48 protein-coding genes, 1 tRNA gene and 2 pseudogenes (2 of these 51 only partly in view) are annotated in these 57,266 nt (G+C 71.3%); 27 read left to right on the forward strand and 24 right to left on the reverse strand.

The window, feature by feature from the left end; all coding sequences use genetic code 11:
* The 3 genes from ACIP94_RS17490 to ACIP94_RS17500 form a co-directional block, all read right to left on the reverse strand.
* A protein-coding gene (locus ACIP94_RS17490; protein WP_402425899.1) for a cellulose-binding protein crosses the window boundary here: on the reverse strand, positions 1–475 show its 5' portion. It extends 410 nt beyond the left edge of the window; the window shows 475 of its 885 coding nt (coding positions 1–475); its start codon is at positions 473–475; its stop codon lies beyond the left edge, outside the window.
* Between the two features lie 307 nt (positions 476–782).
* Positions 783–3,308: an SUKH-4 family immunity protein gene (locus ACIP94_RS17495; RefSeq protein WP_402425901.1), complete on the reverse strand. Its 2,526-nt coding sequence runs from the start codon at positions 3,306–3,308 to the stop codon at positions 783–785.
* Positions 3,309–3,317: 9 nt separating this feature from the next.
* On the reverse strand, positions 3,318–4,346 hold the full coding sequence (locus tag ACIP94_RS17500) for an SMI1/KNR4 family protein (RefSeq protein WP_402425903.1): 1,029 nt from the start codon (positions 4,344–4,346) through the stop codon (positions 3,318–3,320).
* Positions 4,347–4,610: 264 nt separating this feature from the next.
* Between ACIP94_RS17500 and ACIP94_RS17505 the strand changes: the two genes are divergently transcribed.
* On the forward strand, positions 4,611–5,111 hold the full coding sequence (locus tag ACIP94_RS17505) for a YwqJ-related putative deaminase (RefSeq protein WP_402425905.1): 501 nt from the start codon (positions 4,611–4,613) through the stop codon (positions 5,109–5,111).
* A gap of 97 nt (positions 5,112–5,208) precedes the next feature.
* Positions 5,209–5,703 carry an SUKH-3 domain-containing protein gene (locus tag ACIP94_RS17510; RefSeq protein WP_402425907.1) on the forward strand — a complete coding sequence of 165 codons (495 nt, stop codon included), beginning with the start codon at positions 5,209–5,211 and terminating at the stop codon, positions 5,701–5,703.
* A 47-nt stretch (positions 5,704–5,750) separates the two neighbouring features.
* On the opposite strand, the gene ACIP94_RS17515 is transcribed toward ACIP94_RS17510, so the two are convergent.
* Positions 5,751–7,070 carry a sensor histidine kinase gene (locus ACIP94_RS17515; RefSeq protein ID WP_402425909.1) on the reverse strand — a complete coding sequence of 440 codons (1,320 nt, stop codon included), beginning with the start codon at positions 7,068–7,070 and terminating at the stop codon, positions 5,751–5,753.
* A gap of 166 nt (positions 7,071–7,236) precedes the next feature.
* Here ACIP94_RS17515 and ACIP94_RS17520 point away from each other — a divergent pair, with 166 nt between their 5' ends.
* The 7 genes from ACIP94_RS17520 (at position 7,237) to ACIP94_RS17550 (ending at position 12,913) form a co-directional block, all read left to right on the forward strand.
* A complete protein-coding gene (locus tag ACIP94_RS17520; protein ID WP_402425911.1) occupies positions 7,237–8,109 on the forward strand; it encodes a hypothetical protein in 873 nt (290 codons plus the stop codon).
* Positions 8,110–8,115: 6 nt separating this feature from the next.
* Positions 8,116–8,186 (forward strand) — tRNA-Gln (locus ACIP94_RS17525).
* A gap of 120 nt (positions 8,187–8,306) precedes the next feature.
* Positions 8,307–9,752, forward strand: a complete 1,446-nt coding sequence (gene glmU, locus ACIP94_RS17530; RefSeq protein WP_402425913.1) for a bifunctional UDP-N-acetylglucosamine diphosphorylase/glucosamine-1-phosphate N-acetyltransferase GlmU — start codon at positions 8,307–8,309, stop codon at positions 9,750–9,752.
* Positions 9,753–9,896: 144 nt separating this feature from the next.
* Positions 9,897–10,871, forward strand: a complete 975-nt coding sequence (locus ACIP94_RS17535; protein WP_402425915.1) for a ribose-phosphate diphosphokinase — start codon at positions 9,897–9,899, stop codon at positions 10,869–10,871.
* A 216-nt stretch (positions 10,872–11,087) separates the two neighbouring features.
* A complete protein-coding gene (locus ACIP94_RS17540; RefSeq protein ID WP_402425917.1) occupies positions 11,088–11,684 on the forward strand; it encodes a 50S ribosomal protein L25/general stress protein Ctc in 597 nt (198 codons plus the stop codon).
* Between the two features lie 69 nt (positions 11,685–11,753).
* Positions 11,754–12,356 carry an aminoacyl-tRNA hydrolase gene (pth, locus tag ACIP94_RS17545; protein ID WP_402425919.1) on the forward strand — a complete coding sequence of 201 codons (603 nt, stop codon included), beginning with the start codon at positions 11,754–11,756 and terminating at the stop codon, positions 12,354–12,356.
* Positions 12,357–12,421: 65 nt separating this feature from the next.
* A complete protein-coding gene (locus ACIP94_RS17550) occupies positions 12,422–12,913 on the forward strand; it encodes a hypothetical protein (protein WP_402425921.1) in 492 nt (163 codons plus the stop codon).
* Positions 12,914–13,010: 97 nt separating this feature from the next.
* Here ACIP94_RS17550 and ppc read toward each other — a convergent pair whose 3' ends face one another.
* The gene (gene ppc / locus ACIP94_RS17555) at positions 13,011–15,743 is read right to left on the reverse strand and encodes a phosphoenolpyruvate carboxylase (RefSeq protein ID WP_402425923.1); all 2,733 of its coding nucleotides are present in this window, start codon (positions 15,741–15,743) and stop codon (positions 13,011–13,013) included.
* A 359-nt stretch (positions 15,744–16,102) separates the two neighbouring features.
* On the opposite strand from ppc, the gene ACIP94_RS17560 reads away from it, so the two are divergent.
* The 3 genes from ACIP94_RS17560 to ACIP94_RS17570 all read left to right on the forward strand — a co-directional run bounded on the left by ACIP94_RS17560 (position 16,103) and on the right by ACIP94_RS17570 (position 18,498).
* Entirely contained in the window at positions 16,103–17,113 is a 1,011-nt protein-coding gene (locus tag ACIP94_RS17560) for an acyl-CoA desaturase (protein WP_402425925.1), read from the forward strand.
* A complete protein-coding gene (locus tag ACIP94_RS17565; RefSeq protein WP_402425927.1) occupies positions 17,110–17,784 on the forward strand; it encodes a TetR family transcriptional regulator in 675 nt (224 codons plus the stop codon). Before ACIP94_RS17560 ends, ACIP94_RS17565 begins: the two co-directional genes overlap by 4 nt.
* A 99-nt stretch (positions 17,785–17,883) precedes the next feature.
* Entirely contained in the window at positions 17,884–18,498 is a 615-nt protein-coding gene (locus ACIP94_RS17570; RefSeq protein WP_402425929.1) for a Uma2 family endonuclease, read from the forward strand.
* Here ACIP94_RS17570 and ACIP94_RS17575 read toward each other — a convergent pair.
* On the reverse strand, positions 18,485–18,856 hold the full coding sequence (locus ACIP94_RS17575) for a VOC family protein (protein ID WP_402425931.1): 372 nt from the start codon (positions 18,854–18,856) through the stop codon (positions 18,485–18,487). The genes ACIP94_RS17570 and ACIP94_RS17575 overlap by 14 nt on opposite strands.
* 3 nt (positions 18,857–18,859) lie before the next feature.
* The gene (locus ACIP94_RS17580; RefSeq protein WP_402425933.1) at positions 18,860–19,669 is read right to left on the reverse strand and encodes a trans-aconitate 2-methyltransferase; all 810 of its coding nucleotides are present in this window, start codon (positions 19,667–19,669) and stop codon (positions 18,860–18,862) included.
* 164 nt (positions 19,670–19,833) lie between these two features.
* Between ACIP94_RS17580 and tamR the strand changes: the two genes are divergently transcribed.
* Positions 19,834–20,331: a MarR family transcriptional regulator TamR gene (gene tamR / locus ACIP94_RS17585; protein ID WP_402425935.1), complete on the forward strand. Its 498-nt coding sequence runs from the start codon at positions 19,834–19,836 to the stop codon at positions 20,329–20,331.
* On the opposite strand, the gene ACIP94_RS17590 is transcribed toward tamR, so the two are convergent.
* The gene (locus ACIP94_RS17590; RefSeq protein WP_402425937.1) at positions 20,290–21,057 is read right to left on the reverse strand and encodes a LuxR C-terminal-related transcriptional regulator; all 768 of its coding nucleotides are present in this window, start codon (positions 21,055–21,057) and stop codon (positions 20,290–20,292) included. The genes tamR and ACIP94_RS17590 overlap by 42 nt on opposite strands.
* A gap of 251 nt (positions 21,058–21,308) precedes the next feature.
* On the opposite strand from ACIP94_RS17590, the gene ACIP94_RS17595 reads away from it, so the two are divergent.
* Entirely contained in the window at positions 21,309–21,815 is a 507-nt protein-coding gene (locus ACIP94_RS17595) for a GNAT family N-acetyltransferase (protein ID WP_402426249.1), read from the forward strand.
* On the opposite strand, the gene galK is transcribed toward ACIP94_RS17595, so the two are convergent.
* From galK to galT, 3 genes are read right to left on the reverse strand one after another with little or no spacing between them, the layout of a single operon-like run.
* Entirely contained in the window at positions 21,757–22,899 is a 1,143-nt protein-coding gene (galK, locus tag ACIP94_RS17600; protein ID WP_402425939.1) for a galactokinase, read from the reverse strand. The genes ACIP94_RS17595 and galK overlap by 59 nt on opposite strands.
* A complete protein-coding gene (galE, locus tag ACIP94_RS17605) occupies positions 22,900–23,868 on the reverse strand; it encodes a UDP-glucose 4-epimerase GalE (RefSeq protein ID WP_402425941.1) in 969 nt (322 codons plus the stop codon). It lies immediately after the preceding gene.
* Positions 23,865–24,950 carry a galactose-1-phosphate uridylyltransferase gene (gene galT / locus ACIP94_RS17610; protein WP_402425943.1) on the reverse strand — a complete coding sequence of 362 codons (1,086 nt, stop codon included), beginning with the start codon at positions 24,948–24,950 and terminating at the stop codon, positions 23,865–23,867. The genes galE and galT overlap by 4 nt, the downstream gene beginning before the upstream one ends.
* A gap of 202 nt (positions 24,951–25,152) precedes the next feature.
* Here galT and ACIP94_RS17615 point away from each other — a divergent pair, with 202 nt between their 5' ends.
* Positions 25,153–26,889, forward strand: coding sequence for a sodium:solute symporter family protein (locus tag ACIP94_RS17615; RefSeq protein ID WP_402425945.1), 1,737 nt, complete (start codon positions 25,153–25,155; stop codon positions 26,887–26,889).
* Between the two features lie 21 nt (positions 26,890–26,910).
* Positions 26,911–27,210 carry a hypothetical protein gene (locus tag ACIP94_RS17620; RefSeq protein WP_402425947.1) on the forward strand — a complete coding sequence of 100 codons (300 nt, stop codon included), beginning with the start codon at positions 26,911–26,913 and terminating at the stop codon, positions 27,208–27,210.
* A gap of 73 nt (positions 27,211–27,283) precedes the next feature.
* Here ACIP94_RS17620 and ACIP94_RS17625 read toward each other — a convergent pair whose 3' ends face one another.
* From ACIP94_RS17625 to rsmI, 9 genes are all read right to left on the reverse strand, one after another.
* On the reverse strand, positions 27,284–27,994 hold the full coding sequence (locus tag ACIP94_RS17625; protein WP_402425949.1) for a LuxR C-terminal-related transcriptional regulator: 711 nt from the start codon (positions 27,992–27,994) through the stop codon (positions 27,284–27,286).
* Between the two features lie 291 nt (positions 27,995–28,285).
* The gene (locus ACIP94_RS17630) at positions 28,286–30,091 is read right to left on the reverse strand and encodes an ABC-F family ATP-binding cassette domain-containing protein (RefSeq protein ID WP_402425951.1); all 1,806 of its coding nucleotides are present in this window, start codon (positions 30,089–30,091) and stop codon (positions 28,286–28,288) included.
* 192 nt (positions 30,092–30,283) lie between these two features.
* Positions 30,284–31,612 (reverse strand): acyltransferase, encoded by a 1,329-nt coding sequence (locus ACIP94_RS17635; RefSeq protein WP_402425952.1) that lies wholly within the window; start codon positions 31,610–31,612, stop codon positions 30,284–30,286.
* Between the two features lie 208 nt (positions 31,613–31,820).
* Complete coding sequence (locus tag ACIP94_RS17640; protein ID WP_402425954.1) at positions 31,821–32,717, reverse strand: 4-(cytidine 5'-diphospho)-2-C-methyl-D-erythritol kinase; 897 nt, start codon at positions 32,715–32,717, stop codon at positions 31,821–31,823.
* Entirely contained in the window at positions 32,718–33,644 is a 927-nt protein-coding gene (gene rsmA, locus ACIP94_RS17645) for a 16S rRNA (adenine(1518)-N(6)/adenine(1519)-N(6))-dimethyltransferase RsmA (RefSeq protein ID WP_402425956.1), read from the reverse strand.
* Positions 33,645–33,721: 77 nt separating this feature from the next.
* On the reverse strand, positions 33,722–35,245 hold the full coding sequence (locus ACIP94_RS17650; protein ID WP_402425958.1) for a ubiquitin-like domain-containing protein: 1,524 nt from the start codon (positions 35,243–35,245) through the stop codon (positions 33,722–33,724).
* Between the two features lie 187 nt (positions 35,246–35,432).
* Complete coding sequence (locus ACIP94_RS17655) at positions 35,433–36,344, reverse strand: TatD family hydrolase (RefSeq protein WP_402425960.1); 912 nt, start codon at positions 36,342–36,344, stop codon at positions 35,433–35,435.
* A gap of 52 nt (positions 36,345–36,396) precedes the next feature.
* Complete coding sequence (locus ACIP94_RS17660; RefSeq protein WP_402425962.1) at positions 36,397–36,852, reverse strand: hypothetical protein; 456 nt, start codon at positions 36,850–36,852, stop codon at positions 36,397–36,399.
* A gap of 486 nt (positions 36,853–37,338) precedes the next feature.
* Positions 37,339–38,211 carry a 16S rRNA (cytidine(1402)-2'-O)-methyltransferase gene (gene rsmI / locus ACIP94_RS17665; protein WP_402425964.1) on the reverse strand — a complete coding sequence of 291 codons (873 nt, stop codon included), beginning with the start codon at positions 38,209–38,211 and terminating at the stop codon, positions 37,339–37,341.
* A 62-nt stretch (positions 38,212–38,273) separates the two neighbouring features.
* Here rsmI and ACIP94_RS17670 point away from each other — a divergent pair, with 62 nt between their 5' ends.
* The 3 genes from ACIP94_RS17670 to ACIP94_RS17680 all read left to right on the forward strand — a co-directional run bounded on the left by ACIP94_RS17670 (position 38,274) and on the right by ACIP94_RS17680 (position 43,886).
* Positions 38,274–40,013, forward strand: coding sequence for a dolichyl-phosphate-mannose--protein mannosyltransferase (locus ACIP94_RS17670; protein ID WP_402425966.1), 1,740 nt, complete (start codon positions 38,274–38,276; stop codon positions 40,011–40,013).
* A 473-nt stretch (positions 40,014–40,486) separates the two neighbouring features.
* A complete protein-coding gene (locus ACIP94_RS17675) occupies positions 40,487–42,121 on the forward strand; it encodes a penicillin-binding transpeptidase domain-containing protein (protein WP_402425968.1) in 1,635 nt (544 codons plus the stop codon).
* A gap of 94 nt (positions 42,122–42,215) precedes the next feature.
* Positions 42,216–43,886 (forward strand): penicillin-binding transpeptidase domain-containing protein, encoded by a 1,671-nt coding sequence (locus ACIP94_RS17680; RefSeq protein WP_402425970.1) that lies wholly within the window; start codon positions 42,216–42,218, stop codon positions 43,884–43,886.
* Between the two features lie 340 nt (positions 43,887–44,226).
* Here the strand turns inward: ACIP94_RS17680 and ACIP94_RS17685 are convergent, their stop codons facing one another.
* Positions 44,227–45,381: a hypothetical protein gene (locus ACIP94_RS17685; protein ID WP_402425972.1), complete on the reverse strand. Its 1,155-nt coding sequence runs from the start codon at positions 45,379–45,381 to the stop codon at positions 44,227–44,229.
* Positions 45,382–45,597: 216 nt separating this feature from the next.
* Between ACIP94_RS17685 and ACIP94_RS17690 the strand changes: the two are divergent.
* From ACIP94_RS17690 to ACIP94_RS17720, 7 genes and pseudogenes are all read left to right on the forward strand, one after another.
* A pseudogene (locus tag ACIP94_RS17690) lies at positions 45,598–45,705 on the forward strand (EamA family transporter); the annotation flags it as partial.
* A 388-nt stretch (positions 45,706–46,093) separates the two neighbouring features.
* Positions 46,094–47,035, forward strand: a complete 942-nt coding sequence (locus ACIP94_RS17695; protein ID WP_402425974.1) for an ABC transporter ATP-binding protein — start codon at positions 46,094–46,096, stop codon at positions 47,033–47,035.
* On the forward strand, positions 47,032–48,390 hold the full coding sequence (locus tag ACIP94_RS17700; RefSeq protein ID WP_402425976.1) for an ABC transporter permease: 1,359 nt from the start codon (positions 47,032–47,034) through the stop codon (positions 48,388–48,390). Before ACIP94_RS17695 ends, ACIP94_RS17700 begins: the two co-directional genes overlap by 4 nt.
* Before the next feature lie 4 nt (positions 48,391–48,394).
* The gene (locus ACIP94_RS17705) at positions 48,395–51,148 is read left to right on the forward strand and encodes an alkaline phosphatase family protein (protein ID WP_402425978.1); all 2,754 of its coding nucleotides are present in this window, start codon (positions 48,395–48,397) and stop codon (positions 51,146–51,148) included.
* A gap of 305 nt (positions 51,149–51,453) precedes the next feature.
* On the forward strand, positions 51,454–52,344 hold the full coding sequence (locus ACIP94_RS17710; RefSeq protein ID WP_402425980.1) for an NAD(P)-dependent oxidoreductase: 891 nt from the start codon (positions 51,454–51,456) through the stop codon (positions 52,342–52,344).
* A gap of 34 nt (positions 52,345–52,378) precedes the next feature.
* The gene (locus tag ACIP94_RS17715) at positions 52,379–52,795 is read left to right on the forward strand and encodes a PPOX class F420-dependent oxidoreductase (protein WP_402425982.1); all 417 of its coding nucleotides are present in this window, start codon (positions 52,379–52,381) and stop codon (positions 52,793–52,795) included.
* A 102-nt stretch (positions 52,796–52,897) separates the two neighbouring features.
* The gene (locus ACIP94_RS17720) at positions 52,898–53,173 is read left to right on the forward strand and encodes a DUF1876 domain-containing protein (RefSeq protein WP_402425984.1); all 276 of its coding nucleotides are present in this window, start codon (positions 52,898–52,900) and stop codon (positions 53,171–53,173) included.
* A 218-nt stretch (positions 53,174–53,391) separates the two neighbouring features.
* Here the strand turns inward: ACIP94_RS17720 and ACIP94_RS17725 are convergent, their stop codons facing one another.
* Both ACIP94_RS17725 and ACIP94_RS17730 read right to left on the reverse strand, forming a co-directional pair.
* A complete protein-coding gene (locus ACIP94_RS17725) occupies positions 53,392–54,549 on the reverse strand; it encodes a serine hydrolase domain-containing protein (protein ID WP_402425986.1) in 1,158 nt (385 codons plus the stop codon).
* Positions 54,550–54,627: 78 nt separating this feature from the next.
* Positions 54,628–54,795, reverse strand: a pseudogene (locus ACIP94_RS17730) (organic hydroperoxide resistance protein); the annotation flags it as partial.
* 73 nt (positions 54,796–54,868) lie between these two features.
* On the opposite strand from ACIP94_RS17730, the gene ACIP94_RS17735 reads away from it, so the two are divergent.
* Complete coding sequence (locus ACIP94_RS17735; protein WP_402425988.1) at positions 54,869–55,213, forward strand: SsgA family sporulation/cell division regulator; 345 nt, start codon at positions 54,869–54,871, stop codon at positions 55,211–55,213.
* A 267-nt stretch (positions 55,214–55,480) separates the two neighbouring features.
* Here ACIP94_RS17735 and ACIP94_RS17740 read toward each other — a convergent pair whose 3' ends face one another.
* On the reverse strand, positions 55,481–57,266 hold the 3' portion of the coding sequence (locus tag ACIP94_RS17740; RefSeq protein WP_402425990.1) for an MMPL family transporter. It continues 440 nt past the right edge of the window; the window shows 1,786 of its 2,226 coding nt (coding positions 441–2,226); the start codon falls outside the window, past its right edge — the gene reads right to left on this strand; the stop codon is at positions 55,481–55,483.

Consider the following 57,266-nt stretch of genomic DNA (forward strand, 5'->3'; position numbering starts at 1 on the left):
CGCGCCCCTCCTTGACCTCGCGCCGCGCCGCGACCCGTACGTCGTCGGCCTCGGCCCGGGCCGCCAGCAGCCGGGTGCGGATCCGCTCCTCGGCCTCGCCGCGCACCTCGTCGGCGTATGCCTGCGCGGCCTGGCGCACCCGCCGCCCCTCCTCCTCCGCCTCCGTCACGCGGCGGACCGCGTCCTGCCGGGCGGCCTCCCGCACGGCTTGGGCCTCCTCCTGCGCCAGGCCGAACACCCGCCGGGCCCCGTCGCCGAGCGCCTCATAGGTCTGCGGGGGCAACTGCGCCACCGTCTCGCGCAGCCGCGCCAGTTCGGCCTCCATGTCCCTGGCCAACACGGTCAGCCGGGCGGCCCGCTCCCAGGCGTCGTCACGCTCCCGCGAAAGGGCCGCCGTATACGTGTCGACCTGGCCGGGACAGTAGCCGCGCCGCACGGACACGAAGCCGTGCGGCGACCCCGATGCGCTGCTCATCGTGGAACCCCTCTCCACCTGACCACACGAAGCGACGATTCGCGCACATCCTTGTGGATCAGACGGAAGTGTTCATAACACGACACTCCGCGCATAAGCAATGGACAGGGGCAGGCCGGGAGAGGCACGCGGGGTATCGCGCACCAGGTGGCGCCGAGAGCCCCACACGCCGTCGCACGCCACGGCGCACACACAGCATCAACCGCGCACCCCGCCCGCGTCCGCCGGCACCGAAAAGGGCCGGGCCCGAGTCGCACGAAGGAGTGCGACCGGACCCGGCCCTTGACGGAACGTCAGCAGCGGGCCGTCACAGCAGACCGTCCCACATCTGCTCCAGCAGCACCGACCACCAACTGTCCGGCGAACCCAGCGCCGCCGGATCGAGCGCGGCCAGCTCCGCCTGGAAGTCCACGGTCCAGCGGCCCGCCTGCTCCTGGTTGAGCCCGTACCTCAGCCGCCACATCCGGCCCAGCAGCGCCAGACAGCGCACGAACTCCGGCAGCCCCGTGTTCACATACTGCGGCGGCACGGGAGCGCCACCGGGCCCGGCCTCCACCGGCACCGCGACGATGTTCGCCGTGCCGTACTGCACACAGATCGCCTTGCCGAAGTCGCTGCCGAGAACGAGATACGAGCCCGCGTCCGAGGCCGGCGGCAACCCGCGCTCCTGCGCCAGCTCGGCCAGCGTCGGCACCGGCCGGCCCGGCTGGGCCTGCGCCCAGAAGAACGGACCCATCTCGAGCGGCAGTCCCGCCACCACCAGGAGGTGCCCCACGATCGGCGGCACACCCTGCCGGGAGACCGCCGCTTGCTCGAACCGGAAGATCCCCGGCCCGAAGGACGCCGCCAGCTCCTGCGCGATGCCCTCCGGCGGGATCGGCGGCGCGGGCCGCACGGGCGGCAGCGGCGCCCGCACCGGCCCCGGACGCGCCGGACCGTCCGCGACCTGGTGCAACTCACCCTGGTGTGCGAGCAGTTCCCGCATGCCCTGCTGACGCGAGGCATGGTCGGTGCCGTACGCGGCGATGCTGGCGATCCGGGCCTGCGGCCAGTTCTCCCGGATCATCCGCGCACAGTAGGCGCCCGGGAGCTCGCACGACTCCAGCTCCGTGTGCAGCTCCAGCACCTGGCCCGGCGGAACGTTCATGGCGCGCAGCTCATGGAAGATCTGCCACTCCGGGTGCGGGGTGCCCGGCGCCGAACGCCGGATCAGCTGCTGCTCCGAACCGTCCTGCGCGCGGTAGCGCAGCACGGCCTGGTAGCCCGGGCCGACGGTCGGCGTGCCCTGCGGATAGCCGTACGACGGCTGCTGCCCCGGCGCCGGCTGCGGGGGCCCCGGCGGCACACCCGGAACCCCCGGAGGCGGCGGAGGCGCCCCAGGGCCGCCCGCGGGAGGCCCGGCCAGCATGGTCTCGGCGTGGTGCACGGCACCCGGGACGGGCGACGCGGCGGGGGCACCCGGGACGGGCGCGGCGGGGGCACCCGGGGCGCTGGGAGCGCCCCGGGTACCGGGTGCGGCAGGTGCGCCGAGGGCGCCGGGTGCCGCAGGGATGCCCGAAGGGGTGGGTGCCCCCGGGGGGTTGGGCGGGCCCGGAGGGTTCGGCGGGCCCGGAGCCTCGGGGGTGCCCGGACGCTCCGGACCGAGCTGCGAGACGACTTGTGTGGGGGCGTAACCGCCCCCGGGAGCATCCGGCGCCGGCGCCGGCGGCTGAGGCGCGGCACCGGGCCGCGCCCCCGGCATGCCAGGAGCGCCGGGCGGATGCGGCGCACCACCGGCGCGCGCGACCCGCGGGGGCGCCGCCTTGCTGGTAGCGGCGTCCGCGATGTCCTCGGCGTTCGGCGCGTGCCGGGGCCCGAGCGCGGACGGACCGACCGGCGGCTGCGGCACACCCGGAGGCTGCGGACCCCCGGCAGGAGCAGGCCCGGGAGGCGGAGGCGGACCCTGCGGAACACCCGAAGCCGCAGGCACACTTGGCACCCCTGGCACGCTTGGCACACCCGGCACGCTTGGCACACCCGGCACACCCGGCGCCCCCGGAGGCGCCGGCGTCTTCGAGGCCGCCGCAACCGAGGTGGCCGACGCGAGCGGCGCAGGCGACGCGACCGGCGCAGACGGCGCGACCGGCGTCGTACCCCTGTCGGCGTCGCTCGGCTGAGGCGCGAACACCGTTTCCGGCAGCGGCACCGAACCGTCCTCGCCCGCCCCGGCGTTGGTGTCGGTCCCCGCCCACGGGGTCGCCCCGGCGGACGCGGCCGGCACCGCGTCCCGCACCTCGTCACCGCCCCCCGCCGCGGGCCAGGACGCCGCGGACGCCGGACCCACACCCCCAGCGCCATCCGACGTGGCGGAACCACCCTCCACAGCCGGCGCGTCCGCGGCACCTTCACCGACACCGGCACCGGCAGTCGTAGGCGCGCCCGCGCCCGCCGGCCCCGCGCCGCCCTGCCGCCGATCCGGGTTCGCCTTCCGGTCCGCCGCCTCCTGGAGCCACTCCGGAGGGCTCAACAGGAACGACGTCTGGTTCAGATCCGACCGGGCCGCGGGCGCCGGCGCCGACTGCGCCGCCGTCTCCCTCGCCCCGTACTCCTCCTCGTAACGGCGGATCACCTCACCCACCGGCAGCCCCGGCCACAGCGTGGCCTCACCGCTGTCACGGGCGATCACGAGCCGCTGCGCGCCGCCGTCCGACCGCGGCCCCTCGGCCCGGTCCTCCGCCCACGCCACGAACCCGAGCCCGAACTCCCGTACCCGCACCTCGCGTTGCTGGTACGACGGAACATCCCCGTTGACCCACTCTTCCGCGCGCTCCTGCGCCTGAGCGAACGTCACCATCGCCCGCACTCACTCCCCTGCCTCGGACGCCGACGCCACCGGCACCGCACGCGCGAACCCGCCGTCCACCATCAGATTCGCCACGGTCTCCAACTCCGGCGGATTGCCCGCGAGTCGGGACAGGAACGCGTCGAAGTCGTCACCACACGGCAGCAACAGCCGCTCCACCCGCTCGGCGGGCGTCCACGACGGATCCACGTCGCGCGCGTCGTCGTAGGCACAGAACCAGACCGAACCGAGCCGGTCACCCCTCACCTTCACGGCGAGCAGACCGCCCTGCACAAAGGCGACGCCCAGGTAGTCCTTCGTCAGATGGTCCCGCAGGCACTTGTTCACATACACCAGGTCGTTGACCGCGGCCTCGTCGCGCACCGTCAGGAACGGCTGGTCGACCAGCAGCCCCCACTCCACGTCCAGCGCGGCACCCACCGGCGCGCACCCGCCCGCCGCCTTCAGGAACGATCGGTACGCACCCGGCAGCCGGTAGCCCAGATCCTCCTCGACGCCCTGGATCTGCAGCTCGGTCACCGCCACCGCGGACTTCGGCAGCCCGAAGTGCGCCGGACGCCTCTCCTGCAACGGCCGCGTCCCCCGCTTGCCCTGGTCCACGACCCCCGTCGCGATCCCGCCGTGGTGCCGCAGCAGCGCCTTCACCTCGACCGGGACCAGCTCCAGCCGGCGCGACCCGCGGACGTGGTGCCACGTCCAGCCGTGCGGCGTCGCCACCGCCACAGTCGTGTCCCACAACTCGTGCCCGGACAGCGCCAGCGCCGCGTTCGCCGACACATAGTCGGTCAGCCGCAACTCGTCGACGCCGAAACCCTCCGGAGGGTCCGCGATCTCCGCGACGGCACGGGCGTAGGGCGAGAAGTCGGGGTAGCCGTACGCGTCCACCCGCACCCCTCTCGGATGACGAGCGGCCCGGACCGGGTCCGGAAAGTGCACGACCTGCCCCGCGTAGGCCGCGTTGGGCGGTGCGGCGTGTCCCCCGGCCTGGCGGCCGGGAGGTACCCCCAGCCCGAGCCGACCTGTCGTCATGGCGATTGCCCCCTGCGGCGATCTGTCTGGCCTGTACGGCGGTGTCGTTCACGGACGTCGACAGCCTATGCGGTACGACGACACCGGTCATCGGGCCACCGGAGCCACCCCGGCCGGCGACCCACCGGTACCGTGACCAGCCGTCACCCGGCCGTGACCGTACGCCGAAGCCCTGGCGTGTCGTGGTGCCCCAGCTTCCGCACCGGCCACGGCATTTGGCAGTCTGTGTCCCGCCCGGGGGATGCAAGGGAGGGGAAAAAGATCATGAACGCGACACAAACAGACACGTCCGGCGACCCGCGCATCGGCTGGAGTTCCGCCGAGGCGGCCCCCATCCCCACCCTCCGTCACCGCCGCGACGGCATACTCCCCACCGTCGCCGCCGCCCTCTCCGTCCGCGGCGCCACCCTCACCGGCACCGCCGCACGCGGCGACCAGCCCCCCGCGCTGCACCCGCTCGTCCAGGACTTCCTCGACAGCCTCACCAGCGGCCAGCGCGACCGCTTCACCGGACGGTGCGCCGAGGCGATCCTCATCTCCCGCCACATCACCGCCGCCGACGCCGCCCGCAGCAAACGCGCCTCCCGCAAGCCGATGACCAACGGCGAGGCCCGCAAGGCCCTCAAGCAGGCCAAACTCACCGCCCGCCGCATCCGCGAGGACGGCGACCCCCTGCACGGCAGCTTCGCCGCGCCCTGCCGCGCCTGCACCGCGCTCAGCAACCACTTCGGCGTACGCATCGTCGACCCCACGGCGCGGAACTGACACCCCCCAACCCCAGCCTCGAACACCGCACACCGCACACCGCACACCGCACGACGGCGCACGCGCCGGTCCACGGCACTCGACGAACGAAGGGCAGATGCACGCCGACCGCTCCTCAAGCACACGTTTCACCGTCCCCGTGGACGCCGCACTGCGCGCCGCCGGCTGGCAACCGGGCCGCTGGAACATAAAACAGGCGGAACTCTGGGCCGACACCCTGCGCGGCCACACCTCACCGGCGGGCCACCGGCACGCGGTGTTCCCCGCGGCCGTCGAGGCATGGGCGGAATTCGGCGACCTCCACATCACCGCGCGGGGCCCCGGCCGCCAGCTCGCCCCCGCCACCCTCCACCTGGACCCCCTGCACGGCCTCCACCTGGCCCGCACCCTCGGCGACCTCGGCCGCGCCCTCGACACCGAGGTCTGCCCCCTCGGCGAGGAATCCGACAGCCGCGCCCTGCTCGCCATCGACACCGAGGGCCGCATCTACTCCCTCGACCACACGGGCGACTGGTACCTCGGCCCCGACATCGACCACGGCCTCACCACCCTGCTGACGGGCATCGAGCCGGTACGCCTCACCGCAGGCTGACGGTGCCGGCGCACGCCACGCCGACCGACCGGCCCCGCGGCACCCCGCTACGCCGCCCCGGCCGGAATCACCGCCGACACCCGGAACCCGCCCGCATCCGTCGGCCCGGACACAAACACCCCGCCCAGCGCGCTGACCCGCTCCTTCATCCCCACCAGGCCATTGCCCCCGCTGGGCAGCCGCATCTCCCGGGCCGACCCCAGCTCCGGCGGCGGCTCGTTCTCCACCTGCATCGCGATCTCCGCCGTACGGTGCGCGAGCCGCACATGCGTCTTGGCACCCGCCGCATGCTTGTGGACGTTGGTCAACGCCTCCTGAACCACCCGGTACGCCGTCTGCTCGACCATCGGCGCATACGACCGGGCCTCGCCCTCCACCGACAGGTTCACGACCATCCCGGCCGCGGCCGACTGCCCGATCAGCTCCTCCAGCTCGGCCAGACACGGCCCCTCGGCGTAATCCTCGACGGCCCGCGACGCCGCCGCAGCGGCCGCCGCCTCCACGGCCGCCAACGGCACCGCGGACGGAGCGGACCGCCCCACGGACCCCTCCCCCGTCCGCAGCACCCCGAGCATCTCCCGCAACTCGGTCAGCGCCTGCCGCCCCATGTCCCCGACCAGCGCGGCGTTCCTGACCGCCTTCTCGGGATCCTTCCGGGCCACGGCCTGCAGGGCGGCGGCATGCACGACCATCAGGCTCACCCGGTGCGCCACCACGTCGTGCATCTCCCGGGCGATCCGGGTCCGCTCCTCGTTCCGCGCCCACTCGGCCCGCTCCTCCGCCCGCTCCGCGAGCAGCATCAGCTCCCGCTCCAGCGAGTCGGCCCGCTCCCGCAGGCTCTCCATCAGCCGGCGCCGGGCGCCGACGTAGAGCCCGAGCAGCACCGGTGGAGCCGTCATACCGAGCGCCGTGGTGACGGACAGGAAGGGAATGAATCCCCCGGCGATGGACAGATCACCCCGGACCATCCCCTGATGGGCCCGCACATACGTCACGACGAACATCGCGACGAACGACATGCCCGAGAGGGCGGCGGTGGTCCGCCGGGGCAGCTCCGAGGCCGCCAGGGTGTACAGCCCGACCAGGCCCATCAGGAACCCCATCTGGGCGGGCGTGATCGCGACGGACACGAGCACCACCGCGATCGGCCACCGGCGCCGGAGCAGCAGCGTGAGGCCGGCGAACAGCCCGAACAGCATCCCCACGGGGACGAACAGGCCGGCGTCCCTCGAGAACTGGATCCCCTCGACCGCGCACTCCACGGCCGACAGCGCGGCGAGCGAGACATCGAGCACGGCACCGCGCCACCGCGCCCACCACCAGGGGCCCTCCCCGGCCCCGGCGCGGACTTCCCCCGTCGTGGTCATGGCTCCAGCCTACGGGCGCGAAGCGGGGGTTTTCCGGTGAGTTTCCACGGCCGCGTCACACCACACTCCGTAATCGAACAGAAGCGAAACCGTCCGGAATCCCTCGAACTGCTGAATCGCACACCGTTCGACCCCGGAAGCCCGGATTCCACCCGAGGTTATGCCTATGGCACAGACACAGGGCAGGTACGCGGACTTCGAGGGGTTACGGGAACGGGCGGTGGCACTGCGCCGCGCCGGCTACAGCCTTCGGCAGATCCGCGACGAGCTGAAGATCTACAACAACGACATCCTCAACCGACTGGTGAAGGGCGAGCCCCCGCCGGCCTGGACGAAGCGCCCGAACGCCAAGGACGACCTCCGCGCCAGGGCGCGGGAACTACGCCTCCAGGGCTGGACGTACGACCGGATCGAGGCGGAGCTGGGGTGCGCGAAGAGTTCGGTCTCGCTCTGGGTACGGGACCTGCCGAAGCCCGAACGCCGCGATCCGCAGGAGCAGGCGAAACTGGCCGCACGGAAACGCTGGGAACACGAGCTGACGATCCGGGACGAGAAGCGCCGGCAGACCAAAGCCGCCGCCGCGCAGGAGATCGGCGATCTCTCCGACCGTGAACTCTTCGCCATAGGCGTGGCGCTGTACTGGGCCGAGGGCACCAAGGACAAACCGCACGCCCGGCGCGAACGAGTCACCTTCGTCAACAGCGACTCCGGCGTGATCCGCCTCTTCCTGGCCTGGCTCGAGCTGCTCGGGGTGGAACGAGAGGACATCGGATATCGCCTGATGATCCACGAGTCAGCCGATGTGGAGGCAGCCGAGAAGTACTGGGCGGACCTCGTCGGAGCGGACCGCGGCAGCTTCGGCAAGACGACCCTGAAACGACACAACCCGAAGACCGTACGGAAGAACACGGGCGACGCCTACCGGGGATGTCTCGTACTCACCGTGCGGCAAAGTGCCGACCTGTACCGTCGCATCGAGGGCTGGTGGTACGGCATAGTAGGGGCTGCCACCACGCCCGATCGCAAGAATCGGACATAGCGGCAATCCCGGGTCGTCTAAGGGCAAGACGTCAGATTTTGGTTCTGATCATGGGGGTTCGAGTCCTCCCCCGGGAGCAACGGCTTGGTTCGGGTCCTGACCGGTGACAGCACCGTCAGGGCCCGCTCTCATGTCCCCCCAGGAACACCCCGGTATCCTGCGGATGTCCACCCCACCCTGAAGCCGAAGGGCATCCCGTGAGCGCCATCCGCCCGGCCGCCGTCGTCGTTCTCGCAGCGGGTGAGGGCACCCGTATGAAGTCGGCCACACCCAAGGTCCTGCACGACATCTGCGGCCGTTCCCTCGTCGGGCATGTGCTCGCCGCCGCACGCGAGTTGGAGCCCGAGAACCTCGTCGTCGTCGTGGGCCACGCCCGGGAGAAGGTCGGCGCCCATCTCGCCGAGATCGACCCGGCCGTCCGCACCGCGGTCCAGGCCGAGCAGAACGGCACCGGCCACGCGGTCCGGATGGCCCTGGAGGAGCTCGGCGGTTCCGTCGACGGGACCGTGGTCGTCGTGTGCGGAGACACCCCGTTGCTCACCGGCGAAACGCTCCGGCGCCTGGCCGGCACGCACCAGGAGGACGGCAACGCCGTCACGGTACTCACCGCCGAGGTCCCCGACGCCACCGGTTACGGCCGTATCGTCCGGGACGACACCGGTGCCGTCACCGCCATCGTCGAGCACAAGGACGCCTCCGACGCCCAGCGTGCGATCCGTGAGATCAACTCCGGTGTCTTCGCCTTCGACGGGCAGCTCCTCGCCGAGGCCCTGAAGCAGGTGAGGACGGACAACAGCCAGGGCGAGGAGTACCTGACCGACGTCCTCGGCATCCTGCGGTCGGCCGGGCACCGCGTCGGCGCGTCCGTGGCGGGCGACCACCGGGAGATCGCCGGCATCAACAACCGGGTGCAGCTGGCCGAGGCCCGCCGCATCCTCAACGACCGGCTGCTGACCGAGGCGATGCTGGCGGGCGTCACGATCGTGGACCCGGCGACCACGTGGGTCGATGTGACGGTCACCTTCGAGCAGGACGCGGTGGTGCAGCCGGGGACGCAGCTGATCGGGACCACGCACATCGGCGAGGGGGCCGAGGTCGGGCCCAACTCGCGACTGAAGGACACCCGGGTGGGCGCGGGGGCGCGGGTGGACAACACCGTGTCCGACGGCGCGGTCGTGGGGTCGCAGGCGTCCGTGGGTCCGTACGCGTATCTCCGCCCCGGCACGCGTCTGGGGGTGAAGTCGAAGGTCGGTACGTACGTGGAGACCAAGAACGCGTCCATCGGCGAGGGCACGAAGGTGCCGCATCTGTCGTATGTGGGGGACGCGACGATCGGTGAGTACACGAACATCGGTGCGGCGAGTGTCTTCGTGAACTATGACGGTCAGGACAAACACCACACCGCGGTGGGATCCCACTGCCGCACGGGTGCGGACAACATGTTTGTGGCTCCTGTCACGGTCGGGGACGGTGCGTACACCGCCGCGGGTTCCGTGATCACGAAGGATGTGCCCCCCGGTTCGCTGGCCGTGGCCCGCGGTCAGCAGCGGAATATCGAGGGCTGGGTCGCCCGTAAGCGCCCCGGGAGCGCGGCCGCGAAGGCGGCCGAGGCGGCGTCCCGGGAGCCGGATGGCGAAGACTGAGCGGAAACAGGTGCGTCTGACACGGCGTACCGTGATAAGTGCACACCCGCACCCCACCAGCCGAGACAGCCGCTCGCATGCCGCGGACGCGGTTGCGCAAGGCCTCTCGCACCGAGCTGAGAACACCTCTGAGGAGACAGTGCTGTGACCGGGATCAAGACGACCGGCCAGAAGAAGTTGATGTTCTTCTCCGGCCGCGCCCACCCCGAGCTTGCCGAGGAGGTCGCCCACCAGCTGGGTGTCGGGGTCGTCCCGACGAAGGCCTTCGACTTCGCGAACGGTGAGATCTACGTTCGCTATCAGGAGTCGGCGCGCGGTGCCGACTGCTTCCTGATCCAGAGCCACACGGCGCCGATCAACAAGTGGATCATGGAGCAGTTGATCATGATCGACGCGTTGAAGCGGGCGTCGGCCCGTTCCATTACGGTCATCGTGCCCTTCTACGGTTACGCGCGGCAGGACAAGAAGCACCGGGGACGTGAACCGATTTCGGCGCGTATGATCGCGGACCTGATGAAGACGGCCGGCGCGGACCGCATCCTCACGGTGGATCTGCACACGGACCAGATCCAGGGCTTCTTCGACGGCCCGGTGGACCACCTGTTCGCGCTGCCGCTGCTGGCGGACTACGTGGGGCAGAAGGTGGACCGCGACAAGCTGACCGTGGTGTCGCCGGACGCGGGCCGGGTGCGGGTCGCCGACCGTTGGTGCGACCGTCTGGGGGCGCCGCTGGCGATCGTGCACAAGCGGCGCGACAAGGACGTGGCGAACCAGGTGACGGTGCACGAGGTCGTCGGTGATGTGAAGGGCCGTATCTGTGTCCTGGTCGATGACATGATCGACACCGGCGGCACGATCTGCGCCGCCGCGGACGCGCTGTTCGCGCATGGCGCGGAGGATGTGATCGTGACGGCGACGCACGGTGTGCTGTCGGGCCCGGCGGCGGACCGTCTGAAGAACTCGAAGGTGAGCGAGTTCGTGTTCACGAACACGCTGCCGACGCCGGGTGAGCTGGAGCTGGACAAGATCACGGTGCTGTCGATCGCGCCGACGATCGCGAGTGCGGTGCGTGAGGTGTTCGAGGACGGCTCGGTGACGAGCCTGTTCGACGAGCAGTGATCCTGCTCGGCTGGTAGTGATGCCGCCCGGCCGGTGATACGGCCGGGCGATGATCCTTTTGGGTGCGGCCTCCCCCTCCGAGTAGACTGCTCGAGTTGCTCGGCGAGGGAGGCCGTACTCATGCGGTACGGCGGTCCGTTATCGACGCGCTCTTCGTAGCAGGCCGTTCGTGGCCGGGTGACCACGTCCGTTCACTGATTTCTACGAGGAGTGAAGATGTCCGAGGTGAAGCTCGCCGCCCAGACGCGCACCGAGTTCGGCAAGGGTGCCGCCCGTCGTGTCCGCCGTGAGAACAAGGTTCCGGGTGTGCTGTACGGCCACGGTTCGGAGCCGCTGCACCTGACGCTGCCGGGCCACGAGCTGCTGCTGGCGCTGCGTACGCCGAACGTTCTGATCTCGCTGGACATCGACGGCAAGACCAACGAGCTGGCGATTCCGAAGGCCGTGCAGCGTGACCCGCTGAAGGGCTTCCTGGAGCACGTCGACCTGCTGCTGGTCAAGCGCGGCGAGAAGGTCACCGTCGAGATCCCGGTCCACACCGAGGGCGAGCTGGCCCCGGGCGGCAACCTGCTGGAGCACGTCCTGAACGCGCTGCCGGTCGAGGCCGAGGCCACGCACATCCCCGAGGCGCTGACCGTCTCGGTGGAGGGTCTGGAGGCCGGTGCCTCGGTCCACGCCAAGGACATCGCTCTGCCGAGTGGTGTGTCGCTGGCCGTCGACGAGGACGCGGTTGTGCTGCAGGTCCTGGCCGCGCAGGCCGAGGAGGCGCCGGAGGGCGCGGAGGGCGAGGGCGAAGAGGCCGCCGAGGCCTGATCCCCACCGTCATCGTTTCGTCAGCCGCTGTTCCCGGGAGGGGCAGCGGCTGGCGCGTATCAAGGAGACATGGACGTGACGACCGATGCGGGCGGTCCCTGGCTGATCGTGGGCCTCGGCAATCCGGGGCCTGATTACGCGATGAACCGGCACAATGTCGGGTTCATGGTGGCCGATCTGCTGGCCGGGCGGATCGGGGGGAAGTTCAAGCGGGCGGGCAAGGCGCAGGCGCAGGTCGTGGAGGGGCGGATCGGTCCGCCGGGTCCGGCGAACCGCCGGGTGATCCTGGCGAAGCCGATGTCGTACATGAACCTGTCGGGTGGCCCGGTGAACGCCTTGCGGGATTTCTACAAGGTGCCGGTGGGCAATGTCGTGGCCGTGCATGACGAGCTGGACATCGACTACGGGACGCTGCGGCTGAAGCTGGGCGGCGGCGACAACGGGCACAACGGGCTGAAGTCGATCACGAAGGCGATGGGTGCGGACTATCACCGGGTGCGGTTCGGGATCGGGCGTCCTCCGGGGCGTGTGCAGGTCGCGGATTTCGTGCTGAAGGACTTCTCGTCGGCGGAGCGCAAGGAGCTGGACTACTTCGTGGACCGTGCGGCGGACGCGGTGGAGTGTCTGGTGATCGAGGGGCTGGAGCGGGCGCAAAGCACGTACAACTCCTGACTTGTCCGTCCGCCGGACGGAGCCGGAGTTGACCGGCCGTGTGGGCATGGCCAAGGATCGCGGCCATGCCTTCTGCCGTCTCCTCCTCTCAGGGTGCCGTCGCGGTGCTGCGGTTCGGGCGGCTCGCGGCGATGGGCACGGTCGCCGCGCTGATCGTCGTCGCGGGTGTCTGGGGCTCCTGGGGCACCGCGCAGTACGTGATGCTGACCAAGGGCCGCGAGCAGGGCACGATGACGGTGGCCCGGTGTTCGGGCGATGCGTGCAGCGGTCCGTATGTGCCGTCGTCCGCGGGGTCGACGGCCCGGAAGCGTGTCGTGATCGGCGATTCGGTGGCCGTACGGCGGGGTGAGGTCCTCACGGTGGCGGTGAAGCCGGACTCCGACGAGGTGGTGCGGACGGGCCCGGCGGGTGTGCTGTATGCCTGGCTTCCGCTGGCCGGTGCTCTGCTTCTGTCCTCGGTGGTGGTGGCCGGCGGGTTGCGGATGGCGCGTACCGCGTGGGTGATGGCGGGAACGGGGATCGCGTTGCTGACGGCTACGTTCTTCGCCGTGCAGTAGGTCCTTTCGGCGCCGGGACCGCCTGACATGAGGGTGGTGCCCCCGTACGCGTCGTACGGGGGCACCGCCCTGTGTGCTGTGTTGTGTGGGTGCCGGTTCAGCCGGTGTTGCGCAGGCCGGCCGCCACGCCGTTGACCGTCAGCAGCAGGGCGCGCCCGAGCAGCGGGTCGGGTTCGGAGCCGTCGGCGGCGGCGTCGCGCTGGCGCTTGAGCAGGGCGACCTGGAGGTAGGAGATCGGGTCGAGGTAGGCGTCGCGGATGGCGAAGGTCTGCTTGAGGACGGGCTGGGCGTCGAGCAGTTCGCGCTCGCCGGTGATCCGCAGGACCTCGCGGACGGTCAGCTCGTGTTCGGCCTGGATGGTGTCGAAGACGTGCTTGAGCTCGTCCGGGACGAGGGTGTCCACGTAGTGGCGTGCGATCCGCAGGTCGGTCTTCGCGAGGGTCATCTCCACGTTGGAGACGAAGTTGCGGAAGAAGTGCCACTGTTCGTGCATCTCCTGGAGCACGGTGTCGAGGCCCGCCTCGCGCAGGGCCTTGAGGCCGGAGCCGACGCCGTACCAGCCGGGGACGATCTGCCGGGACTGGGTCCAGCCGAAGACCCAGGGGATGGCGCGCAGCCCGTCGAGGCCGGCACCGGAGTCGGGGCGCCGGGAGGGGCGGGAGCCGAGGTGGAGGTCGGCGAGCTGGTCGACCGGGGTGGAGGCGAAGAAGTAGGCGGGCAGGTCGGGGTCCTCGACCAGTCTGCGGTAGGCGGCGTGGGCGGCGTCGGAGACGACGTCCATGGCGGCGTCCCAGCGGGCGAGGGCCTCGTCGGACTGGCGGGGGGCGGTGTGCAGGGCGGAGGCCTGGAGGGTGGCGGCGACCGTGAGTTCCAGGTTCTCGCGGGCGAGGGAGGGGATGAGGTACTTGTCGGAGATGACCTCGCCCTGTTCGGTGACCTTGATCTCGCCCTCGAGAGTGCCCCAGGGCTGGGCGAGGATCGCGTCGTGGGTGGGGCCGCCGCCGCGGCCGACGGTGCCGCCGCGGCCGTGGAAGAGGCGCAGGCGTACGCCGTAGCGGTGGGCGACGTCGCGCAGACGGCGCTGGGCGCGGTGGATCTCCCACTGGGAGGTGGTGATGCCGCCGAACTTGGAGGAGTCGCTGTAGCCGAGCATGACCTCCTGGACGTCGCCGCGCAGGGCCACGAGGCGGCGGTAGGAGGGGTCGGCGAGCATGTCCTCGAGGATGGTGTCGGCGGCCTTGAGCTCGTCGGTGGTCTCCAGGAGGGGGACGATGCCGATCTTCGCCCAGCCGGCGTGCAGGTCGATGAGGCCGGCCTCGCGGGCGAGGACGGCGGCGGCGAACACGTCGTCGGCGCCCTGGCACATGGAGATGATGTAGGACTCGATGACCTCGGGGCCGAAGACGTCCAGGGCCCGCTTGGCGGTCTCGAAGACGCCGAGGGTCTTGGCGCCGGCCGCGTCGAGGGGGGCCGGGGTGGGGGCGAGGGGCCGCCGGGAGCGCAGTTCCTTGGCGAGCAGCTTGTGCCGGTACTCGCGGGGCATGTCGTCGTAGCGCCAGGACTCCTCGCCGAGCCGGTCGAAGAGCTGGCCGAGGGCGTGGTGGTGGGCGTCGGCGTGCTCGCGGACGTCCATGGTGGCGAGCTGGAGGCCGAAGGCGGCCAGGGTGCGGATGGTGCGGGCGAGGTGGCCGTCGGCGAAGAGGTGGCCGCGGTGGGCGCGCAGTGAGGTCTGGATGATCCGCAGGTCGTGCAGGAGTTCGGTGGTGCCGAGGTAGTCGCGTCCGGGCTGGTGGGCGGTGCCCTTGGCGAGGCGCTTCTTGGTGTTGACGAGCTTCTGGCGGACGCAGGTCGCCTTGAGGCGGTAGGGCTCCTCGGCGTTCAGGCGCTTGTAGCGGGGGCTGATGCCGGGCAGCCGGTCCAGGTCCGTCTGGAGGGATGCGAGGAGTTCCTCGGTGGCGCCGGTGTAGCGGATGGACTGGGAGAGCAGGCCGCGCAGTTCGTCGATCATCTCCAGCGCGTCGTTGATGCCGTGCTCGTGCTGGAGGATGAGGACGTCCCAGGTGACCTGGGGGGTCACGTTGGGGTTGCCGTCGCGGTCGCCGCCGATCCAGGTGCCGAAGGTGAGGGGGCGGGTCTCGTCGGGGAGCTTGACGCCGACGCGCTCCAGTTCGGCGGTGAGGTCCTCCAGGACGTCGCCGACGGCGCCGGCGTGGAGTTCGTCCAGGTAGTAGATGGCGTTGCGGGCCTCGTCGGCGGGTTCCGGGCGGACGACCCTGAGTTCGTCGGTCTGCCAGACGAGGTCGATGTTCTCGGCGAGGCGGGTGTCGTGGCGGCGGCGGTCGCTGTCGAGGACCGGGGTCTCCAGGAGCGCGGCGATGCGCCGCAGCTTGTTGAGGACGGAACGCCGTGCCGCCTCGGTGGGGTGCGCGGTGAAGACGGGGCGCACGTTGAGGTTGCGGACGGTGTCGCGCAGGTGGTCGGGGTCGGCGTCCTTGAGCCGGTCGGCGGTGCGGGTGAGGAGTCCGCCCTCGGCGGCGCGCTTGGCGCGCAGTTCGCGGCCTCGGTGGACCTGCTCGGCGACGTTGGCCAGGTGGAAGTAGGTGGAGAAGGCGCGCACCAGCTTGGCGGCGGTCTCCAGTTCGGTGCCGCGCAGCAGTTCGGCGGCGGCCTCTCCGTCCTCGCGGGTCAGCCGGCGGACTCGCTCGACCAGGTCAAGGAGTTCGGGGCCCTCCTGCCGGACGAGGGTCTCGCCGAGCAGATCACCCAGTCGGCGGATGTCGGCGCGCAACTCGCTGCTGGTCGTCGTGGTCTGGTCGTCGGCACTGCTCACAGGTGCGGCTCCTTGCGGTGATCAGGAGGTGCGTCGCGTCAGCGACTCCCTGGAAGGGCGGTGGTGGGCGACGGGTGGGATCGTCTGGGAGGTGACCCGGACGCTGCCGCGCGGCGGGTGCCGCATACGGACGGGGCATCCGGGAAGAAAACAGAGCGGACCGCGCTGTCCGACCGATTCCAAGGATAGGTGTCGCCGCGGACGCGCAGGCTCCGGGGCTCTTGCCGCCGGGCAGCGCACTGCCATACTTACGTCGCCGTAGGTTACGGAACCGTAGGGTCTCTCGTCAGATCCCCGGGGAACCCTGGATCCGTATACCGGGCACCTGCCTCTACCCTCGACCCCACAGGGGACGCCCCATGGCCACAAGCTCCGATGTGATCGAAGACGCCTCGCAGGCGAACGACGACACTGCGCTGCTCTCCGCGACGCTGGGCGGCGAGCAGAAGCGCTCGATCGAGCAGATGACCCTGCTGCTGTTCATCACCGTCCCGTTCCTGGCGCTCCTCGCGGCGGTGCCGCTGGCCTGGGGATGGGGTGTGAGCTGGCTCGATCTGGGCCTTCTGGTCTTCTTCTACTACCTCGGCTGCCACGGCATCACGATCGGTTTCCACCGCCACTTCACCCATGGCTCGTTCAAGGCGAAGCGGCCTCTGAAGATCGCTCTGGCGATCGCGGGGTCGATGGCCGTGGAGGGGCCGCTGGTGCGCTGGGTCGCCGATCACCGCAAGCACCACAAGTTCTCGGACGCGGAGGGCGATCCGCACTCCCCCTGGCGCTACGGGGAGACGGTGCCCGCGCTGATGAAGGGCCTGTGGTGGGCCCATATCGGCTGGATGTTCGACGAGGAGCAGACGCCGCAGGACAAGTACGCGCCGGATCTGATCAAGGACCCGGCCCTGCGGGCGGTCTCCCGCCAGTTCGTGCTGTGGACGGGGGCGTCGCTGGTGCTGCCGCCGCTGATCGGCGGTCTGGTGACGATGTCATGGTGGGGCGCCTTCACCGCCTTCTTCTGGGGGTCACTCGTCCGGGTGGCGTTGCTGCACCATGTGACCTGGTCGATCAACTCGATCTGTCACGCGGTGGGCAAGCGCCCGTTCAAGTCGCGGGACCGCTCGGGGAACGTGTGGTGGCTGGCGGTCCTGTCGTGCGGTGAGTCCTGGCACAACCTGCACCACGCGGACCCGACGTCGGCGCGGCACGGTGTGGAGCGGGGCCAGCTGGACTCCTCGGCGCGGATCATCCGCTGGTTCGAGCAGCTGGGATGGGCGTATGACGTGCGCTGGCCGTCACGCTCGCGTATCGATTCCCGCCGCAGCACCGACGGGGAAGGCTCCCGGCGAGGGAGGGCGAACGCCGGCACGGCATGATTGACGATGTGGCGACCGACTCCAGTACTCCCAGCACCGACAAGCCGAGGCGTACCCGCCGCACCCGGATGACCGGGGCGGAGCGCCGCCAGCAGCTGCTGGAGATCGGTCGCACGCTGTTCGCCGCGAAGGGGTTCGAGGGCACGTCCGTGGAGGAGATCGCGGCGCGGGCCGGGGTCTCCAAGCCGGTGGTGTACGAGCACTTCGGCGGCAAGGAGGGCCTGTACGCGGTGGTGGTGGACCGCGAGATGCGGCGGCTGCTGGACATGGTGACGAGTTCGCTGACGGCCGGGCATCCGCGTGAGCTGTGCGAGCAGGCGGCCTTCGCGCTTCTGGACTACATCGAGGAGTACACGGACGGGTTCCGCATCCTGGTCCGCGACTCGCCGATCCCGCAGTCAACGGGTTCCTTCGCGTCCCTCATCTCGGACATCGCCACGCAGGTGGAGGACATCCTGGGCCGCGAGTTCAAGAGCCGGGGCTTCGACCCGAAGCTCGCCCCGCTGTACGCGCAGGCGCTGGTCGGCATGGTGGCGCTGACGGGCCAGTGGTGGCTGGATGTGCGGCGCCCGAAGAAGGCCGAGGTCGCGGCGCATCTGGTGAACCTGGCGTGGCACGGCCTGGACGGTCTGGAGCCGAAGCCGCGGCTGATCGGTCATCGCAAGAGCTGAGGCGTGGGGTGCGTGATCACCCGATGTGATGACCTTTGTCGGTCCCGGCCGCTACGGTGGGTACACGGTCCGGGAATCCCGTTCATGGGAGGAATCACCATGTCTGCCGAGCCGTTCGCCGCACACGAGTCCGAGCCCGGCATCCACCTGCCCGTGCCGCCGCCCGAAGGCTTCACGGTCGACGACCTGTTCACCCTGTCGGACCTCCCGCCGCACACCGAGTTGATCGACGGGAGCTTGGTCTTCGTGAGTCCGCAGCGGAATTTCCACATGCTGGTGATCGACTTGCTGACCCACGGGCTGCGGCTGACGGTACCCGGCCATCTCAGGGTCAAGCGTGAGATGACGGTCGTACTCGATCGTCGCAACGCTCCTGGGCCGGACATCAGCGTGATCCGTGCGGACGCGGACACCGGACTTGAGCAGAGCCGGTTCGAGGCGGAGGGCCTGGTACTCGCCGTGGAAGTCGTCTCCCCGGACTCCGAAGCGCGCGACCACGGCGTAAAGCCCCTGAAGTACGCGGCCGCCGGAATCCCCCACTTCTGGCTGGTCGAGATGGCCGAAGGCAATCAGCACCCGGTGGTCCGCACCTACGAGCTGGACCCGGTCACCAAGACCTACACGCCCACCGGCATCCACCACGACAAGCTCGAACTCTCCGAGCCGTTCGCCGTCGACATCGACATCACGCCGGACGCCCTCAGGCGTCTGTAGCCACCGGCTGAAGGAACTCCAGCCGGTTCCCCACCGGATCCTCCGAGTAGAAGCGCCGGTGGCCCGGCAGGTTGTCGTCCCAGGTCACCGCCGCTCCCCGCGCGGCGAGCCGGGCGGCGTAGGCCTCGATCCCCGTGACCCGCAGGCCCGGGTGTGCCTTCCGTGCGGGCCGGAAGTCCTCCTCGATGCCCAGGTGCAGTCGGACGGCCCCCGCCTGGAACCAGCAGCCACCGCGCGCGGCGAGCACCGGCGGCTTGGGGATCTCCGTCATGCCGAGGACGCCGGCGTAGTAGCCGCGCAGCAGGTCCTCCGAGCCGGGCGGGGCCGCCAGCTGGACATGGTCGACGGCGGTCAGCATCGCTCAGGCCCCTTTCGTGGCGACGGCGAAGATGCGGCGGAACGGGAACACCGTGCCGTGGGCGGTGGGCGGGTACGCCTCGCGCAGGGCCGTGCGGTAGTCGGCGAGAAACTCCTCCGCGTCGTCGCCCAGCTCGGTGAGGATCGGCCGCAGTCCGGTGCCCTTCACCCAGTCCAGGACCGGGTCCTCGCCCTGGAGCAGATGCAGGTACGTCGTCTCCCAGACGTCCGCCTCGCAGCCGAGGCCGGTGAGGTGCTCCAGGTAGGCGTGGGGCGTGAGCACGGCGTCGTCGTGGCGCAGGATGCCGGCGAGGCGGTCCTTCCAGCGGGCGGAGTGGGCGAGTTCCCGCATCAGCAGGTGGCTGGGGGAGCCGAAGTTTCCGGGTACCTGGAAGGCGAAGGTGCCGCCCGGCTTCAGCGCGGCCACCCAGTCGGGGAAGCGTGCGGTGTGTCCGGGCACCCATTGCAGTGTGGCGTTGCTGATGATCAGGTCGTACGTCTCCGAGGGCGTCCAGGTGCGGGCGTCGGCGTGGGCGAAGTCGAGGCGGCCGCCGCCCGCGGTGGGGCCTTCGTGGTGGGTGTGGGCCCGGTCGAGCATCTCGGGCGAGTTGTCGTAGCCGGTGATGTGCGCGGTGGGCCAGCGGTCGGCGAGCAGGACCGTGACATTGCCGGGGCCGCAGCCGAGGTCGGCGATGCGGGGCGGGTTCCCGCCCGGCAGGTGGGGGACGCGGGCGAGCAGGTCGACGAAGGGGCGGGCGCGGTGGCCGGCGTGGCGCAGGTACTGAGCGGGGTCCCAGGTGGGCGCGGCGGGCATGGCGGCCTCCTCGTGATGAACGGCTCGACGTCCTCGTACGGAGACGTCGCCCCCGTTTGACGACGCCTCCGTACTCAGGGCCATCCTTGTATCCCCACTATCTCGACGTCAAGAGACTCCATGTCAAGAGACTTCATGTCGACACAACCACTACACTGATCGCCATGGAGGACGAGGTCGATCGGCTGGTCGCGGCATGGCGCCGGGAGCGCCCGGACCTCGACGTGGAACCGCTCGAGGTCCTCAGCCGGGTGAGCAGGCTGGCCCGGCACCTCGACCGTGCGCGCCGGCTGGCGTTCTCCGAGCACAGTCTGGAGCCCTGGGAGTTCGACGTCCTCACCGCGCTCCGCCGGGCCGGCAGCCCCTATCAGCTCTCCCCCGGCCAGCTGCTGACCCAGACCCTGGTCACCTCGGGCACGATGACCAACCGCATCGACCGCCTGGCGAAGAAGGGCCTGGTCGAGCGGCTGCCCGATCCCAACGACCGCCGGGGCGTGCTGGTGCGCCTCACCGGCGAGGGCCGGGACCGGGCGGACCAGGCGCTCGCCGGGCTGCTCGCCCAGGAGCGCGCGATCCTGTCGGAACTCAGCTCGGCCCAGCGCGGTGAACTGGCCGCGCTGCTACGCCAGTTGACCGCCCCGTTCGACAACATCCCCGGCTAGGTCGACCGGCCCGACCCCGGCGCGGCGGGCGAGGGCGACGGCGGCGAGGGTGGAGTGCACCCCCAGCTTCCCCAGCACGTTCTGCATATGGGTGCGGACGGTGTGCGGGGAGAGGAACAGCCGCTCGGCGACGGCCTTGCGGCCCAGCCCGGCGACCATGCAGCGCAGCACCTCCCGCTCCCGCGGCGTCAGGGACTCCACCAGCCGCTCGCTCTCGGTGCGGTGCTTGCGGGCCGCCGTCAGCTCGCGCAGAACGCCGGTGAGCAGGGCGGGCGGAAGGTGTGTCTCGTCGCGCAGCACGCCCCGGATGACGGCGAGCAGCCGGGACAGCGAGCAGTCCTTGGCGACCCAGCCGGAGGCGCCCGCCTGGAGGGCCACGGCGGCCCGGCGCGGGTCGTCCTTCTCGGCGAGGACGACGATCCGCACACCCGGCTGCGCGGAACGGACGCCCGTCACCAGGGAGATGCCGTCGACGAGCCCGTCCTCGTTGGCTTCCTGGACGGGGACCGCCGGGCGAGAGCCCGGCAGGTTGCCGCCGAGATCCGCGTCCACCAGCATCACGTCGAATCTGCGGCCCTCCGAGGCCGCCCGGTCCAGGCAGCGCAGCGCGGCCGGACCACTGCCGGCGGCGGACACCTCGACATCGGGCTCGGCGGCCAGCGCGGCCGCCAGCGACTCGGCGAAGATGCGGTGGTCGTCGACGACCAGGACTCGGATGCGCACCACTGAAACCCCCACTGCTCGGGGGACGTCCGGCGCGAGTACGGCGCCCGGAATGTACCCCGGTTGTCCGCCTGGGACGGGGCGCCGCAGCCGCACGGCCGCCGCCGTGCTGGAACTGTTACCCCCACCCCGGGCGTCGTACCCGACTGTTTTCGCCCCCTGATCAGCACCGGCCCCCACCGGTGCTGTTCACAGGGTAGGGCCGTCGGCCTGAAGCGGAAGGAAATTTGCAGAACTGGTTGGCCAGGGCGTTTATGGTGTGCCGCATGTTTCGTATCGAGATAGAAGTCGACAAGGAGCGGCGAGATCTGCTCCGTGCGCGGCTGCTGGAGACGAACACCGCGGCCTCACCGGTGCTGCGCGCACTGCGCGGCACGCCCGCCGAGCGTGAAGTCCCGCTCCAGGTCTGGGCGTTCGACGCGGCGGGGGAGCCGGCGGGCGGACTGGCCGGCCACACCTGGACGGCGTGGCTGCATGTGGACTACCTGTGGGTGGACGGCCGCCATCGCGGCGCGGGGCTCGGCTCGCGGCTGCTGGCCGAGGCGGAGCGCGTGGCGCGCGAGGAGCGCGGCTGCATGGGCGCGCGCCTGGAGACCTGGGACTTCCAGGCCCCGGAGTTCTACCGGAAGCAGGGTTATGACGTGGTGTGCGTGATCCCCGACTATCCGCCGGGGATCACGGAGTACACGCTGACCAAGAAGCTCAGCCCAGCCGCCGGGCCCCTGCCGACGGAACCGCCGGGAACACCCGGGGCGCCGTGAAGCCGGCGGCGGCGAACGCCTCCTCGATCGCCTTGGTGACCGTGTCCGTCTCGGCGGCCTCCGTCAGAACGACCGCCGAGCCGCCGAAGCCGCCGCCCGTCATCCGGGCACCCAGCGCGCCGGACGCCTTCGCCGCGTCCACCACCAGGTCCAGCTCCGGGCAGGAGATGCGCAGGTCGTCCCGCAGGGAGACATGACCCTCGGTCAGCACGGGCCCGATCGCCCGGACGTCGCCCGCGTCCAGCAGGGCGACCACCCGGTCGACACGGTGGTCGTCCGAGACGACATGGCGCACATAGCGGCGCACCCGCTCGTCCGACAGACGCCCGAGCGCCGACCGAAGGTCCTCGTACGCGACATCCCGCAGATGCGAGACCCCGAGCTGCCGCGCGCCCTCCTCGCACCCCTCGCGCCGCTCGGCGTACGCCCCGTCGCCCAGCGCGTGCTTCACGCGGGTGTCCACGACGAGCAGCGCGAGACCCTGGGCCGCGAGGTCGAAGGGGATCTGGCGGATGGACAGGTCTCGGCAGTCGAGGTGCAGGGCGTGACCCTCGGTGCTGCACGCCGACGCCATCTGGTCCATGACACCGCACGGCACGCCGACGAAGTCGTTCTCGGCGCGCTGGGCGAGCTTCGCCAGCCCGGGGCGGGTCAGGCCGAGGCCGTACAGGTCGTTCAGCGCGAGGGCGGTGACCACCTCCAGCGCCGCCGACGAGGACAGGCCCGCGCCCGTCGGCACCGTAGAGGACAGATGGAGGTCGGCGCCGGTGACCGGGTGGCCCGCCTCGCGCAGCACCCAGACGACACCCGCGGGGTAGGCGGCCCAGCTGGTGTCCGTCCGCGGGACCAGCTCCTCGACGTCCAGTTCGACGACCGGGCCGTCGATGTCCGCCGAGTGCAGCCGCAGCAGGCCGTCGGTGCGGCGCGAGACCGCGGCGACGGCCGTGTGCGGCAGGGCGAACGGCATCACGAACCCCTCGTTGAAGTCCGTGTACTCGCCGATCAGATTGACCCGGCCCGGTGCCGACCAGACCCCTTCGGGAGCCGTCCCGTACAGCTCCGTGAAGCCCTCGCGTACGCCCACCTACTGCTCCCTCGCGATGCTCTGCGCGAACTCCCACGCGTCCGCGACGATGCCCGCGAGATCCGCGCGGGACGGGTTCCAGCCGAGCCGCTCGCGAGCCGTGGCCGCGGAGGCGACCAGGACCGCCGGGTCGCCGCCCCGGCGCGGCGCCACCACCTCGGGGATCGGGTGTCCGGTGACCTGGCGCACGGTCTCGATGACCTCGCGCACCGAGAAGCCGTTGCCGTTGCCGAGGTTGCAGATCAGGTGCTCGCCGGGCGTGGCGGCGTCCAGGGCCAGCAGATGGGCCTCGGCGAGGTCCGCGACGTGGATGTAGTCGCGGACACAGGTGCCGTCCGGCGTCGGATAGTCGTCGCCGAAGACCGAGATGGCCTCGCGGCGGCCCTGCGCGACCTGGAGGACGAGCGGGATCAGGTGGGACTCCGGGTCGTGGCGCTCGCCGCAGCTGCCGTAGGCGCCCGCGACGTTGAAGTAGCGCAGGGAGACGGCGCCCAGGCCGTGCGCGGCCGCCTCACCGCTGATCATGTGGTCGACGGCGAGCTTGGAGGCGCCGTAGGGATTGGTGGGCCGCGTCGGCGCGGTCTCGACGATCGGCACCTGCTCGGGCTCGCCGTAGGTCGCCGCCGTGGAGGAGAAGACCAGCTTGCGCACGCCCGTCTCGCGCATCGCGCCGAGCAGCGCCATCGTGCCGCCGACGTTGTTGTCCCAGTACTTCTCGGGCCTTACGACCGACTCGCCGACCTGCGAGAACGCGGCGAAGTGCAGGACGGCGTCGAAGGTGGGGTCCAGCCACTTGGCGGCGTCGCGGATGTCGCCCTCGATGAGGGTGGCACCCGCCGGCACGCCCTCGCGGAAGCCGGTGGAGAGGTTGTCGAGGACGACGACCTCGTGGCCCGCCTCCAGCAGGTGCTGCGCGACCACGCTGCCGACGTAGCCCGCGCCGCCGGTGACCAGGTACTTCCCACTCATGAACTCGCTACCTCTCGCAGTCGCTGGGCCGCAGCTTCCGGCGGCACGTCGTTGATGAACACATTCATGCCGGACTCGGAACCTGCGAGGAACTTCAGCTTGCCGGAAGTGCGGCGAATGGTGAAAAGCTCGAGGTGAACGGCGAAGTCGTCACGGCTGACGCCCTCGAACTCCGCGAGGGCGCCGAACGGCGCCTGGTGCCAGGCGGCGATGTACGGCGTCGGAGTCTCACGCACGGAGTTCTCCCCTCCCCCCTGTTCGTCGAAGATCCGGTCGAAGCGCGCCAAGAGTTCCAGATAGACCTTGGGGAATTCTGTGCGGGCGGCCTCGTCCAGCGCGAGCAGGTCCGGGACGCGGCGCCGGGGATAGAGGTGGACCTCGTAGGGCCAGTGGGCGGCGTAGGGGACGAAGGCGACCCAGTGTTCACCCTCCAGGACGATCCGCTCGTCGGCCAGCTCGCGCTCCAGGACGGCGTCGAAGAGGTTCTCGCCGCCGGTGGCGTTCCTGTGGGCGGCGACCGAGCGGAGCATGAGGGCGGTGCGCGGGGTGATGAAGGGGTAGGCGTAGATCTGGCCGTGCGGGTGGCCGAGGGTCACGCCGATCTCCCGGCCGCGGTTCTCGAAGCAGAAGACCTGCTCGACGGAGGGCAGGTGGGACAGCTCCGCGGTGCGGTCGGTCCAGGCGTCCAGGACGAGCCGCGCCTGCTCCTCGGTCAGATCGGCGAAGGAGGCGTTGTGGTCGGAGGTGAAGCAGACGACCTCGCAGCGTCCAAAGTCGCCGGCGAGGGAGGGGAAGCGGTTCTCGAAGACGACGACGTCGTAGGAGGAGTCCGGGATCTCGCTGAGCCGGCCCTCACGGGAGGGACACAGGGGGCACTCGTCGGCGGGCGGGAGGTAGGTCCGGCCCTGGCGGTGCGAGGCGATGGCGACCGAGTCGCCGAGCAGCGCGTCGCGGCGGATCTCGGAGGTCGTGACGGTCCGCTCCAGCGGCCGGCGGTCGACCGCGTCCCGCACGGCGTCGTCGCGCAGGTCGTAGTAGACGAGTTCACGACCGTCGGCCAGCCGGGTCGGGGTCTTCTTCACGACGCCTTGCCTTTCTGCTGCACTGCCGGACGCCTCATCCACTCCGGATCCACCCATCAAACATAACCCAACACAACAAACCACAACCCACCAGACGAGTCAACATCACAATCCAACAAAGAGCGTCATCAAAAGTGTTCAAATGTCGAACGCGGAGGCGTAGGTTCCGCACTGATTGGTTCACGCAACGAAGCGAGTAATCATGCAGACCCCCACCTCTCCGGCCGTGGGCCCCACAGTCCTCGCGGCAGGACTACGGCTCCCGACCAACGGCCTCGACTACACGATCCTCGGGATCTACTTCGCCGTCGTCCTGGGCATCGGCTTCGCCGCCCGCCGCTCCGTGAAGACCAGCCTCGACTTCTTCCTCTCCGGGCGCTCCCTGCCCGCCTGGATCACCGGTCTGGCGTTCATCTCGGCGAACCTGGCCGCCACGGAGATCCTCGGCATGGCCGCCAACAGCGCCCAGTACGGTGCCTACACCGTGCACTGGTACTGGATCGGGGCCATCCCGGCCATGGTGTTCCTGGGGCTGGTGATGATGCCCTTCTACTACGGCTCCAAGGTCCGCTCAGTCCCCGAGTTCCTGCTGCTCCGCTTCGACAGGTCGGCCCATCTGCTCAGTTCGCTGCTGTTCGCCTTCGCCGCCATCCTGATCGCCGGGGTGAACCTCTACGCCCTCGCGATCGTCGTCCAGGCGCTGCTCGGCTGGCCGCAGTGGGTGGCGATCGTGGTCGCCGGCTTCTTCGTCCTCGCCTACATCACCCTCGGCGGTCTGTCGTCCGCGATCTACAACGAGGTGCTGCAGTTCTTCGTGATCCTCGCGGCCCTCATCCCCCTCACCGTGCTCGGCCTGAAGAAGGTCGGCGGCTGGGGCGGACTGACCGACAAGCTCAGCGCGACCCATGGCCATGACTTCGTCACCGCGTGGGGCGGTACCGGCATCGGCCACGCCAACCCACTGGGCGCGAACTGGCTGACGATCGTCCTCGGCCTCGGCTTCGTGCTGTCCTTCGGCTACTGGACGACCAACTTCGCCGAGGTGCAGCGCGCCCTGTCCGCGAAGAACCTCTCCGCCGCCCAGCGCACCCCGCTGATCGCCGCGTTCCCGAAGATCTTCATCGTGTTCCTGGTGATGATCCCGGGCCTGGTCGTCGCCGTCCTGGTCCCCAAGATCGGCACCCCCGGCTCCGGCCTCCAGTACAACGACGCCATCCCGTACCTGATGCAGGAACTGCTGCCCAACGGTGTGCTCGGCATCGCGGTGACCGGACTGCTCGCCGCCTTCATGGCCGGCATGGCGGCCAACGTCTCGTCCTTCAACACCGTCTTCACCAACGACATCTGGGCGAAGTACGTGGTCAAGGACCGCGAGGACGCGTACTACGTGCGGTTCGGCCGCCTCATCACGGCGATCGGCGTGCTGGCATCGATCGGCACGGCGTTCCTGGCGTCCTCGTTCTCGAACATCATGAGCTACCTCCAGACGCTGTTCTCCTTCTTCAACGTGCCGATGTTCGTGGTCTTCATCGTCGGCATGTTCTGGAAGCGCGCGTCCGCGAAGTCCGGCTTCTGGGGCCTGGTCGCCGGCACGGTGACCGCGATGGTGAACTACTTCGTCATCTACAAGCACGGCATCATCGGCATCCCCACCGACCAGGGCGCCAACTTCGTCTCCGCGATCGCCGGTTTCGTGGCCGGCGCGGTCGTCATGGTGGCGGTGTCGCTGTTCACCGAGCCCAAGCCGGCGGAGAGCCTCCAGGGCCTCGTCTACGGAACCCTGCCCCAGTCCCGGCTTCGCTCGACCGGGGGGACCCCCCTCCCGGGCATGGCCGAGCCGCCCGCCGCGGGCGACGACGCCTGGTACCGCAAGCCGGCCCTGCTGGGCTGGGGCGCGGTCGTCCTCGCCGCCGCCTGCTACATCCCGTTCTCGATCTGACCGCGGGAGGATGGAAAGACCATGTCCGAGTACTCCGAGCACGACGTCCAGAAAACCGTCACCGAGCTGGAGGGCAAGTCCACGACCGCGGCCCGCCTCTTCGACCTGCGCCGCATCATCGGCGGCCTGTTCGTGATCTACGGCGTCATCGTCATGATCGCGGGCTTCACGGCCTCCGACGCCGAGATCGCCAAGGCCGAGGGCGTCAACGTCAACCTGTGGACGGGTCTGGGCATGCTGCTGCTCGGCCTGTTCTTCCTGCTCTGGCTCAGGCTGCGCCCGGCGGCCCCGCCGCTGCCGGAGGAGAAGCCGTCCGAGTGACCCGGCCGGGTCGGGGTCCCGAGCGGGACCCCGCCCGGTTCTCGTCGACTGCCGGAAGGACCCGCGCGCCCCGTCACCGAGAAGCCTGCGGGCCGGGTCCCGGGAGTGGGGTGGGTGGCGGTGGGCCCGCTCGGTCCAGCAGGCCGGTCCTCGCCGCGAGGGCCGCCGCCTCCAGCCGGGAGCCGACGCCCAGTTTCATCAGGACCCGCTGGACATGGGTGCGGGCCGTCGACGGGGCTATCCCCATACCGGCCGCGATCAGCCGGGTGTCCTCGCCGTCCGCCACCCGCACCAGGACCTCCACCTCCCGCGGGGTGAGCATCTGCAGCAGCCGCTGACCCTCGTCGTCCGGCTGCGCCGCCGGATTGAGCAGCTCGCTGAACGCGCCCTGCAACAGCTGTGGCGCCACGGCCGCCTCACCCGCCCGCGCCTTCATGATCGCCCGCTCGACGCCCTCGATGCGCTCGTCATGGCGCACGTAGCCCGCGGCGCCCGCGGCGAAGGCGGCCGCGATGCCCCGCGGATTCGGCACCGGCCCGAGGACCAGCACCGCCACCTGCGGACGCTCCCGCTTGATGCGCACCACCGGGTCGAAGACACCGGGCTCGGCGGGTGCCGCCGTACCCAGCAGGCACACCTCGGGTGCCCTGCTGATCACCAGTTCCGCCGCGCCCGCGGCGGGTGCCGCCGCGGCGAGCACCCGGTGCCCTCGCAGCTTCAGCGCCGAGGCCAGCGCCTCGGCGAGCAGTCGGTGGTCGTCGACCACCATGAGCCGCACTCCCATCGAGCAACCCCCCAGTCCCCCCGTGGATGCCCACTATGGATGCCCACTGGCCCGCGCGGACAAAGGCCCCCCGCGCATCCCCCGCCCTCCATGTCCCCGGAAGCTACACGCTTGTTCGACGTCGCGCTTCCCTTACCGGTGAGAAGCGTCCCGGATTACCGAAATCCCGCCCATTCGCGCCTGATGAGGGGTACGTGCAGGGCCTCGCCCCTGAACAGGAGCGAGGCCCTTGCAGCGCGCGCCCGCGCGCTCCTTCGCGCCCAAGCGGGCGCTCCGGGCGGCGTCGAACGCCTACGCGTCCTCGGCGAGTTCCAGCCAGCGCAGCTCCAGCTCCTCCCGCTCCGCGACGAGCCCGCGCAGTTCGGCGTCCAGCTTGGCCACCTTCTCGAAGTCCGTCGCGGACTCGGCGATCTGCTCGTGGAGCTTGGCCTCCCGCTCGGAGACCTTGTCCAACTGCCGCTCGATCCGCTGAAGTTCCTTCTTGGCGGCACGCGCGTCGGCGGCCGAGACGGCGGTCTTCGCGGCCACGGGCGCCGGAGCCGCGACCGCGGCGGCCGCCTCCTCCATGCGGTGCCGCCGCTCCAGGTACTCGTCGATGCCGCGCGGCAGCATCCGCAGCGTGGCGTCGCCGAGAAGGGCGTAGACCCTGTCGGTCGTGCGCTCGACGAAGAACCGGTCGTGGGAGATGACGATCATCGAGCCGGGCCAGCCGTCGAGCAGGTCCTCGAGCTGAGTGAGGGTCTCGATGTCGAGATCGTTGGTGGGCTCGTCCAGGAACAGCACGTTCGGCTCGTCCATGAGCAGGCGCAGCAGTTGCAGCCGCCGGCGTTCACCGCCGGAGAGGTCCCCCACCGGCGTCCACTGCTTCTCCTTGGTGAAGCCGAAGGTCTCGCACAGCTGGCCCGCGGTCATCTCGCGCCCCTTGCCGAGGTCGACCCGCTCGCGCACCCGCTGCACGGCCTCCAGGACCCGCCAGCTCGGGTCGAGTTCGGCGACCTCCTGCGACAGATAGCCGAGCTTGACGGTCTTGCCCACGACGACCCGGCCGCCGGCGGGCTGCTTCTCCCCCTGGCTGCGCGCGGCGTCGGCCAGCGCACGCAGCAGGGAGGTCTTGCCCGCGCCGTTCACCCCGACCAGGCCGATACGGTCGCCGGGACCGAGGTGCCAGGTGATGTGCTTCATCAGCACCTTGGGTCCGGCCTGCACCGTGACGTCCTCGAGGTCGAAGACGGTCTTCCCGAGCCGGGAGGAGGCGAACTTCATCAGCTCGCTGCTGTCCCGGGGCGGCGGCACGTCCTTGATCAGCTCGTTGGCGGCCTCGACGCGGAAGCGCGGCTTGGAGGTGCGGGCGGGCGCGCCGCGCCGCAGCCAGGCCAGCTCCTTGCGGACCAGGTTCTGCCGCTTGGCCTCCTCCGAGGCGGCGATGCGCTCGCGCTCGGCACGGGCGAAGACGTAGTCGGAGTAGCCGCCCTCGTACTCGTGGACCGTGCCCCGCTGCACGTCCCACATCCGGGTGCAGACCTGGTCGAGGAACCACCGGTCGTGGGTGACGCACACGAGGGCGGAGCGGCGTTCGCGCAGGTGCTTCGCGAGCCAGGCGATCCCCTCGACGTCGAGGTGGTTGGTGGGCTCGTCGAGGACGATCAGGTCCTGCTCGGCGATCAGCAGCTTGGCGAGCGCGATCCGGCGCCGCTCGCCACCGGACAGGGGGCCGATGACGGTGTCGAGCCCCTGCGGGAACCCGGGCAGGTCGAGGCCGCCGAACAGGCCCGTGAGCACGTCCCGGATCTTGGCGTTGCCCGCCCACTCGTGGTCGGCCATGTCCCGGATGACCTCGTGCCGGACGGTGGCGGCGGGGTCGAGGGAGTCATGCTGGGTGAGCACGCCGAGGCGCAGCCCGCCGGAGTGGGTGACGCGCCCGGAATCGGCCTCCTCCAGCTTGGCGAGCATCCGGATCAAGGTGGTCTTGCCGTCGCCGTTGCGCCCGACGACCCCGATCCGGTCGCCTTCGGACACGCCGAGCGAGACACCGTCGAGCAGGGCACGGGTGCCGTACACCTTGCTGACGTTCTCGACATTGACCAGGTTGACGGCCATTTCACTCCTGCTCGCGGGGGTCGGTCAGCCTTCAAGCGTAGGGCCTCGAGGGGAGGTGGCGATGCGCGAGGGAGCCATCACTCTTCGTGGTGACGTGATCCGTGGCCGGCGGCTAGCGCGGAAAGGCAGGCCCCAGGATCCCGTCCATGGGAGGAACCACGCCATCGGCGAGCTCTGAGGTCCGTGCCGCCGTCACGCGGCCCCGCCTCGCCCCCGCCCCGCCCGCTCCACCAGCAGCCACCCCGCCAGGGTCATCGCCACGGCCGCCGGGGCGGTCACGTGAACGGCTATCAGCAGGGCCGTACGGCCTTCGAGGAGTCCCCCGAAGCCGACCATCGACAGCCCCAGCACCCCGAGGAGACAGAGGGTGACGCCGAGCGCGGCAGCGGGTCCCGCCCAGGCGCGCGGCGCACTGGACTCCCGTACGCCCGAGGGTTTTTCGAAGGTACGGAAGGCGGCCACCAGAACCGCGGTGAGCGTCGCGGCGGCCGTGATCCGCAAGGGTACCTGTATCCACCACGCACCCGAGCCTGGCTCCGGCATGCGGACACCCGCCGCCAGCAGCACCCCGTAGACGCCGAGCATCGCCGTGAGATGCCACAGGAAGGCGGTCATGGAGACGCCGCCCGCCGTGACGACCGCGCGCCACACCCGCGGGCGCCGCAGCCACCGTGTGACGGGGGCGCGCAGCAGCTCCACCGCCCCCACCAGCCACAGCCCGTGGCACAGCAGTGCGAGGGTGGGCGGCGCCATGTTGGAGATCTTCTCGCCGGGCATCCCGACCATGGACAGCGGATAGGGCCCGTACGCGACCAGCAGCACGGCCCCCGCGAGTCCGGCGCCGGCGAGGAGGTACGGCCGGCGGATCCTGTCGTCCGCGCGCAGGAATCCGAGCTGGTGGATCGCGAGCCAGACGAACGCGAAGTTGAGGAACTCCACATAGGGGACGCCCAGGCCGAAGCGGAGCACGTCGACGGCCACGGCGGCGGCGACGAGCCCGCCGAAGACGCCCCACCCCCAGCGTTCGTGGAGCCGTAGCAGTGGTGGGGTGAAGGCGACCATCGCGAGATAGATCCCGACGAACCACAGCGGCTGCGCCACCAGCCGCAGCGCGACGTCGAGCAATCCGCCACCGGCCCCGGCCAGTTGGAGGACGAGGGCCGCGGCGCCCCACACCCCGATGAACACGACCGTCGGCCGCAACAGCCGCCGCAGCCGGACGCGCAGGAAGGCCGAGTACGCCTTGGGGGTCGTGCGCCGGGCGGAACGGCAGGAGAGGGCGTGCGCGAATCCGCCCACGTGGAAGAACACCGGCATGACCTGGAACAGCCAGGTCAGCGGCTGGAGTTCGGGCTGGAGGGCGAGCAGGTTCCCCACCCGCACATGGCCGTCGGGGGCCATGGACACGGCCGCCATCAGCCAGTGCCCGAGCACGACGACACCGAGCGAGCCGGCCCTCAGCAGATCGGCGAACCGGTCACGGGATTCCGGGGTGGCGGCGGCGAGATCACTGGGTCTCATGGGGGTACGGTCGCGCGGCGCCCAGGGGCCGCGGCAGCGCGCTCGTACTCAGCCGGCGTCTGAGTACCCGCCCGTGAAGCGGCGTCCGCACGCGCGTATCCGAGCACACACCCGTGGCCCGCCGACCGCCTCGGACGACCACCGCCTACGACGACCGCCTCGCACGACCACCGCCTCGGAGGACAGCCCCCTCAAAGCGACAACCGCCTCAGACGACAGTCGCCCCCGCCGCCGGCGCCTCGGCCACCCGCGCCGAGCGGCAGGTGCCCGAAGCCATGAGCGCCCGGGCGATCTCCGCCGCCGCGGCGGCGTCCTGCGCGAGGAACGCGGTCGTCGGTCCCGACCCTGACACCAGCCCCGTCAGCGCCCCCGCCGCGCGTCCGGCGGCCAGCGTGTCCGCCAGCTCGGGGAACAGGGACAGCGCCGCCGGCTGGAGGTCGTTGGAGACCGCTGTCGCGAGCGCCTCCGCGTCACCCTTCGCCAGCGCGTCGAGCAGGTCCTGCGAGGCGACGGGCTCGGGGATCCGCACGCCCTCGTTCAGACGGTCGAACTCCCGGAAGACGGCCGGCGTCGACAGTCCCCGGGCGGCCGTCGCGAACACCCAGTGGAACGTCCCGCCGACCTCCAGCACCCTGAGCTTCTCGCCCCGCCCGGTGCCCAGGGCCGCCCCGCCCACCAGGCTGAACGGCACGTCGCTGCCCAGCTCGGCGCAGATGTCGAGGAGTTCCTCGCGGGAGGCGCGCGTTCCCCACAGCGCGTCGCACGCCACCAGCGCCCCGGCGCCGTCGGCGCTGCCGCCCGCCATGCCGCCCGCGACCGGGATGTCCTTGGCGATGTGGAGGTGCACATCGGGCGCCCGGTCGTACCGCTCGGCGAGCGCGAGGGCCGCGCGGGCCGCCAGGTTCGTACGGTCGAGCGGCACCTCGCCGGCGTCCGGGCCGGAGCAGGTGATCCGGAGCCCGTCGGCGGACGGGGTCACCGTGATCTCGTCGTACAGGCCGACGGCGAGGAAGACGTTGGCCAGGTCGTGGAAGCCGTCGGGGCGGGCGGCACCCACCGCGAGCTGGACGTTGACCTTGGCGGGGACGCGTACCGTCACGCTCACTTACTCGGACTCCTCTGTGCGGGATGCGGCTCGCCGCCCAGCGGCCGTCGGATGCTGTGCCGCCCGCGGGGACGCGGCCTCGGCGATGCGCGCGAAGTCCTCGATCGTCAGGGACTCGCCGCGCGCCTGCGGCGAGATGCCGGCGGAGACGAGCGCGGCCTCGGCCGCGGCGGCCGATCCCGCCCAGCCGGCGAGCGCCGCGCGCAGCGTCTTGCGCCGCTGCGCGAACGCCGCGTCCACCACCGCGAACACCTCCGCCTTGGACGCCGCGGTCCTGACCGGCTCGGTCCGCCGGACCAGCGAGACCAGCCCGCTGTCGACGTTCGGAGCGGGCCAGAAGACATTGCGCCCGATGGCTCCGGCGCGCTTGACGTCGGCGTACCAGTTGGCCTTCACCGACGGCACCCCGTACACCTTGGAGCCGGGCGCGGCGGCCAGCCGGTCCGCGACCTCGGACTGCACCATCACGAGCGTCCGCTCGATGCTGGGGAACATGTCGAGCATGTGCAGCAGCACGGGGACGGCGACGTTGTAGGGCAGGTTCGCGACGAGCGCGGTGGGCGCGGGGCCCGGCAGCTCCCGCACATGCAGCGCGTCGGAGTGCACCAGCGCGAACCGCTCGGCGCGCCCGGGCATCCGGGCGGCGATGGTCGCGGGCAGCGCCCCGGCGAGCACGTCGTCGATCTCGACGGCGGTGACCCGCTCGGCGACCTCCAGCAGCGCCAGCGTCAGTGAGCCGAGCCCCGGCCCCACCTCCACCACCACATCGTCGGGCCGTACCTCGGCGGTGCGCACGATGCGCCGCACGGTGTTGGCGTCGATGACGAAGTTCTGGCCGCGTTGCTTGGTGGGGCGTACGCCGAGGGCCGCCGCCAGCTCACGGACGTCGGCGGGGCCCAGCAGGGCGTCGGGGGTGGAGCTGCTCACGGACCAAGGGTACGGGGCGGCGCGGGGCGCCCGTGTCCGCGTCCGCGCCGCCCGCCCCGCTCATCCGCCCGCCCCGCTCAGCGGTACAGCCGTGACCCGCAGTGCGGCCAGGGGCTGGATCCCTGGCGTACGTACAGCTTCTTCGCGCGGTAGGTCTGCTCCTCGGCCGGGGCGTCCTGCGGCCGGCCGGAGCCGCCGAGGCTGCGCCAGGTGCGCCGGTCGAACTGATAGAGGCCCCCGTAGGTACCGGACGGGTCGACCGCGCTCGGCTCGCCCCTGGACTCGCAGTACGCGAGCCCGTGCCAGTCGAGGCGCTCCGCGCCCGTCACCGACTCGGGGTGCGGTCGGGTGCCCACCCGCACCAGCTGGGTCGTGGGCCTCTGCACCACCTCGACGTCGATCCGGCGCGGTTTCTGCCGGACGCCGTTGACAGAGCGCAGGGCGTAGGTCACCCGACGGGTGCCCGGCTGTCCGGGGCGTGCCACGAGCACGGTGCCCCGGAACAGGGTCGGGTCCTTGGTGCGCCGCACGGTGAACGGAATCGGCTCCTCACGGACCTCCCGGGAGCCCCGCACCCGCAGCACGGTCACCGTCTGCCCGTCGAGGGGGAAGCTTCCCGGCGCCACGGAGGTGGTGTCCTGCCCGCGCAGAGTGATCCCGGCCTGTTCGACGGCATCCCGAACCGTGGCGGCGTTGGTGCGGATCGTGCGCGGCCGTCCGTCCGCCAGAACGGTCACCGTGCGCTCGGTGCGGACGTCCAGCGCGAGCCCTTCGCGATGGATATGCAGGGAGCGCGAAGTCGATACGTACGCGCCCTCGGCGCGCACCCCGAGCTGCTGAAGCGCCCCGTCCACCGTGCGCGCCGTCGTCCACACCTGTCTCCGGTGCCCGTCGAGGGTGAGGAACACCGGGCGTCCGTAGTGCACCGCGACCTCTTCACCGCTGGTGAGCGGGGTACCGGGCGCGGGGACGACGACATCGTGCCGCCCGACCCTCACCCCCTCCCGGGCGAGCAGTCCGCCCACGTCGTCGGCGAACGTGTGCAGGGTGCGGTGCCTGCCGTCCACGGTCAGCTCGATGGCCTTGTCCTTGGCGACGAACGCGGTGGTGCCACCGGCGAGGAAGGCGACCACCAGGGCCTGCGGGAGGAGGCGGCGCACGGGGTGGACGCGCGCGCCGCTCTTTCCGCGCCGCGCCGCGTGCCGGGCCTGGGTGCGCCCTGCGGGGCGCGGGACGGCCTCCGGCGACCGGCGCAGGGATCCCGCGGCCTCCATGTCCGTAGGCCGGCGCAGGGGTCCCGCGGCCTCCATGGGCCCGCGCAGAGATCCCGCGGCCTCCACGCCCGCGGGCCCGCGCAGGGATTCCGTGGCCTCCGTCGGCCCGCGCAGGGGCCCCGTGGCCTCCGCAGGCCGGGGCAGCGGTTCTATGGCCTCCGCCTGCTGCGGCAGCGGACGCGTGGTCCCCCTGGCGCGCGCCGCGGCGACCCGCGCCTCGTACGCGGGCCGGTAGGTGTCCTGGTACATCCGGCCGTACGGCTCGCTGTCCTCGTACTCCGGTCTCGGGCCGTACATCCCGTACGGCGGGTACTGCCGGTTGCTCACGACGACACGCTCCAGAGAAGGTCCGAAACGGGCGACCCAACCTAGCGGCTGGTCGTCACTCTCCAAAGCAACGCCGTCACACGGTGTCGCGACACGCCCACGGGCGGCGGCCGTGCGGGGCTCCGGGCGGCCGACGCCCGGGCGGTCGCGGAGAGCCCCGGGCGGACGGCGCCCGGGGCCGCGCCGGTCAGTAGCCGAAGGCGCGTGCCGTGTTGTCCGCGAGGGCCGCCGCCAGCTCGTCCTCGGCGATGCCCCGCACCGCGGCCATCGCACGGACCGTGACCGGAACCAGATACGGTGCGTTGGGCCGCCCGCGGTACGGCGCGGGCGTCAGGAAGGGCGCGTCGGTCTCCACGAGGACGAGGTCCAGGGGGGCCACGGCGAGCGCGTCGCGCAGCGGCTGTGCGTTCTTGAAGGTCACGTTGCCGGCGAACGACATGAAGTACCCGGCCCGCGCGCAGACCTCGGCCATCGCCGCGTCGCCCGAGTAGCAGTGGAAGACGGTCCGCTCCGGCGCGCCCTCCTCCTTGAGGATGCGCAGCACATCGGCGTGGGCGTCGCGGTCGTGGATGACCAGCGCCTTGCCGCGGCGCTTGGCGATCTCGATGTGCGCGCGGAAGGACCGCTCCTGGGCGGCCTTGCCCTCGGGCCCGGTGCGGAAGTAGTCGAGCCCGGTCTCGCCGACGCCCTTGACCTGCGGCAGTGCGGCGAGGCGGTCGATCTCGGCGAGCGCCTCGTCCAGGGCGGCGTCGCCGCCCGGCTCGCGCACGCCCTGCCGGGGCCGCCCTCCCCCGGCCCCAGGGGGCTGGGAGGTGGCCCCAGGGTCCCCGTGGACGATGCGCGGGGCCTCGTTCGGGTGCAGGGCCACCGCCGCGTGCACGGCGTCGTAGGCCTCCGCCGTCTCGGCGGCCCAGCGCGAGCCCCGCACGTCGCAGCCGACCTGGACGACCGTCGTCACGCCGACCGCGGCCGCCTTGGCGAGGCTCTCCTCGACCGTGCCGGACTGCATGTCGAGGTGGGTGTGCGAGTCGGCGACGGAGACGCCGAGTGGCTCGGGAAGCGGCGGCGGCACGTGCTTGTCGGACGCTGGGGAAGGCATGCCCCGATCCTACGGAACGGGTATGCCGGCCCGGAAAGGGCCGCCGGCCGGCTCAGCCCGCCTTGCGGTGGTGGAAGAACGGGGGCAGCAGGTCCGACAGATGCCAGTGGTGCTGCTCCTTGGTCTCCGCCGGCTCCGTCCGGGGCTCGTCGAGGTCCTTCGCGACGGCCCCCGGCGCGGGGCGGTCGTGCCGGTGCAGGGGGTTCTGCGCGGAGGACACCTGGCCGGGACGCATGATGCGCACCACGTGGTTGTCGCAGTTCAGGCAGGCGGGACTGCTCAGCGGCGACGGCACCACGCGGCCGCCCGTCACGTATACGACGAACTCGTTGCCGTCGCCGTCGAGGTGGTGCTCTATCTCGTACGACTGCTCCCAGCCGTGCCCGCAGCGCATACAGGCGAAGGAGTAGGACTCGTGTACGACGGCGGTCGCCGCACCTCGGCCGTACCGCCCGGTGGCGCCACCGGCCGCTGCGACCTGGCCGGTCCGCCCTGCGATCTCACTCATGCCAGCTCCTCTTGTCCGCTGGACAAGCGCCCCGGTGAGGCTCCCGCTGCATCCCGCGGGTCCCCACGGTGGGCGAGGGACGGGTACGTCCCTGCCCCCAGTGGACGCCTTCACCAGCGCCAAGGCACCAAGGCCTGCCGAGTGTTGGAGGCGATTTGGGCGTTGCTTGCCAAAGTGCCCCGGACGGCGGCATCGGGGCTTTGCCTTCCACGACATCCCTTTGCCCACCCATGGGCTCCCGCTCATGGGAGATGCTCCCTGCTCAGAGGGGGTGCGAAGCTCCGGAACCGACTGTCGGCGGTATCACCCGGCACACGCCGCACCTGGCCGCCGGGGCCGCGCCACCGGCCCCACACCCGGCCCCGACTCCGGGGCTCACCACCGGCCCCACACCCCGCCCCGGCTCCAGGGCTCACCACCGGCCCCACACCCCGCCCCGACTCCGGGGCTCACCACCGGCCCCACACCCCGCCCCGACTCCGGGGCTCACCGCGCGGGCGCCGCCCCATCCGCGTTCTTCGCGGCCACGACCGCGTCGAAGACCTCCCGCTTCGGCAGGCCCGCCTCCACGGCCACCGCCGCGATCGCCTCCTTGCGGCGCTCCCCCGCCTCCTCCCGCACCCGGACCCGGCGCACCAGCTCGGCGGCGTCCAGTTCCCCGGCGGCCGGCTCCCCGGCCCCCTCCACCACCACCGTGATCTCGCCCCGGACGCCCTCCGCGGCCCACTGGGCCAGCTCGGCCAGCGGACCGCGCCTGACCTCCTCGTAGGTCTTGGTCAGCTCGCGACAGACGGCGGCCCGGCGCCCGGTGCCGAACACCTCGGCCATGGCCGCTAGGGCGGCCTCCAGGCGGTGCGGGGCCTCGAAGTACACGAGGGTGCGCCGCTCTCCGGCCACCTCCCGCAGCCGCGACAGCCGCTCGCCCGCCTTGCGCGGCAGGAACCCCTCGAAACAGAAGCGGTCCACCGGCAGCCCGGACAGCGCGAGCGCGGTCAGGACCGCGGACGGTCCCGGCACGGCGGTCACCCGGACGTCCTTCTCCACGGCGGCGGCGACCAGCCGGTAGCCGGGGTCGGACACCGAGGGCATCCCCGCGTCGGTGACGAGCAGCACCCGTGCCCCGCCCGCCAGCGCCTCGACCAGCTCCGGGGTGCGGGCGGACTCGTTGCCCTCGAAGTAGGACACGACGCGGCCGGCGGGCTGCACCCCCAGCGCCTGGGTGAGCCGGCGCAGTCGGCGGGTGTCCTCGGCGGCGATCACATCGGCGGTGGCGAGCTCCTCGGCGAGCCGGGGCGGCGCGTCCGCGATGTCCCCGATCGGGGTGCCGGCGAGGACCAGGATTCCGGGCGTTACTGTCACGTTTCCATCCTCGCAGGCGCCATGCACGGGACTCACACAGACGTGTTCCCTACGATGGCGCGGTGACCAGTACCGCGTCCTCCACGGACACCCGGCAGGACCAGGCCACCGCGGACCAGCGGCCGACGTGGCAGCAGCGGCTGCGCCGGTTCGGCTACACGGCGCCCCCCAGAAGCGACGTCCGCGACCGGCTGGTGCCGCCCTACAGCGAGCCCAGCCCGCGCATCTGGTCGGCTCTCGGCCTGAGCCGGGACGTCGCCGACCGCGTCACGCGCTGGTCGGCGTGGGGCGGCCCGCTGCTCGTGACGCTCCTGGCCGGGGTGATGCGGTTCTGGAACCTGGACAGCCCCCGGGCGGTGATATTCGACGAGACGTACTACGCCAAGGACGCCTGGGCGCTCATCCACAACGGGTACGAGTCCAACTGGGCCAAGGACGCCAACACTCTGATCCTCCAGCACCACGGCCATGTGGCGATCCCCACGGACGCCGCGTACGTGGTGCATCCGCCGGTCGGCAAGTACGTCATCGGCCTCGGCGAGCTGATCTTCGGGTTCGATCCGTTCGGCTGGCGCTTCATGACGGCGCTGCTCGGCACGCTCTCGGTGCTGCTGCTGTGCCGCATCGGCCGGCGCCTGTTCCGCTCGACCTTCCTCGGCTGCCTCGCGGGCGCGCTGATGGCGGTGGACGGGCTGCAGTTCGTGATGAGCCGCACCTCGCTCCTCGACGGCGTCCTGGAGTTCTTCGTGCTCGCGGCCTTCGGCTGTCTGCTCGTCGACCGCGACCGGGCACGCGCGAGACTGGCGGCCGCGCTCCCCGCGGACGCCGACGGCCGGGTGCGCCCGGACGCGTACACCGCCGAGACCACCCGCCTGGGGTGGCGCCCGTGGCGCTGGGCGGCGGGCCTGATGCTCGGCCTCGCCATCGGCACCAAGTGGAACGGCCTGTACATCCTGGCGGCCTTCTGTGTGATGGCGGTGCTGTGGGACGTGGGCGCGCGCAGGGTGGCGGGCGCACGCCGCCCCTACACGACCGTCCTCAAGCGCGACACGGGCATCACCTTCCTGGCGACGGTCCCGGTGGCTCTGGTCGTGTACCTGACCTCCTGGATCGGCTGGATCCTCTCCCCCGCCGACGGCTCGGGCGGCTACTTCCGCAACTGGGCGGCCACGGACGGCAAGGGCGGCAACTGGACGTTCCTGCCCGACTGGCTGCGCAGCCTGTGGCACTACGAGCACGAGGTCTACCTCTTCCACGTCCACCTGTCGTCGCCGCACACGTACCAGTCGAACCCGTGGAGCTGGATCGTCGTGGGGCGCCCGGTCTCGTACTTCTACGAGTCGCCCTCCCCCGGTCAGGCGGGCTGCCCCGCGGACGCGGGCGAGAAGTGCGCCCGCGAGGTCCTCGCGCTCGGCACCCCGCTGCTGTGGTGGGCGGCCTGCTTCGCGATCCTGTACGTCCTGTGGCGCTGGGCGTTCCGCCGCGACTGGCGGGCGGGTGCGATCGCCTGCGGCATCGCGGCCGGCTATCTGCCCTGGTTCCTGTACCAGGAGCGCACGATCTTCTACTTCTACGCGGTCGTCTTCGTCCCGTTCCTGTGCCTGGCGGTGGCGATGATGATCGGCGCCGTCCTCGGCCCGCCCGACTCGGACGAACGCCGCCGGGTGCTGGGAGCGGCGGGCGCGGGCGTCCTGGTCCTGCTGATCGCCTGGAACTTCATCTACTTCTGGCCCATCTACACGGGCACGGCGATCCCCATCGACCAGTGGCGGGCGCGGATGTGGCTGGACACCTGGGTCTAGCGGGGCGGACACGGCACGAGGGCGTGGCCGGCCGGCCGCGCCCTCGTGGCCGTTGTCGGTGGTCAGCGGTTGCTGCCGGCCGCCCTCGGACGGCCCGGCGACGGCCCGGAGACGGCCCGGAGACGGCCCGGCTCCGGCAACACGGCAGGCAGACCCACTCGCGAGACCGCTTCATAAAACCCGTGCGTGACCTGCGGAAACCCAAGGGATCCGCCGAGTGCTCACGCCCGGCCGTCCCTTGCTCACACCCGATCGTCCCCAGGTCGTCCAAAGCAAGTGTCCGCGAACGGCTTGGCCGTGTCCGCGCGGATCGGTGCCGCCCCGGCGCCCGGTCCCCGCCATGCACGGATATGAACGATCCCCCGGTGCGAGACACATCTCTGATCACCGTTCGGGCAACAAACGAACGCATCGGCCACAGCAGCCGCCTGTATCGCCTACTGTGCGAGATCAACGGGGAAAGGGGGCGCGCCATGCGCAGGGGGGCCAAGGCCGCCGTCGTCAGCGGGGTGTTCGCGGTGATGGCGGGGGGTGCCGGGTACGGGGCGTACAACGTTCTGTCCGCGCTGCACGACAGTTCGGCGAGCGGTGCGGGCTCTCCCGCGGCCGTGAAGACCGGGCCGCCGTCCGCGGCGGAGGTCAAGGAGACGAGTGCCGAGTTCCTCGCCGCCTGGGCGAAGGGCGACGCGTCCACCGCGGCCTCGTACACCAATGACGCGGCGGCCGCCGGACCGCTGCTGTCCGCGTACAGCGGCGGCGCGCACATCACCGGGGTGCACATCACACCGGGGGTGGCCCACGGGGACTCGGTGCCGTTCTCCGTCAAGGCGGCGGTGTCGTACCAGGGAGCGTCCAAGCCGCTCGCCTACGACAGCACGCTGACGGTCGTGCGCGGGCTGACCACCGGGCGCGCGCTGGTCGACTGGCAGCCGTCCGTCGTGTACCCGGCCCTGGAGAAGGGCGACACACTCGCCACCGGTGAGGCCAAGGTGCCGCCGATCGAGGCGGTGGACCGCGACGGCGTGGTGCTGACCGCGCAGAAGTACCCCTCGCTCGGCCAGATCCTGGACGCGCTGCGCGAGAAGTACGGTGACAAGGCCGGCGGGAAGCCGGGCATCGAACTCTCCGTCGAGCGCGCCGCCCCGAACACGCCCGGCAAGACCCTGCTGACCCTCGCCAAGGGCACGCCCGGCAAGCTGCGCACCACGATCAGTGCCGCCGCGCAGGCGGCGGCCGAGCGGGCCGTGCGGCAGTTCCCGGAGTCGTCGGTGGTGGCGGTGAAGCCGAGCACGGGCGAGGTGCTCGGGGTCGCCAACCACCGCCAGGACCAGTTCAACGCGGCCTTCGAAGGGCGCCTCGCGCCCGGCTCCACGATGAAGATCATCACGTCGGCGATGCTCATCGACAATGGTGTCACCACCATGAACGGCACGGCGCCCTGCCCGCCCACGGCCACCTGGCAGAGCCAGACCTTCACCAATCTCCAGGGTCTTGCGCCCAACGAGCACGCGACCCTCGCCAACAGCTTCATGCGCTCGTGCAACACGGCGTTCGTGAAGCTGATCGACGAGAAGCCGCTCACGGACGCCTCCCTGACGGCCGAGGCCGAGGAGCGGTTCGGTCTCGGCCGGAACAACTGGAAGACGGGCATCGTCTCCTTCGACGGCAGCGTTCCCGCCGTCGACGGCCCGGACCGCGCGGCGGGCGCCATCGGCCAGGGCCAGGTCCAGATGAGCCCGCTGAACATGGCGTCGGTCACCGCCACCGCGGTCACGGGCACGTTCCGGCAGCCGTATCTGGTCTCCCCGAAGCTGGACGGCCGTCAACTCGCCACCGCCAAGGGGCTGCCGCCCGGCACGGTGACCCAGCTGCGGGCGATGATGCACCTCACGGCCACCCAGGGCACCGCCGCCCGGGCGATGTCCGGGCTCGGCGTGGACATCGGCGCGAAGACCGGGTCCGCCGAGGTCGACGGACAGGCGAAGTCCAACAGCTGGTTCACCGGCTACCGGGGCGACATGGCGGCCGCGGCCATGACCCAGCAGGGCGGGCACGGCGGCGACGCGGCAGGGCCGATCGTCGCAGCTGTGCTACGAAGCGGACGCTGACGTCACCCTTGTCGGTGCGGGACTCTAGTGTGGTTGGGCTCGTTGAGGAGCGTGAGGGCGCGGGGGACCAGGGGACTGCGGAGGATCGGGAGCAGTGGGCAAGAGAAGACGCGTCGCCGAGCGGAACAACAGCCGGCCGCTGGTGATCGGAGGAGTGATCGCCGCCGCCGGTGTGGCCGGGGCGGTCGGCGCCTACAGCCTGCTGGGCGGGGGCGCTGCGGCCGATGACGGCAAGGCCTCCGCGGCCCACCACAAGCCTGTGAAGACGGGCCCGCTGTCGGCCTCCGAGGTCCGCACGGCCTCCACGGCGTTCCTCACGGCCTGGCAGCACGGCGATGCCACCAAGGCGGCCGCGGCCACGGACGACTCGGCCGCCGCCGCCCAGCTCCTGACGGACTATCACAAGGACGCGCACATCACCGGCGTGACCCTGACCCCCGGCACCCCGTCGGGGGCGACGGTCCCCTACTCCGTCAAGGCGACGGTGTCGTACGAGGGAAAAAGCAGGCCGCTGGCGTACGCGACGAAACTGACGGTCGTCCGCCGGACCGAGGACGGCGCGCCGAGAGTGCGGTGGCAGCCCTCGGTGGTGCACCCGGACCTGGCCGAGGGCGACCGCCTGGTGACGGGTGAGGCGGGCACTCCGCCCATCCGGGCGCTGGACCGCGACGGCGGCGAGCTGACCGAGGCCACGTACCCCTCGCTGGGCACGGTGCTGGACGGCCTGCGCGAGAAGTACGGCAAGCAAGCCGGGGGCAAGGCGGGCATCGAGCTGCGCATCGTGCGCAAGGCGGCGGCGAAGGGCACCCAGAAGACGCCCGACAAGACCCTGGTGACGCTGAGCGAGGGCACCCCGGGCACCGTGCGGACCACGCTGAACCCGGCGCTCCAGGCGAAGGCCGAACAGCAGGTGGCGCACAAGACCGAGGCGTCCGTCGTCGTCATGCGGCCGTCCACCGGCGAGATTCTGGCGTTGGCGAATTCCGGTCACGGCTTCAACGTGGCCTTCCAGGGCTCCCTCGCCCCAGGCTCCACGATGAAGATCGTCACGTCGACGCTGCTGTTCGAGAAGGGCCTGGCAAAGCCGGACAGCCCGCATCCGTGCCCGAAGTATGTGACGTACGGCGGCTGGAAGTTCCAGAACGACAACAAGTTCGAGATCAAGAACGGCACGTTCAAGGCGAGCTTCGCGGCGTCCTGCAACACGGCCTTCATCAGCCAGGCGAAGAAGCTCCAGAACGACGACCTCACCCGGGTCGCCCAGCAGATCTACGGCCTGGGCATGAACAACTGGGCGATCGGCGTCCCGACCTTCGACGGCGCCGTCCCCGTGCAGAGCGCGGCCCAGATGGCGGCGTCGCTGATCGGCCAGGGCGGTGTGCGCATGAATCCGCTGAACATGGCCTCGGTGGTCTCGACGGCGAAGACGGGCGTCTTCCACCAGCCGTATCTGGTCTCCCCGTCAGTGGACCACCGCACGACGGCGAAGGCGACCCGCACCATGTCGGCGTCCACACAGGCCCAGTTGAAGGAGGTCCTTCAGTACACGGCCGCGGCGGGGACGGCCGCCAAGGCGATGGCGGGTCTGGGACCGGACTTCGGCGCGAAGACGGGGTCGGCGGAGGTCGACGGCCAGAAGCAGCCCAACGGCTGGTTCACCGCCTGGAAGGGCGACCTGGCGGCCGCGGGCGTCGTCCAGGCCGGCGGCCACGGCGGTGACTCGGCGGGCCCGATCGTGGCGGCGCTGCTGCGGGCGGGGAGCTGACGCACGGCCCGCGACCGGGTGCGATGCCGCCAAACCCGGTCGCTTGCGTCGTACACCCACCGCCGGCGTGCCGTACATGAGGCAAGGCCCGCACCCGCACATCCCCGGGCTGCACGAGCGGTGGGGTCGCGACGATCGTGCGGTGCCTCTACTGCTTCGGGTGCCCGTATGCACGGGCGGTCCCCGGAAAGTCCCGATCAACACTTTCGCATCTCTCAGAAATCGCCGGGGACCTGGCCGGTGCCCGACAGGTACTCCGCGAAGGAGTCCTGCCGCGGTTGACCGGTCCTATTTGTCAGGATTGTCGTGATTTACGGCAGAGTCAAGAGGGTCGGCCGAACTACGACGCGGCGGTCGGCTGCGGGGGGAGCTCGAACCGCAGCAGGGCTCCGGCCTGCTGCGTGCGCAGGTCCGTCTCCGCGTCCACATGCCGTACCTCGCCTCCGTCATCGATGACGGTCTCGGCCAGCTCGTCGATCACGTCGGCCACCTCGCGCAGCGGCTCCCCGCAGAGCGGGCAGGTCTTCCCCGACCGCGACAGCAACCCGTCCCGGTCGCAGACGCCGCCGGGAACGACGGCCTGCCCGTCCACCGCCAGCGTCCGGATCGCGGCCAGGGACGCCGCCCACAGTGTCTCGTCGAGTCCCACGGCGGCGGGCGGCTTGCCGGCCGCCTTGGCCTCCAGGATCTCGTCGACGAGCCGCCGCTGCTCCTGGTCCGCGTGCTCGGAGACGAGTTCCCGCACCTTCTGCCGGATGTCCTCGGGCGTCGCGCTCTCCCGGTCGAGGGTGAAGGTCCCGACGAGCCGGTCCTTCAGCTCACGCGGCAGGAAATCGACGAAGACCGGCACATCGCGCGCCTGACCGCCGACGGCGAGCAGGTCGTAGCCCCCACTCGCGAACAGTTGCTTGAGTTCGCCGACCAGCCGCCGGAAGTGCTTCTTGCTCAGCTCGTCCGCCTTGTTACGGACCCGATACTCCGCGTACTCGTCGGAGTAGCCGTGTTTGCGCACCACACGGTCACGGATCGCCTCGAGCTCGCGGACCTCGTCGAGGTAGTACTCCCAGACCTGGCCCACGCTCTTGTCCACGATGACGGCGCAGGTGCGGTAGTACTCGTCGAGCACGCCCAGCAGGGGCCGAACATAGGGGTCGGCGTCCACCACGATGCGGTCGTGCGTCCTGCGGGGCAACCACACCTGTTCGTAGATGTCACGGCCGCCACAGGAGAAAACCGCGACGGCGCCCGGCCGGAGGGGCTCCTCACCGAGGGTCTTCTCGATCCTCGCGATGTCCTCGCGGAGCGAAAGCCGCACGGCGTGCTCGGCCGAACTGTCCAGCGCGAGCGGCCGGATGCGGTCCAGCAGGCTCGACACGCGGCTGTCGAACTCGCGCCGGTCGGGCCTGCCGGGGTTCACCGGGACGTACAGGGAGACCACTGGGATTCCGTTGCCACTCAGCCGCAGGATTCGCTCGACCTGCTCTTGCGTGATCATCGCCGCTCCTCGCCGCTCCATGAGCCTCGCCGCCCGATGGGCCTCGCCCTTCGTTCCAGCTAACGAGGTGGGCGGGGCAGCGGCAACCGCAGCGCGACGGCCTGGGCCGACCCGGGAAGCGCGCCCGCCGGACGGTGGCCGAAAAGCGCAGAACGCGGCGTTTTACCTCGCCGTGTAGCAGTCTCCACTTGCCGTCGGCGATGGAGAGCAGTTCTCGCCGGCGCGGCGATCGGCGCAGTGTTCTTCAAGGAGCGGTTCGGCCTCCCGCGCATCGCTGCGGCCGGGCCGGCCGTGGTCGAGATCGGGATCGGGATCGAGATCGGGATCAGGGTCGGGACCGGGATCAGGGTCGAGATCGGGTCGGGACCGGGACCGGGATCGGGGTCGGGGTCGGGGTCGGGGTCGGGGTCGGGGTCGGGGTCGGGGTCGGGGTCGGGGTCGGGGTCGGGGTCGGGCTGATGGTGCACACCGGGTAGGTGGCCGCGGAACGTCATTCCGCATGGGTTCCACTTCGGTCGGCGCTTCCCCTGGTCCGGTTCGTCGTACGGACGTGTGGTGTCCAGGCGTTGTCCAAGTCCCGGTCGACGACGGCCACTCGTGTGCGCGACTTGCCCACGCTTTGACGATCCGTTCCCCGAGCGTTCAGCGGGTCGCCTGTGTCTGCGTTGTGTGTCGTCCCTAGGGTCCCAGCGGATTTCGAAAGAAGGGACTCATGGACACACTCCTCGCGGTCCGGGCTCGCGGGATCTCCAAGTGCTTCGGCAACGTTGTCGCGCTCGACGGCGTCGACCTCGATGTGGCCCAAGGGCGGATCCACGGCTTGGTCGGACCCAACGGCGCCGGCAAGACGACATTGCTCGGCCTGTTGCTGGGCCTGGCCGTCGCCGAGAGCGGCGGACTCGAGATCCTGGGTACGCCGGTCGGGCGGGCGTTCGCCGCTCCCGACGGTGTGGCCGGATTCGTGGACGGCCCCGGTCTCTACCCCTCGCTCACCGCCAGGCAGAACCTCGCCGCGCTGGCCGCTCTCCGCGGCGACGACGCGCGGACTGCGGGGATCGATGAGGTGCTCGACCAGGTCGGGCTCACCGATGTCGCCGACGACCGGGCCCGCGGCTTCTCCCTCGGCATGCGACAGCGGCTCGGGCTCGCCGCCGCCCTGCTCACCAAGCCCCGGCTGCTCGTGCTCGACGAACCGTCCAACGGCCTCGACCCGGCGGGCAAGAGGCACGTGCACCGTGTCCTCACCCGGCTCGTGGCGGACGGGGCCAGCGTCGTGCTCTCGAGCCACCGCATGGACGACCTCGAGGCGCTGTGCTCGGAGGTCACCATCCTCGCCACCGGACGGGTCGTGTTCTCGGGCCCGCCCGCCAAGCTGGCCGCCGAGAACCGTGAGCTCGACTACCGGTTGCGCACCTCCGACGCGCAGGCGGCGCGCCGGCTGGCCGCCGACACGGCCGGGGTCCGCATCACCGAGGACACCGGGGCGCGGCAGGACGCCGAGGTGCTCGTCGTACGTGCGCTGGTGCCCGCCCTCGACGAACTGGTGGCGCGACTCGTGCGGTCGGGCATCGCGGTGCGCGAGCTGGCACCGGTGGTGTCGCCGCTGGAGGCCGCGTTCCTCGCCCTCACCGAGAAGCAGGAGGCCGGCCGATGACCGCGACCATCGCCGAGAGCAACCTGGCCGGTGTCCGCCGTGTCTCGGTTCCGCGCGGCTACCGCTTCGAGCTGGTGAAGCTGGTCTCGCAGTGGCGTATCCGCTTGCTGGTCCTCGCCTGCTGGATCGCGCCGGCGCTCTTCGTCGCCGGGGTGAGCCAGCAGAGCACGCTCCCCGCGGACACCCTCTTCGGTCGCTGGATGCACGCCACGGGATGGGCCGGACCGCTGGTCATGCTCGGTTTCGCGGGCACCTGGGCGCTGCCCCTGCTGACCTCGGTGGTCGCCGGCGACGTGTTCGCGTCCGAGGACCGGCTCGGCACCTGGCGCCATCTGCTCGTGGCGGTCCGTTCGCCCAGGCGGATCTTCGCGGCGAAGGCACTGGCCAGCCTCACCGTCATCCTGCTGCTCGTGGCCGGACTGGCCTGTTCCAGCGCGGTCGGCGGGCTCGTGTCGGTGGGCAACCAGCCGCTGGTCGGCCTCGACGGCCACCCGCTGACGCCGGGGGACGCCGCGGGGAAGGTCCTGCTCGCCTGGGTCTGCGCCCTCGCCCCGACCCTGGCCCTGGCCGCGATCGGACTGCTGGGGTCGGTCGCGCTGGGGCGGTCCCCCATGGGACTGCTGCTGCCCCCGCTGGTGGCGCTCACGATGCAGATCGCCCAGATGCTGCCGCTGCCCGTCGCGGTGCGCCTCGCCCTGCCCGGCTACGCCTTCATCTCCTGGAACGGGCTGTTCACCAGTCCGGCACAGCTCGGCCCGCTCCTGATCGGCGTCACGGTCAGCCTGGTGTGGGCCGTGCTGGCGACGACGCTGGCGTATCTGCTCTTCCTCCGGCGCGACTTCACCAACCCGGCCTACGACGGTTCGGGGCGCCGCGCGGTCACCATCGGGCTCCTGCCGCTCGTCGGACTGGCCGCCGCCACGGTCGCGGTTCTCGCCGTGGCGACCCCGTCGACGGGCTCCGGAATCGAGCAGGACAAGGTCCAGCGGTCCCTCGCCACGGCCTTCGCCCACCTCTACCGCCTGCAGACCCGGCAGCTCCACCGCCCCGCCGTCACCGAGGCGCAGCTGCGGGTCACGGCGGCGTGCAACAAGGGCGACGGCCAGATCGCCCCCGAGGGGGCGGGCAACGACTGGCGTTGCGTCGTCACCTGGCACCTCCCCGGTGTCACGGCCGCGGGGACGGCCATCTACCAGCTCGACATCGGCTCAGACGGGCGGTTCGTGGCCGACGGCGACGGACCGAAGGAAGTCAACGGCTACTTCCTGGTGCGGACCTCCACCGGAGACGCACCGAACCCGCTCTGGCAGTTCGACGGGAACGTCGAACTGCTCGACTCCACCCTGAAGGGATGACTCCATGCAGGTAACACGGCAGCGCCGGATGGACGACAAGGAGCAGATCAGCCTTTTTGGCAGACGGGTCGGTCGCCGGCCTCTGCTGGTGACGGCGGGCATCGCCGTCACCCTGGCCGTCACGGGCACCGCCGTTGCCGAGACGCACCAGTTCGGCACCCAGCAGGTCGGCCAGGTCACCGCTGACGGTCAGGTCGTCTCCGCGGACCAGTACATCGCCCCGTACGGCAGCCGTACCGTCATCGACGACGGCAAGATCATGTCGTCCTCGGTCAGCCCGGACGGGGGCCATCTCGCGGCCTCGGTCGCCGACGGTGATGCGGCGCTGGTCATCATGGACCTCAAGTCCGGACAGGTGAAGCAGCGGGTCGGCACCAACGCGAAGGACGACCTGCGCATCAAGAGCAGCTCCGTCGGCCAGGAGGGCCCGACGTACTCGCCCGACGGTTCGCAGCTGTGGCTGGGCCAGAGCGACGGCTACACCAGGTTCACCGTGAACCCGGACGGCACCGTCTCCAACCCGCAGGCCGTCTCCATCCCGGCCGACGGCTCCAAGCACGCGCTGGTGGGCGCGGCGGTGTTCTCGGCCGACGGCTCCACCGTGTACTCCGCGGTCAACGGCCAGAACCGGGTGGTCGCCATCGACGCGGCGACCGGGGCCGTCAAGCGGAGCTGGGCCGTGGGCAACGCCCCGCGTGGCCTCGCCGTGGTCGGCGACAAGCTCTACGTCAGCAACGAGGGCGGGCGTCCGGCCAAGGCCGGCGACACCACGATCAACTCCTACGGCACCCAGGTGCCGGCCAACCCGAACACCGGAGCCAGCACCACCGGCACGGTCAGCGTCATCAACCTGGCGGACCCGTCCGCCGCCGTCGGGAGCATCGAGGTCGGTCTGCACCCGACCGCGGTGTACGCCAGGAAGGGCGCGGTGTTCGTCACCAACACCGCCGACAACAACGTGTCGGTCATCGACAGCCGCAAGGACAAGGTCGTACAGACCATCGCCACCCAGCCGTGGCCGGAGGCGTCGGTCGGCTACGAGCCCAACGCCGTGTCGCTCACCGACGACGGTCATCTGCTGGTGACGCTCGGCCGCGCCAACGCGGTCGCCGTCTACCGGTACACCTCCCCGCAGCAGCCGGCCGGCTACGTCGGACTGCTCCCGACCGACTACTTCCCCGCGGAGATCGCCACCGTGGGCAGGAACGTGATCGTCTCCAACACCCGTGGTGTCGACGCCCGCCGCCCCGACAGCGCCGGCCACGGCACCCACGACACGACGTCGAGCCTGACGCGGTTCACCCTGCCGGACGACCGGGTCATCAGGGCCGAGACGGCCAAGGTCTTCAAGCAGAACGGCTGGACCCGCGGCTCGGTCACGCTGGCCAGGGGCAGGAGCCACGCCAAGCCGGTGCCGGTCCCGGCGCGGCTCGGCGACCCCTCGACGATCAAGCACGTCTTCCTGCTCGTCAAGGAGAACCGGACCTACGACCAGGTCTTCGGTGACATGCCGCAGGGCAACGGCGACGCGTCGCTGACGCAGTTCGGCGAGAACGTGACGCCGAACCAGCATGCGCTGGCCCGGCAGTTCGGGCTGTACGACAACTTCTACGACGTCGGCACGAACTCCGCCGAGGGCCACAACTGGCTGATGCAGGCCGACAACCCCGAGTACACCGAGTCCTCGGCCGGTGAGTACACGCGCAGCTACGACACCGAGGACGACGCTCTCGGCCACCAGAAGTCCGGATTCATCTGGACCGGTGCGCAGGCGGCCGGGAAGTCCGTCAAGGACTACGGCGAGTTCCAGTCGTTCGAGAGCAAGCCGTCCGGCGCGACCTGGCAGAACCTGTACTGCGACGCCAAGAACATGGACGCGACCGGGCAGAAGACCGCCTACCCCATCCAGACGGGCTCGGCGATCCCGTCGCTCAACAAGGTGTCGGTGCCCGGCTTCCCGCTGTTCGACCTCAACGTCCCGGACGTCTACAAGTACCAGATCTGGAAGCAGGACTTCGAGAAGAACGGTCCGGCGAACCTGAACATGTTCTGGTTCTCCAACGACCACACCGGCGGCCCGGCGAACGCGGCCGCCGAGGTCGCGGACAACGACCTCGCGGTCGGCAGGATGGTCGACGAGATCACGCACAGCAAGTACTGGAAGGACTCGGCGATCTTCGTCGTCGAGGACGACTCCCAGGCGGGCCTCGACCACGTCGACGGCCACCGTGCCCCGGTCCAGATCATCAGCCCCTGGGCCCAGCACGGCACCGTGGACAACCACTACTACTCGCAGATCACGATGATCCGCACCGTCGAGCAGATCCTCGGGATCCACCCGATGAACCAGAAGGACAGCGCGGCCACCCCGATGTTCGGGGCGTTCACCCGGCACGCGAAGAACACGCCGTTCACGGCGGTGCCCAACCGGACCTCGCTGACCCTCGGCGTGAGCCCCCAGCCCTCCTGTGGCGCGGACACTCCGGCACCGCAGGACGCCAAGGCGGCGCCCGCGCCGACGTCCGCCAAGGTGGCGACGGGCGAGCGGAAGGTCGCGGCGCAGTGGAAGGCCTGGGAGTCGCACCAGCGGCTGACCGGACCGAACGCCGTGCCCGACTACGCGAACCCCGCGCAGATGAACCACTTCACGTGGTACCAGACGCACAACTGGACCAGGCCGTACCCCGGTGAGAGCAAGATCTACGCGCCGAACGACGTGCCGGGTGCCTACATACCGTCGTCGGAGTCCGACGGCTGACGCAGCCTCAACGCGTCGGGGGCCCCTGGCCGGCGTCACCGCCGGCCAGGGGCCTGTTCTGTCTTCTCGTCGGGTCCGCTTCCTCATGCGGCCGACGCCGAGTGGCGAGGGCACACGCCACGGCCGACGATGCAGCCAGAGGAAGGACCCCGAGGCATGACGCTCGACGGGCTTGTCCGCGCCGCCTCAGGGAAGGCGCGCGTCTGACGAGGCCTGCGAGCGGACATGGTCGTGAGTGTGGGCATGATCCGGAACGAGCGTTGCCGAGACGCACTGTCCACCCTACGGATCAGGAAGTTGAGGTCATGACCGACAAGCTCACCGTGAGCGTCCTGGGCACCGGCATCATGGGGGCCGCGATGGCCCGCAACATCGCCCGCGCCGGGCACGTCGTCCGCGCCTGGAACCGGACCCGCGCCAAGGCCGAACCGCTGGCCTCCGACGGCGCGCAGGTCGTCGACAGCCCGGCCGAGGCCGTGCGGGGCGCGGATGTCGTCCTGACCATGCTCTACGACGGCCCCGCCGTCCTTCAGGTGATGCGCGAGGCCGCCCCCGGCTTGCGCCCCGGCACCGTCTGGGCCCAGTCGACGACCGTGGGAATCGACTCCGTCGGCGAGCTGGCGGGCTTCGCCCGGGAGCACGGTCTGGCGTTCTACGACGCCCCGGTGCTCGGCACCCGCGAGCCCGCGGAGGCCGGACAGCTCACCGTGCTGGCCGCGGGCCCCGCCGAGGGCCGGGACACGATCACGCCCGTCTTCGACGCGGTCGGCGCCCGCACGATGTGGCTCGGCGAGGACGGTGCCGAGGCCGGCGCCACCCGCCTCAAGCTGGTGGCCAACAGCTGGATCCTCGCGGTGACCGCGGCGGGCGGTGAGGTCCTGGCCCTGGCCGGGGCCCTGGGCGTGGACCCGGCGAACTTCTTCGACCTCGTCGGCGGCGGCCCGCTGGACATGGGCTATCTGCGCGCCAAGGCCGAACTGATCCTCCACGACAAGCTCACCCCGGCGAGTTTCGCGCTGGCGACCGCGGAGAAGGACGCCCGTCTGATCGTCCGGGCCGGGGAGACCAACGGCGTCCGCCTCGACGTGGCCGCGGCGACCGCCGAGCGGATGCGTCGCGCGGCCGGCCAGGGCCACGCGGACGAGGACATGGCCGCCGCCTACTTCGCCAGCTTCGACGACAGCCCCACTTCCTGACGCCATACCCCGTTCCCGAGGCCGAGGAGTCCCCATGTCCGAACCGCCCCTTCCCGACGAGGCCGTCGCGCTGCTGCGCCGCCCCAATCCCGGCGTCATCGCCACCCTGCGCGCCGACGGCGCCCCCGTCTCCACCCCCACCTGGTATCTCTGGGAGGACGGCCGGGCGCTGGTCAACATGGACGAGGGCCGGGTACGCCTGAAGCGTCTGCGCCGGGACCCCCGGGTGAGCCTCACCGTCCTCGACGAGGGCGACTGGTACACACATGTCACGCTCATCGGCCGGGTCGCGGAGATGTACGAGGACAAGGACCTCGCCGACATCGACCGCCTCTCCCGGCACTACACCGGCAAGCCCTATCCGAACCGGGAGCGGGGCCGGGTCAGTGCCTGGATCGAGGTCGACCGGTGGCATGGCTGGGGGGAGTTGAAGGACAACGACCAGGCGTGAGCCGTGGGTCCCGTGCCCGCGCCATGGCCCATACCCGCCCAGACCGTGCGTCCAAGGGCGAGGAGGAGCACCCTGGAATCAGTGGTTCCGGAGGTGATCGTCATGATGCACACCACAGTCGGATGGCATGTAGAGCTGGAGTTCGAGGAGGACGACGAACGGACACGGGCGGCGGCGCTCGTACGGCTTCCCGACGGGAACGAGGTACGGTCCCACGGGTACGCCAGCCGCCACCACACCGACGCGAATCAGCCCCGCGTCGGCGAGGAGATCGCCGGGGCGCGCGCACTGAACGAGCTGGCGATGGAGCTCCTCACGAAGGCGCACGACGAGATCGACGAGGCGTCGGGCAGGACGTCCCGCCCGCTGACGCACTGAGTTCCCGGGCGGTGCCCGTACGCGACCGCGCGTCCGGGCATCACCGAGCCCTGCCCGCGCACGTGCCCGTCGCCGGTCACCGGTCGCCTCACGGGTCAACGGGCAGTCCTGGCCGTGTCTCCGGGCTCTGCGCGCCCCGTCCCACACCCCGTCCGCGTCCGCCCGGGCGCACGCCCGCTCGCGCAGCATCCGTCCACGCGCACGCCCACTCGCGCCGGCTACGCCAGGGACGTGCGCACCGCGCGTACCAGTGCCTGCGCCCTCGGGTCGGCCGTCACGCTCTTGCGGAAGCCGTTGGTGACATAGCCGAAGGCGATGCCCGACTCCGGGTCCGCGAAGCCGAGTGCCCCGCCGCGGCCCGGGTGGCCGAAGGAGCCGGGGGCGAGCAGCGGGGACGCGCTGCCGTGCAGCATGTAGCCGAGGCCGAAGCGGGTGGTGACGACCAGCACCCGGTCGGGGCCCGCCGAGGCCTCCGCACGGGCCCTTTCCCGCGTCTCGGGGGCGAACAGCCGTACGCCGTCGATCCCGCCGTTCAGCGCCGCGTAGAAGCGCGCGAGAGAGTCCGCCGTCGCGATGCCGTTCGACGCGGGCAGGACCGCCGCGCGGTAGGCGGGGTCGTTCTCGTCGGGTTGGGGAGTGATGGCGCCGAAGGCGCGGCGGGTGAGACTCGTGGGGTCGGCGTAGGCCTCGGCGACCGCGCGCTTGGGGCGGGCGCGCAGCGCCCCGTCCTGCGCCGGCGCCTCGAGGGGACCGACCCGTCCCACCCGGTGCGCCTGCTCCTCGGGCAGGCCCACCCACAGGTCCAGGCCGAGCGGTCCGGCGATCTCGGTGGCGATCCACTCGCCGATCGAACGGCCGGTGGTCCGCCGCACCAGCTCGCCCGTCAGCCAGCTGTAGGTCTGCGCGTGGTAGCCGTGGTCCGTGCCGGGCTCCCAGGCGGGTGCCTGCGCGGCCAGTGCGGCGGCGGCGAGATCCGGGTCGGCGGCCTCGGCAGGCGTGAGGGGGCGGTCGAGCGCCGGCACCCCGGCTCGGTGCGCCAGCACATGCCGCACCAGCGTGTGTTCCTTGGCCTGTGCCTTGAACTCCGGCCAGTAGGCGCCGACCGGCGCGTCCAGATCCAGTTCCCCGCGCTCGGCCAGCATCAGCAGCACGGCCGCGGCGATGCCCTTGGTGGCCGAGCGCACGATCTGCGCGGTGCCCCGCTCCCAGGACCGCGTCCCGTCGACGTCCCGGGTGCCGCCCCACAGATCCACGACCTTGCGCCCGTCGCGGTAGACGGCCACCGCCGCCCCGCGCTCCCCGAGCGTCTCGAAGTTCCGTACGAACGCGTCCCTGACCGGCTCGAAGCCCTCGGCCACCACGCCGTCCACGTCCACGTCCACATTCCCTTCCACTCGCCTACGACAGTGAGTGAAACACGGGCGTGCGGCCTTCGATTCCTCGCCCCTAGACCCTCAGCCCAGCACGATCGACACGTCGATGTTGCCGCGGGTGGCGTTGGAGTACGGGCAGACCTCATGGGCCGCCTCCACCAGCTTCGACGCGACCTCCTGGTCGAGCGCAAGAGCTTTGGGGCAGGTTAAGGCTGTAGACAGGCGCCAAGCGCAGCTTATGTCCCGTTGTGCAACATTGAAGAGAAGGCGAGAAACGGATTCGCAGGTTCTGCTCAGGTGACCCAGCGTGAGGAGCGGTCCGATGTCCGTGGTGGAACAGTACGCACGAGCCCATGTCGTCACCGACTCCCCGGAGGCGCCGGACGCGGTCCCCGTGATCCTGCGCTACGACCCGGACCGGGACCCCCGCTCCGTCCACGTGGGCCTCCCCGGCCCCCATGAGTGGGCCTTCTCCCGGGACCTCCTGGAAAAGGGCCTCCGCGCCCCGGCGGGCCGCGGCGACGTCCGCATCTGGCCGTGCGGCCGGGTCCAGGCGGTGATGGAACTGCACTCGGCACGAGGGGTCGAGGTCGTCCAGTTCGAGTCCAGGGAACTGGTGCACTTCCTGCAACGAACCTACCTGGCGGGCGCCACCCCGCCCCACTGAAGGCCCCTCGAGGCCCGCGATCCGGAGACCGCGTCGCGGCATCGCCCTCTCCGACGCCGATCGCGCCCACGTGACATCCTGCGACGACCTCGACACCCTCACCCGCCGGTTCGACCGCGCCCTCACCGCCGCCGAAGTCTTCACCGACGACGATCCGGCCGGGCAAGAACGCTGAGCACCGGTTCCCGCATATGCGGCAGGGCGCCCCACCCGGTGGTGGGGCGCCCTGCGTGTGTGGAGGAGGTGATCCGGTTCAGGTGGCGGTGATCAGGCCCGTACCAGTTCGCGGTCCTGGTCCGTGTCCGGGTCCCGGGGACCGGCGCCGGCTTCGGTGCGCAGGCCCTCGCCCTCGACGTCCACGTTGGGCAGCGCGCGCTCCAGCCACTTCGGCAGCCACCAGGCCCTGCGGCCGAGCAGCGCGAGGACTGCCGGTACGAGCGCCATGCGGACCACGAACGCGTCGAAGAAGACCGCGATCGCGAGGCCGAAGCCGATCATCTTGATCATCGCCTCGCTGGAGCCGATGAAGCCGGAGAAGACGGCGATCATGATGACGGCGGCCGCGGTGACGACCCGGGCACCGTGCCTGAAGCCGGTCACGATCGCCTGGCCGGGACTCTCGCCGTGGACGTATGCCTCCCGCATCCGGGTCACCAGGAAGACCTCGTAGTCCATCGCCAGGCCGAAGACCACGCCCACCATGAAGATCGGCATCATCGACATGATCGGGCCGGTCTCCTCGACGCCCATCAGGCCGGACAGCCAGCCCCACTGGAAGACCGCGACCACCGCGCCGAGCGCCGCCGTCACCGAGAGCAGGAAGCCGAGCGCCGCCTTCAGCGGGACCAGGATCGAGCGGAAGACCACGATCAGGAGGAGGAAGGCGAGGCCCACCACCAGCGCCAGATATGGCAGCAGTGCGTCGTTCAGCTTCTGCGAGACGTCGATGTTCATCGCCGTCGTGCCCGTGACCAGCAGCTTCGCGTCCGTGTCCGCCTCGACGCCGACGCCCGCGTCCCGGATGCCGTGCACCAGGTCCTCGGTGGTGGTGGAGGACGGCTTCGAGCCGGGGATCACGGTGATCATCGCGGTGTCACCGGACTTGTTGTACGTCGCCGGCGTCACCGTGACGACATCCTTCATGCCCTTGATGTCATCGGTCACCTTGGTGACGGCGGCCTTCGGACGGTCGCTCGCCTTCGCGTCGACCACGACCATCAGCGGCCCGTTGAAGCCGGGACCGAAGCCGTCGGAGAGCAGGTCGTACGCCCGGCGCTGCGTGGTGGACGTCGGCTGCGAACCGTCGTCCGGCAGCCCCAGCTCCAGCTTGGACGCCGGCAGGGCCGCGGCACCGAGCGCCACGACACCCAGCAGCAGGACGGGCAGCGGACGGCGGACGACGAGGCTCGCCCAACGCGTGCCCATGTTCGGCCGCTTCCGGCCGGCGGCGGCCCGGCCACCGCCCAGCAGCCTGCTCTTCTCGCCCGCCGGCTTGACCGTGCGGCCCGCGTAGCCCAGCAGCGCCGGGATCATCGTCAGCGCGATCAGGACCGCGATGGCGACCGTGCCCGCCGCGGCGACACCCATCTTCGTCAGCATCGGGATGTCGACCACGGCCAGACCCACGAGCGCGATCACGACCGTCAGACCCGCGAAGACCACCGCCGAGCCCGCCGTGCCGACCGCGCGGCCCGCCGCCTCCTCGCGCTCGCGGCCCTCGGCCAGCTCCGCCCGGTAGCGGGAGACGATGAACAGCGCGTAGTCGATGCCGACCGCGAGGCCGATCATCATCGCCAGGGTGGAGGTCGTCGACCCCAGGTCCAGGGCGCTGGCCAGGGCGGTGATCGTCGAGACACCGATGCCGACGCCGATCAGGGCGGTGAGCAGCGGCAGTCCGGCCGCCACCAGCGAGCCGAAGGTGATGACGAGGACGACCGCGGCGACCGCGATACCGATGACCTCGGTCGCGCCGGTCTCCGGTACGGCCGACAGCGCGTCACCGCCGACCTCGACGGTCAGCCCGCCGTCCCGTGCCCCCTGCGCGGCCTGCTTC

The organism is Streptomyces sp. NPDC093261 (genome assembly GCF_044753645.1).
In the GTDB taxonomy this organism is placed as follows: domain Bacteria; phylum Actinomycetota; class Actinomycetes; order Streptomycetales; family Streptomycetaceae; genus Streptomyces.

Bases quoted from the DNA above. Each gene is read 5' to 3' on its own strand.
- ACIP94_RS17495 (WP_402425901.1), bottom strand. From the start codon at position 3,308: ATGGTGACGTTCGCTCAGGCGCAGGAGCGCGCGGAAGAGTGGGTCAAC.
- ACIP94_RS17500 (WP_402425903.1), bottom strand. From the start codon at position 4,346: ATGACGACAGGTCGGCTCGGGCTGGGGGTACCTCCCGGCCGCCAGGCC.
- ACIP94_RS17505 (WP_402425905.1), top strand. From the start codon at position 4,611: ATGAACGCGACACAAACAGACACGTCCGGCGACCCGCGCATCGGCTGG.
- ACIP94_RS17510 (WP_402425907.1), top strand. From the start codon at position 5,209: ATGCACGCCGACCGCTCCTCAAGCACACGTTTCACCGTCCCCGTGGAC.
- ACIP94_RS17515 (WP_402425909.1), bottom strand. From the start codon at position 7,070: ATGACCACGACGGGGGAAGTCCGCGCCGGGGCCGGGGAGGGCCCCTGG.
- ACIP94_RS17520 (WP_402425911.1), top strand. From the start codon at position 7,237: ATGGCACAGACACAGGGCAGGTACGCGGACTTCGAGGGGTTACGGGAA.
- ACIP94_RS17540 (WP_402425917.1), top strand. From the start codon at position 11,088: ATGTCCGAGGTGAAGCTCGCCGCCCAGACGCGCACCGAGTTCGGCAAG.
- pth (WP_402425919.1), top strand. From the start codon at position 11,754: ATGGACGTGACGACCGATGCGGGCGGTCCCTGGCTGATCGTGGGCCTC.
- ACIP94_RS17550 (WP_402425921.1), top strand. From the start codon at position 12,422: ATGCCTTCTGCCGTCTCCTCCTCTCAGGGTGCCGTCGCGGTGCTGCGG.
- ACIP94_RS17560 (WP_402425925.1), top strand. From the start codon at position 16,103: ATGGCCACAAGCTCCGATGTGATCGAAGACGCCTCGCAGGCGAACGAC.
- ACIP94_RS17565 (WP_402425927.1), top strand. From the start codon at position 17,110: ATGATTGACGATGTGGCGACCGACTCCAGTACTCCCAGCACCGACAAG.
- ACIP94_RS17570 (WP_402425929.1), top strand. From the start codon at position 17,884: ATGTCTGCCGAGCCGTTCGCCGCACACGAGTCCGAGCCCGGCATCCAC.
- ACIP94_RS17575 (WP_402425931.1), bottom strand. From the start codon at position 18,856: ATGCTGACCGCCGTCGACCATGTCCAGCTGGCGGCCCCGCCCGGCTCG.
- ACIP94_RS17580 (WP_402425933.1), bottom strand. From the start codon at position 19,669: ATGCCCGCCGCGCCCACCTGGGACCCCGCTCAGTACCTGCGCCACGCC.
- tamR (WP_402425935.1), top strand. From the start codon at position 19,834: ATGGAGGACGAGGTCGATCGGCTGGTCGCGGCATGGCGCCGGGAGCGC.
- ACIP94_RS17595 (WP_402426249.1), top strand. From the start codon at position 21,309: ATGGTGTGCCGCATGTTTCGTATCGAGATAGAAGTCGACAAGGAGCGG.
- galE (WP_402425941.1), bottom strand. From the start codon at position 23,868: ATGAGTGGGAAGTACCTGGTCACCGGCGGCGCGGGCTACGTCGGCAGC.
- ACIP94_RS17615 (WP_402425945.1), top strand. From the start codon at position 25,153: ATGCAGACCCCCACCTCTCCGGCCGTGGGCCCCACAGTCCTCGCGGCA.
- ACIP94_RS17620 (WP_402425947.1), top strand. From the start codon at position 26,911: ATGTCCGAGTACTCCGAGCACGACGTCCAGAAAACCGTCACCGAGCTG.
- ACIP94_RS17625 (WP_402425949.1), bottom strand. From the start codon at position 27,994: ATGGGAGTGCGGCTCATGGTGGTCGACGACCACCGACTGCTCGCCGAG.
- ACIP94_RS17630 (WP_402425951.1), bottom strand. From the start codon at position 30,091: ATGGCCGTCAACCTGGTCAATGTCGAGAACGTCAGCAAGGTGTACGGC.
- ACIP94_RS17635 (WP_402425952.1), bottom strand. From the start codon at position 31,612: ATGAGACCCAGTGATCTCGCCGCCGCCACCCCGGAATCCCGTGACCGG.
- ACIP94_RS17655 (WP_402425960.1), bottom strand. From the start codon at position 36,344: ATGCCTTCCCCAGCGTCCGACAAGCACGTGCCGCCGCCGCTTCCCGAG.
- ACIP94_RS17660 (WP_402425962.1), bottom strand. From the start codon at position 36,852: ATGAGTGAGATCGCAGGGCGGACCGGCCAGGTCGCAGCGGCCGGTGGC.
- ACIP94_RS17675 (WP_402425968.1), top strand. From the start codon at position 40,487: ATGCGCAGGGGGGCCAAGGCCGCCGTCGTCAGCGGGGTGTTCGCGGTG.
- ACIP94_RS17685 (WP_402425972.1), bottom strand. From the start codon at position 45,381: ATGATCACGCAAGAGCAGGTCGAGCGAATCCTGCGGCTGAGTGGCAAC.
- ACIP94_RS17695 (WP_402425974.1), top strand. From the start codon at position 46,094: ATGGACACACTCCTCGCGGTCCGGGCTCGCGGGATCTCCAAGTGCTTC.
- ACIP94_RS17700 (WP_402425976.1), top strand. From the start codon at position 47,032: ATGACCGCGACCATCGCCGAGAGCAACCTGGCCGGTGTCCGCCGTGTC.
- ACIP94_RS17705 (WP_402425978.1), top strand. From the start codon at position 48,395: ATGCAGGTAACACGGCAGCGCCGGATGGACGACAAGGAGCAGATCAGC.
- ACIP94_RS17710 (WP_402425980.1), top strand. From the start codon at position 51,454: ATGACCGACAAGCTCACCGTGAGCGTCCTGGGCACCGGCATCATGGGG.
- ACIP94_RS17715 (WP_402425982.1), top strand. From the start codon at position 52,379: ATGTCCGAACCGCCCCTTCCCGACGAGGCCGTCGCGCTGCTGCGCCGC.
- ACIP94_RS17720 (WP_402425984.1), top strand. From the start codon at position 52,898: ATGATGCACACCACAGTCGGATGGCATGTAGAGCTGGAGTTCGAGGAG.
- ACIP94_RS17735 (WP_402425988.1), top strand. From the start codon at position 54,869: ATGTCCGTGGTGGAACAGTACGCACGAGCCCATGTCGTCACCGACTCC.